The sequence below is a fragment of the Paenibacillus arenosi genome, from assembly GCF_014841135.1.
Taxonomy (GTDB): Bacteria; Bacillota; Bacilli; order Paenibacillales; family Paenibacillaceae; genus Paenibacillus_B; species Paenibacillus_B arenosi.
On sequence record NZ_JACYTN010000021.1, the window covers coordinates 1 to 57,671 of the forward strand.

Annotated in this window: 51 protein-coding genes, 1 tRNA gene, 1 other RNA gene, 1 pseudogene and 1 riboswitch (1 of these 55 running past the window's edge); of the genes and pseudogenes, 9 read left to right on the plus strand and 45 right to left on the minus strand. The window is 43.7% G+C overall.

The features are described 5' to 3' along the window. Positions 1-151 precede the first annotated feature (151 nt). From IFO66_RS18605 to IFO66_RS18665, 13 genes are all read right to left on the minus strand, one after another. Positions 152-967 carry an MBL fold metallo-hydrolase gene (locus tag IFO66_RS18605; protein ID WP_192026615.1) on the minus strand — a complete coding sequence of 272 codons (816 nt, stop codon included), beginning with the start codon at positions 965-967 and terminating at the stop codon, positions 152-154. Positions 968-1,015: 48 nt separating this feature from the next. Next, complete coding sequence (locus IFO66_RS18610; RefSeq protein WP_192026616.1) at positions 1,016-1,579, minus strand: hypothetical protein; 564 nt, start codon at positions 1,577-1,579, stop codon at positions 1,016-1,018. Positions 1,580-1,900: 321 nt separating this feature from the next. Beyond that, positions 1,901-2,251 carry a hypothetical protein gene (locus tag IFO66_RS18615; protein ID WP_192026617.1) on the minus strand — a complete coding sequence of 117 codons (351 nt, stop codon included), beginning with the start codon at positions 2,249-2,251 and terminating at the stop codon, positions 1,901-1,903. 349 nt (positions 2,252-2,600) lie between these two features. Next, positions 2,601-3,176: a peptidase inhibitor family I36 protein gene (locus tag IFO66_RS18620; RefSeq protein ID WP_192026618.1), complete on the minus strand. Its 576-nt coding sequence runs from the start codon at positions 3,174-3,176 to the stop codon at positions 2,601-2,603. Between the two features lie 158 nt (positions 3,177-3,334). Then, the gene (locus tag IFO66_RS18625) at positions 3,335-3,910 is read right to left on the minus strand and encodes a peptidase inhibitor family I36 protein (protein ID WP_192026619.1); all 576 of its coding nucleotides are present in this window, start codon (positions 3,908-3,910) and stop codon (positions 3,335-3,337) included. A gap of 119 nt (positions 3,911-4,029) precedes the next feature. Beyond that, complete coding sequence (locus IFO66_RS18630; RefSeq protein WP_192026620.1) at positions 4,030-4,542, minus strand: GNAT family N-acetyltransferase; 513 nt, start codon at positions 4,540-4,542, stop codon at positions 4,030-4,032. 111 nt (positions 4,543-4,653) lie between these two features. Beyond that, on the minus strand, positions 4,654-5,307 hold the full coding sequence (locus tag IFO66_RS18635; RefSeq protein WP_192026621.1) for a hypothetical protein: 654 nt from the start codon (positions 5,305-5,307) through the stop codon (positions 4,654-4,656). A 17-nt stretch (positions 5,308-5,324) separates the two neighbouring features. After that, on the minus strand, positions 5,325-5,855 hold the full coding sequence (locus IFO66_RS18640; RefSeq protein ID WP_225445890.1) for a matrixin family metalloprotease: 531 nt from the start codon (positions 5,853-5,855) through the stop codon (positions 5,325-5,327). A 621-nt stretch (positions 5,856-6,476) separates the two neighbouring features. After that, positions 6,477-7,082, minus strand: coding sequence for a response regulator (locus IFO66_RS18645; RefSeq protein WP_192026622.1), 606 nt, complete (start codon positions 7,080-7,082; stop codon positions 6,477-6,479). Continuing rightward, complete coding sequence (locus IFO66_RS18650) at positions 7,083-8,261, minus strand: sensor histidine kinase (RefSeq protein WP_192026623.1); 1,179 nt, start codon at positions 8,259-8,261, stop codon at positions 7,083-7,085. It abuts the gene before it with no gap. Further along, the gene (locus tag IFO66_RS18655; protein ID WP_192026624.1) at positions 8,262-9,005 is read right to left on the minus strand and encodes an ABC transporter permease; all 744 of its coding nucleotides are present in this window, start codon (positions 9,003-9,005) and stop codon (positions 8,262-8,264) included. It lies immediately after the preceding gene. 74 nt (positions 9,006-9,079) lie between these two features. Then, positions 9,080-9,970: an ABC transporter ATP-binding protein gene (locus IFO66_RS18660; protein ID WP_192026679.1), complete on the minus strand. Its 891-nt coding sequence runs from the start codon at positions 9,968-9,970 to the stop codon at positions 9,080-9,082. A 402-nt stretch (positions 9,971-10,372) separates the two neighbouring features. Then, on the minus strand, positions 10,373-12,457 hold the full coding sequence (locus IFO66_RS18665) for a methyl-accepting chemotaxis protein (RefSeq protein WP_192026625.1): 2,085 nt from the start codon (positions 12,455-12,457) through the stop codon (positions 10,373-10,375). Positions 12,458-12,686: 229 nt separating this feature from the next. Between IFO66_RS18665 and IFO66_RS18670 the strand changes: the two genes are divergently transcribed. Continuing rightward, positions 12,687-14,309 (plus strand): amidase family protein, encoded by a 1,623-nt coding sequence (locus IFO66_RS18670; RefSeq protein WP_192026626.1) that lies wholly within the window; start codon positions 12,687-12,689, stop codon positions 14,307-14,309. A 287-nt stretch (positions 14,310-14,596) separates the two neighbouring features. On the opposite strand, the gene IFO66_RS24265 is transcribed toward IFO66_RS18670, so the two are convergent. The 8 genes from IFO66_RS24265 to IFO66_RS18710 form a co-directional block, all read right to left on the minus strand. Continuing rightward, positions 14,597-15,973 carry an ATP-binding protein gene (locus IFO66_RS24265; protein WP_192026627.1) on the minus strand — a complete coding sequence of 459 codons (1,377 nt, stop codon included), beginning with the start codon at positions 15,971-15,973 and terminating at the stop codon, positions 14,597-14,599. Then, positions 15,970-16,647: a response regulator transcription factor gene (locus IFO66_RS18680; RefSeq protein WP_192026680.1), complete on the minus strand. Its 678-nt coding sequence runs from the start codon at positions 16,645-16,647 to the stop codon at positions 15,970-15,972. Before IFO66_RS18680 ends, IFO66_RS24265 begins: the two co-directional genes overlap by 4 nt. A 112-nt stretch (positions 16,648-16,759) precedes the next feature. Beyond that, complete coding sequence (locus tag IFO66_RS18685; protein WP_192026628.1) at positions 16,760-17,740, minus strand: FecCD family ABC transporter permease; 981 nt, start codon at positions 17,738-17,740, stop codon at positions 16,760-16,762. A 22-nt stretch (positions 17,741-17,762) separates the two neighbouring features. Then, positions 17,763-18,683 (minus strand): heme ABC transporter substrate-binding protein IsdE, encoded by a 921-nt coding sequence (isdE, locus tag IFO66_RS18690; protein WP_192026629.1) that lies wholly within the window; start codon positions 18,681-18,683, stop codon positions 17,763-17,765. Positions 18,684-18,719: 36 nt separating this feature from the next. Beyond that, complete coding sequence (isdC, locus tag IFO66_RS18695; protein ID WP_192026630.1) at positions 18,720-19,784, minus strand: heme uptake protein IsdC; 1,065 nt, start codon at positions 19,782-19,784, stop codon at positions 18,720-18,722. A gap of 269 nt (positions 19,785-20,053) precedes the next feature. Next, a complete protein-coding gene (isdG, locus tag IFO66_RS24140; protein WP_192026631.1) occupies positions 20,054-21,175 on the minus strand; it encodes a heme oxygenase in 1,122 nt (373 codons plus the stop codon). Next, complete coding sequence (locus tag IFO66_RS18705) at positions 21,175-22,197, minus strand: FecCD family ABC transporter permease (RefSeq protein WP_420488683.1); 1,023 nt, start codon at positions 22,195-22,197, stop codon at positions 21,175-21,177. Before IFO66_RS18705 ends, isdG begins: the two co-directional genes overlap by 1 nt. After that, on the minus strand, positions 22,170-23,087 hold the full coding sequence (locus IFO66_RS18710; RefSeq protein WP_192026682.1) for an ABC transporter substrate-binding protein: 918 nt from the start codon (positions 23,085-23,087) through the stop codon (positions 22,170-22,172). Before IFO66_RS18710 ends, IFO66_RS18705 begins: the two co-directional genes overlap by 28 nt. A 480-nt stretch (positions 23,088-23,567) precedes the next feature. On the opposite strand from IFO66_RS18710, the gene IFO66_RS18715 reads away from it, so the two are divergent. Continuing rightward, on the plus strand, positions 23,568-24,029 hold the full coding sequence (locus tag IFO66_RS18715) for a hypothetical protein (RefSeq protein ID WP_192026632.1): 462 nt from the start codon (positions 23,568-23,570) through the stop codon (positions 24,027-24,029). A 215-nt stretch (positions 24,030-24,244) separates the two neighbouring features. Here IFO66_RS18715 and IFO66_RS18720 read toward each other — a convergent pair whose 3' ends face one another. Further along, a complete protein-coding gene (locus tag IFO66_RS18720) occupies positions 24,245-28,060 on the minus strand; it encodes an NEAT domain-containing protein (RefSeq protein ID WP_192026633.1) in 3,816 nt (1,271 codons plus the stop codon). A 441-nt stretch (positions 28,061-28,501) separates the two neighbouring features. Then, positions 28,502-29,143 carry a 2OG-Fe(II) oxygenase gene (locus tag IFO66_RS18725; protein ID WP_192026634.1) on the minus strand — a complete coding sequence of 214 codons (642 nt, stop codon included), beginning with the start codon at positions 29,141-29,143 and terminating at the stop codon, positions 28,502-28,504. A gap of 241 nt (positions 29,144-29,384) precedes the next feature. Between IFO66_RS18725 and IFO66_RS18730 the strand changes: the two genes are divergently transcribed. Beyond that, a complete protein-coding gene (locus IFO66_RS18730; protein ID WP_192026635.1) occupies positions 29,385-29,780 on the plus strand; it encodes a VOC family protein in 396 nt (131 codons plus the stop codon). 253 nt (positions 29,781-30,033) lie between these two features. Here the strand turns inward: IFO66_RS18730 and IFO66_RS18735 are convergent, their stop codons facing one another. Then, on the minus strand, positions 30,034-30,342 hold the full coding sequence (locus IFO66_RS18735; protein ID WP_192026636.1) for a hypothetical protein: 309 nt from the start codon (positions 30,340-30,342) through the stop codon (positions 30,034-30,036). Between the two features lie 103 nt (positions 30,343-30,445). Then, positions 30,446-30,721, minus strand: coding sequence for a hypothetical protein (locus IFO66_RS18740; RefSeq protein ID WP_225445892.1), 276 nt, complete (start codon positions 30,719-30,721; stop codon positions 30,446-30,448). A 169-nt stretch (positions 30,722-30,890) separates the two neighbouring features. Here IFO66_RS18740 and IFO66_RS18745 point away from each other — a divergent pair, with 169 nt between their 5' ends. Continuing rightward, positions 30,891-31,076, plus strand: coding sequence for a hypothetical protein (locus IFO66_RS18745; protein ID WP_192026637.1), 186 nt, complete (start codon positions 30,891-30,893; stop codon positions 31,074-31,076). 133 nt (positions 31,077-31,209) lie between these two features. Here the strand turns inward: IFO66_RS18745 and ssrA are convergent. The 8 genes and pseudogenes from ssrA to IFO66_RS18785 all read right to left on the minus strand — a co-directional run bounded on the left by ssrA (position 31,210) and on the right by IFO66_RS18785 (position 40,643). After that, positions 31,210-31,573, minus strand: a transfer-messenger RNA (tmRNA) gene (ssrA, locus tag IFO66_RS18750). 293 nt (positions 31,574-31,866) lie between these two features. Then, a complete protein-coding gene (gene smpB / locus IFO66_RS18755) occupies positions 31,867-32,340 on the minus strand; it encodes an SsrA-binding protein SmpB (RefSeq protein ID WP_192026638.1) in 474 nt (157 codons plus the stop codon). A 210-nt stretch (positions 32,341-32,550) separates the two neighbouring features. After that, positions 32,551-33,393 carry an MgtC/SapB family protein gene (locus IFO66_RS18760; protein WP_192026639.1) on the minus strand — a complete coding sequence of 281 codons (843 nt, stop codon included), beginning with the start codon at positions 33,391-33,393 and terminating at the stop codon, positions 32,551-32,553. A gap of 1,225 nt (positions 33,394-34,618) precedes the next feature. Continuing rightward, positions 34,619-37,219, minus strand: a pseudogene (rnr, locus tag IFO66_RS18765) (ribonuclease R); the annotation flags it as partial. A 410-nt stretch (positions 37,220-37,629) separates the two neighbouring features. Beyond that, the gene (gene secG / locus IFO66_RS18770; protein ID WP_028594409.1) at positions 37,630-37,866 is read right to left on the minus strand and encodes a preprotein translocase subunit SecG; all 237 of its coding nucleotides are present in this window, start codon (positions 37,864-37,866) and stop codon (positions 37,630-37,632) included. 111 nt (positions 37,867-37,977) lie between these two features. Next, a complete protein-coding gene (pdxK, locus tag IFO66_RS18775) occupies positions 37,978-38,802 on the minus strand; it encodes a pyridoxine/pyridoxal/pyridoxamine kinase (RefSeq protein ID WP_192026683.1) in 825 nt (274 codons plus the stop codon). A gap of 168 nt (positions 38,803-38,970) precedes the next feature. Then, complete coding sequence (locus tag IFO66_RS18780; protein WP_192026641.1) at positions 38,971-40,314, minus strand: DUF4097 family beta strand repeat-containing protein; 1,344 nt, start codon at positions 40,312-40,314, stop codon at positions 38,971-38,973. After that, positions 40,311-40,643, minus strand: a complete 333-nt coding sequence (locus IFO66_RS18785) for a PadR family transcriptional regulator (RefSeq protein ID WP_192026642.1) — start codon at positions 40,641-40,643, stop codon at positions 40,311-40,313. Before IFO66_RS18785 ends, IFO66_RS18780 begins: the two co-directional genes overlap by 4 nt. A 301-nt stretch (positions 40,644-40,944) precedes the next feature. Between IFO66_RS18785 and IFO66_RS18790 the strand changes: the two genes are divergently transcribed. Beyond that, positions 40,945-41,640: a class I SAM-dependent methyltransferase gene (locus IFO66_RS18790; protein WP_192026643.1), complete on the plus strand. Its 696-nt coding sequence runs from the start codon at positions 40,945-40,947 to the stop codon at positions 41,638-41,640. A gap of 169 nt (positions 41,641-41,809) precedes the next feature. Here the strand turns inward: IFO66_RS18790 and eno are convergent, their stop codons facing one another. From eno to IFO66_RS18820, 6 genes are all read right to left on the minus strand, one after another. Beyond that, positions 41,810-43,096, minus strand: coding sequence for a phosphopyruvate hydratase (gene eno, locus IFO66_RS18795; protein ID WP_192026644.1), 1,287 nt, complete (start codon positions 43,094-43,096; stop codon positions 41,810-41,812). A gap of 105 nt (positions 43,097-43,201) precedes the next feature. Next, positions 43,202-44,740: a 2,3-bisphosphoglycerate-independent phosphoglycerate mutase gene (gene gpmI, locus IFO66_RS18800; RefSeq protein ID WP_192026645.1), complete on the minus strand. Its 1,539-nt coding sequence runs from the start codon at positions 44,738-44,740 to the stop codon at positions 43,202-43,204. A gap of 1 nt (position 44,741) precedes the next feature. Next, complete coding sequence (tpiA, locus tag IFO66_RS18805; RefSeq protein ID WP_192026646.1) at positions 44,742-45,494, minus strand: triose-phosphate isomerase; 753 nt, start codon at positions 45,492-45,494, stop codon at positions 44,742-44,744. 116 nt (positions 45,495-45,610) lie between these two features. Then, positions 45,611-46,792, minus strand: coding sequence for a phosphoglycerate kinase (locus tag IFO66_RS18810; RefSeq protein ID WP_192026647.1), 1,182 nt, complete (start codon positions 46,790-46,792; stop codon positions 45,611-45,613). 468 nt (positions 46,793-47,260) lie between these two features. After that, positions 47,261-48,265 (minus strand): type I glyceraldehyde-3-phosphate dehydrogenase, encoded by a 1,005-nt coding sequence (gene gap, locus IFO66_RS18815; RefSeq protein ID WP_028594400.1) that lies wholly within the window; start codon positions 48,263-48,265, stop codon positions 47,261-47,263. 42 nt (positions 48,266-48,307) lie between these two features. Beyond that, positions 48,308-49,363, minus strand: a complete 1,056-nt coding sequence (locus tag IFO66_RS18820; RefSeq protein WP_192026648.1) for a sugar-binding transcriptional regulator — start codon at positions 49,361-49,363, stop codon at positions 48,308-48,310. Between the two features lie 583 nt (positions 49,364-49,946). Between IFO66_RS18820 and IFO66_RS18825 the strand changes: the two genes are divergently transcribed. From IFO66_RS18825 to clpP, 4 genes are all read left to right on the plus strand, one after another. Next, positions 49,947-50,270, plus strand: coding sequence for a DMT family transporter (locus IFO66_RS18825; RefSeq protein ID WP_192026649.1), 324 nt, complete (start codon positions 49,947-49,949; stop codon positions 50,268-50,270). Then, positions 50,271-50,588 carry an SMR family transporter gene (locus IFO66_RS18830; protein ID WP_192026650.1) on the plus strand — a complete coding sequence of 106 codons (318 nt, stop codon included), beginning with the start codon at positions 50,271-50,273 and terminating at the stop codon, positions 50,586-50,588. Between the two features lie 111 nt (positions 50,589-50,699). Next, a tRNA-Arg gene (locus IFO66_RS18835) sits at positions 50,700-50,774 on the plus strand. 307 nt (positions 50,775-51,081) lie between these two features. Next, positions 51,082-51,681 carry an ATP-dependent Clp endopeptidase proteolytic subunit ClpP gene (gene clpP, locus IFO66_RS18840; protein WP_028594398.1) on the plus strand — a complete coding sequence of 200 codons (600 nt, stop codon included), beginning with the start codon at positions 51,082-51,084 and terminating at the stop codon, positions 51,679-51,681. Between the two features lie 57 nt (positions 51,682-51,738). On the opposite strand, the gene IFO66_RS18845 is transcribed toward clpP, so the two are convergent. The 6 genes from IFO66_RS18845 to IFO66_RS18870 all read right to left on the minus strand — a co-directional run. Further along, entirely contained in the window at positions 51,739-52,353 is a 615-nt protein-coding gene (locus IFO66_RS18845) for a hypothetical protein (RefSeq protein WP_192026651.1), read from the minus strand. Positions 52,354-52,543: 190 nt separating this feature from the next. Further along, the gene (locus tag IFO66_RS18850; RefSeq protein ID WP_192026652.1) at positions 52,544-53,320 is read right to left on the minus strand and encodes a CAP domain-containing protein; all 777 of its coding nucleotides are present in this window, start codon (positions 53,318-53,320) and stop codon (positions 52,544-52,546) included. A 3-nt stretch (positions 53,321-53,323) separates the two neighbouring features. Continuing rightward, positions 53,324-53,448, minus strand: a riboswitch (cyclic di-AMP (ydaO/yuaA leader). 573 nt (positions 53,449-54,021) lie between these two features. Further along, positions 54,022-54,558, minus strand: a complete 537-nt coding sequence (locus IFO66_RS18855; RefSeq protein ID WP_192026653.1) for an NADPH-dependent FMN reductase — start codon at positions 54,556-54,558, stop codon at positions 54,022-54,024. 545 nt (positions 54,559-55,103) lie between these two features. After that, positions 55,104-56,150: an ABC transporter substrate-binding protein gene (locus IFO66_RS18860; RefSeq protein ID WP_225445893.1), complete on the minus strand. Its 1,047-nt coding sequence runs from the start codon at positions 56,148-56,150 to the stop codon at positions 55,104-55,106. 106 nt (positions 56,151-56,256) lie between these two features. Then, positions 56,257-57,069 carry an ABC transporter permease gene (locus tag IFO66_RS18865; protein WP_192026654.1) on the minus strand — a complete coding sequence of 271 codons (813 nt, stop codon included), beginning with the start codon at positions 57,067-57,069 and terminating at the stop codon, positions 56,257-56,259. After that, positions 57,066-57,671, minus strand: the 3' portion of a protein-coding gene (locus IFO66_RS18870; RefSeq protein ID WP_192026655.1) for an ABC transporter permease. 249 nt of this gene lie beyond the right edge of the window; only the last 606 of its 855 coding nucleotides appear in the window; its start codon lies off the right edge, out of view; it ends in the stop codon at positions 57,066-57,068. The genes IFO66_RS18865 and IFO66_RS18870 overlap by 4 nt, the downstream gene beginning before the upstream one ends.

The following is a 57,671-nucleotide window of genomic DNA, read 5'->3' on the forward strand; positions in this document are numbered from 1 at the left end:
CCTCCAGCTTCCTTCAGATTCTGCCTCACGACAGACACCCTTGCTCTTGGCTAACGGTAGGCGTTCGCCAGCCCCCGTTCGGGACTTTCACCCTAGAGATGACGCCCATGCTGGGCGTACAACGATGAAAGACACCCGGAGGTGTCTTTTTTTACGTGTATTCTCTTTTTATAATCGCTATATTTTCCTCATGGCAGTATTTCGTGAAAGAAGATAGAAACGCATGCTCGTTATAAAGAGAATCAAGAGCCTGCTCATCGTCTGCCATTACAGCCTGACACAAGCGCTCCAAGTAATTCGCTGCCACATCCAAGCGCCGCTTCATTTCAGTGGAATCCGTAGTAGCTTGTCCATGCCCTGGCACAAGTAATTGAATCTTATGGTTAGTAAAAATGTGATACGCCTTCTCCATCGTTTGTTTATATGCTTTCGCACTCTGATAAATAAAGGGCAGCTCAAAATTTGATAAATAGTCTCCAGCAATCATCACGCCTAACGGCTCAATAACTGTAAACAATCCATCTTCCGTATGTCCCGGAGCGAGATAAAAAGTAAGAGTGGTATCTCCTACACATACCCGCTGCCCATCTTCATTGATCATCACATCAACCTTTGGAAACGCTATAGGATAATTTCTACTAATATAGTGCTTATTATCAAACTCACGGATCATTTCGAGCCTCTGCTCTTTTTCTGAACTGTTAGCTAGTGCTGAACTGCTAATGACTTTTGCAGCAGGAAACGCTTGATAGCCGATAATATGGTCAAAATCTCCATGCGTAAAAAGTAGATACGTATCTCGCTCGCCTTTAATCGTATCTAAAAAGTGCTTAATCTCCTCTATTTCATTGGGCAGCCAGTTTGGATCTACGAGGAGTACTATGTCTTTTGTTTGGATAACCGTTGAGGTTGTCTGATACAAAACACTTTGAAACACCGTTACCTGTTCATTCTGAAATTGAATCACTGATAACTCTCCTCTCACATACGGCTCGATTACAGCTATGAATATACATTAGTTATTGACTTTAAAATGCATGTTAATAAATTCCCCATCCACAAGCATCGTATTAAATCTCTTATATGCTTCTGATTTTTCATCATAAGGATTGGATTGAGGTGTAGTCATCAACCAAACATACTCTTTACTCTCACCCAGTATATGTGATGCTGATGGTCCATCTTCCGCTACGATAGCATCGTGCTGTGCTCGCGGCAGTTTGGTTATGGTCATGATAGATCCAGCATCTATATCCGGCTTTCCATCTTTCAAGAGGTAGAAGGAAGTTTCCCACGTCGCACCTGTAATGGGATCACCCTTCTCACCAATCGCGCCAACATAACCGTTCCATTTTTCAGGCTGCTTCAAAGAGAAGCCGCCCTCTTTACTTACAAACGTCTTAATTTGCACTTTATTTTCAGGCTGCTCCTCATTGCTCGTTTGGCTAGTGTCTTTCAACAACTTATCCTTTATCTGTGAAGCCTCAGCTGATTTATTATCTGTACAGCCTGTAACGAGTACGAGTGCCAATACAGCTAAGATGGCGATAATTGATTTAAGGTGCTTCATGTTATTCATGATGGTTTGCTCTCCTTACCTTTCATAACTCTATTTTTCCATCCGTATAGTCCTATCATTTCATATACAATACTATATCAACACAATTGATATCAGTTGTAACAGATCTATTAACAGTTGGTGTGTAAATGGTGAACAACCATAGCAATGCATTATATACCATCCAGAGAATACAAAAAGCTCCTTCTTATGAAATTCATAAAAAGGAGCTTCTGCTATAAGGGGTTGCCCCCAATTTATATGATACAAGCAGCCAAAAACTACTTGCATTATGTCGATGTTTGCAAAATTGATTGTATCAGACTCGATCAATAATATCAATTAGTTGTTCATTTTGAAATTCTTCTTAACAAACTCGAAGTCCAACATCATGTCGTTGAATTTCTTGAATTCATCAGACTTCTCTTCGTAAGGATTTGCTTGTGGTGTAGACATCACCCAAACGAACTTATCGTTCTCGCCTAATTTGTCACCAATCGTAGGACCTTCTTCTTTAGATATTGCATCATAGTTTGTTTTAGTCAGCTTCGTGATCGTCATCAGAGCACTAGATTCCTTGTCTACTTTACCGTCCACTAGAATGTGGAAAGAAGTTTCCCACTCTGCTTTCATCTCAGCATTTTTACCTTCAACCGCAGCCACATTGTCATTCCACATTTCCGGTTGAACCAATGAGAATCCACCTTCTTTGCTGATAAATGTTGTAAGATCAACTTCGTTCTCATGCCCATCTTGCAATTGCTCTTCTTTTTTATTTTCAGTTGTCCCTTGATTCCCCTGTGTTTGCGTCCCTACTTGTTTCTCTGTTGTCTTAGGCGTTTCTGCCGCCTTTTTGTCTGTACAGCCCGCGAGAAGTAACAGAGCGATTAAAAGAAGATGACAATGTAATGATAAACCGATGAAAACTATTTAAGAAATTCAGAAAGTAACGAAAACGATGCTAGCAAGACTGTTCTCTTACTTAATCAGTATGATCAAATTAAACTCCCGAGCTTTCTAGGCCCGGGAGTTCGACTAATGATTAATACACTCTAATGCTAGATATCTTATCGTTAAAGTTAAGGCTTGCTAAGTTACTTATATTTGTATTTGGGGGCAGGAATATGGATACTCCACCGAAGTTACTATGTTCATATAGCCTTGTTGCTCTCAAGTTTGCTGTTTTAACGGAGGAGATTTCATCATTCCAAATCCCTAAAGTAGCTAAACTACGCCCACTTTCTACATCTAATCGGGCACCAGAATAATTCGTATTCCAATAAAAAGAGGAAACATAATCACTCTCTAGTATACCCACTTCTTCACTTAGGTCAGCAATGATTTTGCTAACATGCTTATCGGCATCAGCTGCGTTTACATAGCCATACGCCTTACCATCACGTTCTACAACCGTATGTTTAACTTTATTCAGAATTTCCTTAAACTTAGCGTCGCTAGGAGCATAAGTAACACCTTCAAAAATAATTGGAATCAGTGCATTACCATCACTGTTTACCTGCAACGATTGACCAGATTGAGCTAGCGCTGATGACACCAGCAAAAATAGAGCAAGTGCAGATACCGTTACACCCATTGCGAGCTTTTTCAATATTTTCATACATGTATCTACTCCTTTTCAGTAAATAGTTAACATAGCCGTTATATTGAGCGGGTAGAGCAGCAAAATGCACCTCCTAGAACTCATCGGTGAAACCAAAGGGTTTCCAATGCCTATTCTAAGAGGTGCACATCGTTAAGCTATGGTTATTCTACGTATTAATATACTCTAATGCTGGATGCCTTATCGTTAAAATTACGTTCGCTTAATCTGTTTTCATTTTGATTAGGAGCTAAGTAAATGGAGTCGCCACCATAGTTAATATGTTGGTATAATCTTGTTCCTCTCAGGTTTGCTGATTTTACAGAGGAAATCTCATCATTCCAAGCTCCTAAACTTGGTAAACTCCAACCACTTGCAAGCTCAAATGTGGCACCAGAATAATTTGCATCCCACCAGAAAGATGAAATATAATTGCTTTCCAATGTGCCAACTTCCTCACTTAACTTGGCGACGATTTCGTTAACGTGCTTATCTGCATCAGCTGCGTTCACATAGCCATAAGCCGTACCGTCACTCTCAACAACGGTATGATTGACTTTATTCAGAACGGCTTTGAACTTTGCATCCCCAGGAGCATAAGTAACACCTTCAAAAATAATCGGGCTCAAAGCACCGACATCATTGCTAGTTTGAGAAGACTGACCAGATTGAGCTAGCGCTGACGAAACCATCAAAGATAGAGCAAAAGCAGAAACCGTTGCACCCATTGCAATCTTTTTCACCAATTTCATAAACCAACCACTCCTTTTCTGTAAATGCCTTACACAGAAATTATATAGAGCAAGTTCGCTTTTTATTACTTTATTTGGCTCTTTTCTATAAAATGGTTTTATGTAGGTGGTTTTTCCACTTACTCCTCTTCAGATATATACAACTTCAGTTCCTCATCATCACTAGGCGATTGAACGGTTCCTTCCTCTTTCATCCCTAGCTTTTCAAGTAATCGTATGGAACGCTCATTATCCATAGAAGTGATGCCTAAAATGTACTTAAACCCAAAACCATTTTTTCCATATGCCATCACAGCTGAAGCTGCCTCATATGCATATCCTTTTCCCCAGAAATCAGGAAGAAATGCATAACCAATATCGGCGTCCTTCAGCCATTCTCTCTTGATAAGCCCACATATTCCTATAGGGGTCCCTTCCGTCTTTAACTCCACAAGGTACATACCAAAGCCTAATTGCTCATACATCGCAACAGGTCCATTCCATATATAGTCACGTGCATCTTCAAGCGTCTGCACATTTTTATCGCCAATAAATTGCAACCACGATGGATTATTTAGAAGGTTATATATAAACTCCGCGTCTTCAATGGTCAGCTTACGAAGGGTCAAACGATCCGTTTCTACACCTTTCAAAATAGCCGCTCCTTTCCTAGGTCTAACACAGACCTGTTATCAAACAAACATATGTAATAGGTTACACGAACAAAAAAACCTCCGCAAATGCGAAGGTTTCATCCTTGTGAACTACTTGTTCTGCGTATCAAACTTTGAAACGAATCTTTCACGAACTGAATCCTTTTCATTGTTAACCGCGTTCGAATACGTCTGATACTCATTCGTCTCAGCAACGCGTGCCAAGTTAGTCTCACTCATTGTACCATTGGCAGGCACAGCAATCGTAGAGTTCGGACCTGAAACGAGTAACGAACCATCTTTTTGTGCGTAAGCCACAAAGATATAAACGTTATCAACTTGAGGCAAAATGTCTTCCTCATATAGTACGATTGAAGCACCGTCTTCATTTACTCCGCCAGATTTTTGCACCGGATTGGATACCCCTGTTTGCAATTCACCTTTCAAGTTTTCAAGAATCGTAATGGAGTAATTCGTATACGGACTTGCCACTTCTTTCGTTCCCGTTTCGGTTTCAAGTGTTACCGCATTTTTATATTCCGTGTTTACCAGCTTATCGACACGCCCAACAAATACATAGTCAGCATCGCCAACAACTGCCTTTGGATCATGTACATCAATAGAGAAGGTGCCGTGTAAATGATGGATTGGGAGGTTACTTGAGCTTGTTTCTTGTTCATTGCTTGTACAACCAGCCAACAACATAGACAGCGCCGCAATCAGTAATAGATGAGCTAGCCATTTTTTTGGTTTCATGACCATCATACTTATCCTCCTCACGATTAATAAGTTAAGTAAGCCGCATTGTAAGACGCTCTGTCATTGGCACTTAGTGCCGTATTATTGGATACATAGGCATACATGACATCTGCACTTGTATTATGGCCTAGCCCAAGCGCATGACCAATTTCATGAATCGCTACGTTTAGTTTCTTGGTAGAAGTATAAGTCGCCATTTGATAATTATTAAATCTAATCGTGCCTGCCGAGCTTGTCACACCAGCAGTTGAACTTACCTCATAGTAATCGGAAATGGCCACATCTTGTAACGTTGTAATTGTATCTTTCCGAATAACACCACTCTTATGGCTATTCCATATACTCACACCAGAATTGAATTGAGATAAATAAGCTGAACTCCCGTCCCATTCCATCTGTTTGCTCGAGTCGACCAAGTCCCATCCCAATAAGCTAACAGTAGCTGCAGAAGCTGGAGGGGTAACAGACAGTGATATAACCATCATCGCAGTAGGAATCAACATCATTGTAGCCAGCTTATTCCGAATCTTCCCCGCACGTCGGATCGTTTCCATAAGTTCGATTCTCCTTTTTCAAATAGTTAGTTGTGAACGAATAGGACTACTTATTTCATTCCTATATGTCGGTACATACCCTGAACCTCACATGGAAACCACCCCCCTTACATAAAATCAGCTTAGCTGACTTACTAAGGCGCATAGCTTTTTCTTGCAGCTCAAACTTGACTACCATATCGCTGATAATCATGAATCGATAATTGAATCTAGCTCATATCGGCTTTGTATGACTGCATAATGGAAGACACTGCGCTTAATTACGAGAGTAAAGTGGAGTCTTACCTGTGGGGTTTAAAAAATCGGGCAACTATATGATAGGTGTAATCGTTAAAAAATGAAGTAGTGGGGTCGTTAAACAGGTTGAACAATTAACAGATATGAAAATTATCATTCAAACTAGTTTTCATTTGGTAATACACACATAGTAATCTATTGATTTCATCTTATTCAAATGTCTTTAGAACTATTTCATCCTCAATTAAAAATAAGATTGTGTCGGAATATACTTTCCCTTGTCAAATGAACATCATTCACAACCAATATGAACTGCCCCCATAGTCAGACACCACTAACATTGGAGACGCAGTTCACTGCGGTTGTAGATGTTTCATCCCCTGCTTAATCCAACCATCCCTTGCTGCGTGCAATTTCTATCGCTTCAATTCTCGTGTTTGCTCCTAGTTTCCCAGTCGCTTCGGACATATAGTTGCGGACCGTTCCATACGAAAGGAACAACTGCGCTCCAATCTCCTGAAGAGTTAGACCTTGAGCGGCTAGCTTCAAAACATCTTTTTCACGAGGCGACAATGGACATGGATTCTCCCATACAGCCAGCGATAATTCAGAATTAATAACCCGCTTCCCTTGATACACCTTGCGTATTGCATCAGACAGCTCATCACTGCCCGTATCTTTGAGCAAGTATCCATACACCCCTGCCTGCATGGCTCGTTGAAAATATCCGGGACGAGCAAACGTTGTTAAAATAATGACACGGCAATCGGAGCCCATTTTCTGAATGGCCTCTGCGACATCCAATCCCGTCTTTAGCGGCATTTCGATATCCATAACCGCTACATCTGGCTGATGCTGCACGATGAGAGAAAGTGCCTCTTCCCCGTTCTCAGCCTGCCCAACGACTTCGATATCATCTTCCAAAGAGAGCAGCGTTGCTAGTGCTCCCCGCAACAACTTCTGATCTTCACTCAAAATAATGCGAATCACTTACCCTGCACCTACCTTCTCGTTGCGAATAACTCGTGGAATATGTAACGTTATTTCTGTTCCTTTACCTGGAGATGAAGACATCGACATCTGGCCATCTATTAAAAGGAGCCGCTGCCGCAGTCCTGCCATCCCATTGCTGCTCGTATAAAGCTTCTCTGGATCAGCCCCTACGCCGTCATCTTTTACAACGGCTCTAACTTCTCCGTCTTCGATTTCCATATAAATTTGGCAACTTGAAGCTCGACTATGACGAACTACATTGGTTACCGTCTCTCGGAAGCACATTGCCAATATCGTCTCCTGAAGAGGAGTTAACGGTAACGTTATTTCCGCGACCGCTTCTTTTTCCATATACGTAGAGGTATTGCCTCCGTTTGATACGGATTGATAATAAAAGGTTAATGAAATTCCTGCTGCCGAGCAAAGCGATAAGGCATGATAATATTCATCAACGAAGTATGCCACTTTCATCTCGGTAACTAGTTCACGCATTTGTTTTAATGCCCCACGTGCTGTTTCACGTATTTCACGCGCTTCTTGTAGTGCCCTCTCAGGATTGCGAGTAATTAGCTTCTCAACAACTTCCCCTTTTAAAGCAATTAAAGACAACGTGTGTCCCAATGTATCATGCAATTCGCTAGCAATGCGCTGACGCTCTTCCTGCTGTGCCGTACGACCCGCCGCATCCGCTCTCAGTCTTGAAGACTTCTGCTGATACAGGTTGGACGCTCGAATAATATAAGGTAACACACAGACGCCAAATAGCGGTGTAAATAATCCAATCCATAGTTGGACGCCACCTTGCTCCCAATAAGGAGATATACTCACTCCTAAACCGATAACAAACGCAGCGGTGGTAGAAATTAATAGCGGTAGCTTAAGTTTACTAAGCGACGGAGCTATCATAAATCCGAGAAACACATATACAGGATGGAGCGTAGCTGCTAGAACGAGCAGTATACCTACCTGAGCAAACAGGAGATGCGTAGCCCATTTGGTATAGAAGTGCATCTGTCGAAACAAAAAGACGTATAAAATAAATAAAACAAAACCAAGCCACCGTAAGTTCGGTGGCTCTTGAAACAGAAAGTAAGTTGGAATGATAATATTGGCTAGTGAAAAATAGGGAGTTGTTCCCTCCGACTTCGGAAACAGGCGCCATCTCTCTTTATTCATTTATACCGCTTCCCGTCTATTGAAGATATAAACCGATACTACCATAAACACGGCTCCAAATCCTGCCAAAATTATGAAATCTATCACTTCTGGTGCTCGCCCAGCAACCATATTCCATGCTCCATTCGCATAGCGGTGGGACGGAAGCCATTCTCCAATCGATTGCATCCAAGTAGGTAAGCCATTAAGCGGCATCCACAATCCACCGAGGATCGCAAGACCCATTTGCAGCACATTTCCGATGGCTACAGATGTATTTGCATTTTTAAGTGTTCCTAGTAAAGCGCCAAGTGCCAAGAAAGCAATACTGCCAATCCATAACCACAATCCACAAGTAATCCATTGCGTCGCTGTAAGTTGAATATCATGTACAAAACCAGCAGACGAGAAAATAATGACGATGACAACCAAGTGAATGACCATTTGAGCGACAAGCTTACTACCAAGCCAAACTGCTGGCGTTAGCGGAGTCAGGCGAAGCAGGCGTACCCAACCGTCTTGGTGTTCAAAAGAAAGACGGATTCCGAATTGGCTAACTGCTGTGCCGATCAAGCTAAATGCGGTCATGGACATAAGGGAGAATACGCCCCATGTTGTCGATTCAATCGATTTATCTGTGCCGTACATACTTGTGAACAAGAAGTAGAAAGCCAATGGCATTGCGATCGAGAAAAGTAGGAAAAATGGACTGCGCACGATTCGAATACTTTCTGCTTTCGTTTGGGCCATGAACATCTTCAACATATCTATATTCCTCCTAGGATATCTCCGATTAATTTTTGTAGAATCTTATTTAAATCGTCTAGCCTATGTGTAGACTAGCAAGCCGTCAAGCTGCGGAATGTATCTTCCAAGCTAGCCGATTGCACCTCAATATCGGTAACTCCCCATTTTGACTGCATCAGTGTAAACAACAGTTCATCTGTCTGTTGAGCATGGAGGCGAATTCGTTCTCCGTTGCACTCCGCCTTTTCTACGCCAGGTAGTGTGAGCCATACTTGCTCTTCCGGTGCATTCGTCGCTCGGAACGAAATGGTACGCAGCGCCGTTCGGGCTTTTAATTGCTCTGGTGCGCCTTCTGCTACTACTCGTCCCTTTGCGATTACCGCGATATGATCCGCTACTGCATCCGCTTCCTCCAAGTAATGGGTCGTTAGCAATACGGTACGTCCATCGCTCGCTAACGCGCGAATCGTCTCCCAGAAGCGACCTCTTGCTTCGATATCCATCGCTACTGTAGGCTCATCAAGTAAGATAAGCTCTGGATTGCCTGCTAAGCTCTGTGCGAATGCCAGCCTACGACGTTGTCCGCCAGATAAAGATGCCGCTCTTCGCTTCACATCACTGTGTAGGCCCGAGATATCTAACAAACGCTCTAACGACATTGGATTCCGATAGTAACTGCGGAACAGCTCCAATACTTCTTTTACCGTAAGTCCATCTGCTGCTCTTACGTCTTGAGTTAACGCTCCAACCTTCTGTCTTAGTGCCTTCGTGCCAGCTGGCATTCCCAGTACTTGAATCTCGCCAGAGGTTGGTTTCATCAACCCGAGCATCATCGAGATGGCCGTTGTCTTGCCTGCGCCATTTGGCCCGAGCAGAGCAGAGATTTTACCTTTTTCAAATGTTAGATTCATATGGTCAACGGCGTGGAAGTCACCGAATTGCTTTACTAGATTTTTGCACTCAATCGCATTTACTTTTGTCATCATTTATCATCCTTCGCTATGTATGGTTATGGTTAGGGGCACATCTTGCATCTGTCTCGATGCGTGCCTTTGCTTTCGTGTTCGTCGTTGTTCTTGATGTCTTTATTGTAGTAGAAGGATGGCAGGAGCAATTAGTGTAGGTTGTCAGAACGTGCATATGACAATTGTCAGAAAAGAATATTGGAGTGGATGAAAACGGTGACTGAAAGGAGTTGTTCGCTAAAAAGATGCACAATAGCAGGAATCGTATCTCATGTAGAATAAAGCCCAAAAAGTTAAATCTCCTTTTTCAAATAAAAAAGCCCGGAGAAGTCTGAGCTCCTCCGGACTGGCTAGCTTATATTTCATACTGTTCTGTATTGGAACCTTACTCTTCAATAAGACTCCCTACACAGAAACTCTTTACTGATTACTAATCGTAAACTTCTTAATGTTTTCCTGCAAATCTTCAGAAAGTCCCTTAAGCTGAGTCAGGTAACCTGCTACATCGTCGATCGTAGCCAACTGTTCTTCAGCTGCCGCAGATACGTCTTGCGTAATTGCTGCATTTTCTTCTGTAATCGCAGAAATGTTCGTGAATACATCAGAAAGCTCATAACGCTTCTCGATCATTAATTTAATATGATCATCGACATCTGTTGACATATTCATCTGACTATCTACAGATATTTTAATATCATTGAAGATTGATTCCGTCTCACGAACCGCTGTTTCCTGATCCATAAACAACCCACGGGAAGTGCCAATCGCTTGAACAGCTGCTCCTACCTGGCTATTTACATTTGAGATAATGTTACCGATATTATTCGCGGCGTTAGCGGATTGCTCTGCCAGCTTGCGTATTTCAGCCGCTACCACAGAGAAACCTCGTCCGTGCTCACCGGCTCTTGAAGCCTCAATAGACGCATTTAACGCCAGTAAGTTCGTCTGACGAGAAATTTCAACAATTGTCGTAAGGATACTGCTGATTTCACCTGCACTTGCACTCACTTGATTAACGGCATGTGCTGTTTCCTCAGAGGACTGCTGCGTGCTGTTGAATTTACCAACCAACTCTTGAACGATATAAATACCGCGTTGGTTCAACTCCGCTGTACGACGTGCAATCTCTAAAATTTCTGATGCAGATGCTGTTACTTGATCGATTGCTCCACCAAGCTCCTCAACTTTTTCAGAACCTTCCATAACATTGTTGGCTTCTTCGCTCGAAGCAGTAGCTAACTGAATGATCGATTCCGTAATCAAGGAAGATGCCTTTTGCGTCTGATCCATACTGTCCTGCAGATTCGTCGCCGATTGAGAAACAATCTGTCCTGAAGTAGAGATACCACCAATCATTTGCTGGACATCCTGCTTCATCGTTTTAATAGCACGTACCATCTCGCCAACTTCACCGCGTCTTTTCAACATGGATGTTGGGATATCGATCGTCAAATTACCATTTCCGATTTGTTTCAAGTACTCAACAGCTGCATTAATTGGCTTCGTAATCGCATTTGCGACAAACAGCGCTGCAATGATAGCGATAACAGCGATAATGCTCATAACAATTAAAATAATGTTCTGGATGGCATCAACGGATTCTTGTATTTCGCTTTCGTCCATAACCGCGATGTACTTCCAACCATTTTCCGGTGAAACATACACGCTAGCTGTATATTCTTCCTTATCCATAGAAAGCTCAAAATTTTTACCTGCTTGCTTGTCGATATCTGCTAATTCTGCGACACCCAGATCTTTAAGGTTTTTAAAGTTCAATTTTGGATTTTTAGGATTAGCAAGAATCGTACCGGTTTGGTCAGCTAGAATCACATAACCCGTTTTACCGATCTTCATGTTATTAATAGTCTTCGTCAAGAAGTCCAAGCTTACATCGACACCTTGAGCACCAACAACGTTACCTGCACTGTCCTTAATCGTCACAGAAGAGCTGACGATAGGAACCCCTGTTGTAAGGGCCGCGTAAGCTCCCGAACGTTGAACTTTGTCGGGATTCGCAACAGCCTGGGTGTACCATGATCTCGTTCTCGGATCAAACTTATCTACAGAAGTGCCGTCCGGCCATTGTATGTATCCTCCATCCTTTGTACCCATATAAATATAATGTACGTTTGGATGCGTCTTGGAATACTCCAAGAAGAATTTATAGATTTGAGCTTCTATGCCTCCGTTTTTAGCTGGAGTCATTTGAATCGTACCATCTGCTCCTACCATATTTACATAAGAAGTAATAGAACTGTCGAGTTGCTTCACGAGCGGGCTCTTCGCAAAATATTGAACAGATTCATTTATCGTCGTAAAGTACAGATCAATTGCACTGCTAACTTGTTTAATTTCCTTTTGAGTAGCTTCATAGAAGTCATCCTTCATATCGCTGCTAACTCTCTGGTTTATTACGAGGCCTAGCGATGATGTCGATAGCAATACAAGAATCACCATCGTAATCAGTAGCTGAAGCTTTAAATTCCACTGTATTTTCTTTCTCAACTTGGTTCTCCCCCATTTTTATTTTCTATAGAGTATGGTCTCTTACTTACTATCGGCAAAAGAACAACTTTTGTTATATATTGTCGAAATAAAAAGCGAAAAAATACGAAAAAAAAGGTATTTTGTCGGATTCTATTCACTTTTTCTATGAAAATATCGATAATTGTTATAGGGGAGAAAAATGAGTACTATGACCTATTCAAAAAAATGACATCAGGAGGCTAGACACTTGAAGAAAAAAAGCACAACTTTCAAAGCATTTCTAGCTATCATGCTAGTTGCTACCATTCTACCTTGGAATGTGGCAAGTGCCCAAGGCAAGCAAGCTGCGTTTGATCCATTTGAGAAAAGCATCAATGAAGTCTCTTATGCATTAGACAACAATCAAACTACTTCGGAGGAACTAGTAGAGTACTACTTGAAACGTATCGAAGCTTTCGATGATCAAGGTCCTGCTATTAACGCCGTTACAATGGTTAACGATAAAGCTCTTGAGCAAGCAAAAGCTCTTGATGCTGAGCGCAAGGCGAAAGGACCAAGAAGCGAGCTTCACGGTATTCCTTTCGTAGTAAAAGATAACATCGACGTTGTTGGCATGCCTACAACAGCTGGTTCTGTTGCTCTCAAGAATGAATATCCGAGCAAAAATTCATTCGTTGTACAGAAGCTAATTGACGCTGGTGCGATCGTAATTGGTAAAACAAACATGTCTGAGCTTGCTGCTTCCTACGGAAGATTGGGCTACAGCTCTTTTGGCGGCCAGACACTTAACCCTTACAACCTTAACCGTGATGCTTCCGGTTCTAGCAGTGGTAGTGCTGCAGCTGTAGCAGCTAACTTCGCTGTATTCGGTCTTGGTACAGATACTTCCGGTTCTGTGCGTGGTCCTGCTCATACGACAGGTCTAGTTGGTATCCGCCCTACTATGGGATTGGCTAGCCGTACTGGCGTAGTTCCTTCTTCCCTTTCTTTAGACGTTGTTGGTCCAATGGCTCGCAGCGTTGAAGATGCAAGTATTGTACTTGCGGAAATGGCTGGAAAAGACAAAGCAGACAAAGCTACAAAGCACGCAAACCGTTACGCTCGCGACTATGCTAGCAAATTGAACGCTAATGCGTTAAAGCACGCTCGCATTGGTGTAGCAACTGAATTCTTCGGCGACAACGCTGAAGTAGATGCAGTTACGAACCAAGCAATTGCAAAAATGCAAAGCATGGGAACAGAAGTTGTACCTGTAACATTCTCTGAGCAAACCAATTACCTTTGGACTCCAATTCTTGGGCCAATCGACACTGCTGAATTCAAGGGTCAGTTCGAGACATACTTGAGCACACTTCCAGCTGGCGGACCTAAAACGCTTGCAGAAGTTATTGCTATTCTTGAATCTCCAGAAGTGTTGAACTCTGCTACACCTGCTAATCCAGCTCGCGTAGCAGGATTGAAAGTAGCTTTGGAGAAAGCTGACACGTTGAACTCCAAAGAGTACAAAAAGATCGTGAAACGTGAAGTACCTAAGACGCGTGAAGAAATCGAAGAAATTATGGATGACTACGATTTGGACGCAATTGTATTCCCTACAATGTCCTGCCCAGCTTCCAACACATTCGATAAAGTAGATCCTACATTCGTTTGTAACGCATATGATACATATGCAGCAGGCTATATGGCTTCTGCTACAGGCTTCCCTGAAGTAACAGTTCCTGCAGGCACTGTAGAAGCAGGCATGCCAGTGGGTATTTCCTTCTTCGGTACTGCGTTCAGCGAGCAAAAATTGCTTAACCTTGCTTACTCCTTCGAGCAAGCAACACATGCAAGAACAGTTCCTGTTCATGCACCGAACTTGAATCAATAATTGCTGTTACGCAATTCAATGTATTAGTCCAATAACATCATGACAGCATCTGCATTCGGTCTTCTCTCCTTTTCTAATGTAGACTGCTAGTGTTATTGAAAAGATTAGGTTATACGTTCCTTGAACCGCTCCGCGATGTGTGAACGACATCCCCCATGGTTAGCTTTGTCTAATCATAGAAATGTCGTTCCATGCGGGGCGGTCTTATTTTATATAAAGGATAGTAATATGAAAAAAGACCTTTCCCCAGCCCATACTGCACACAGGTAAAGATCTTTATAAGTCCATTAATCTGGTATTCGAATGCGAAATATCGTACCACTGCCTTCATTGCTATCTACTTCAATGATACCTCCGTGAAAATGGACAATTTTCTGCACGATAGACAAGCCCAGCCCAACACTGCCATCCCCCCGTTTTCTAGCCATATCAACTTTGTAAAAGCGATCGAATAGAAACGGGAGCTGTTCCTCGGGAATACCATCACCTGTATCGGAAATGACAAATACACAGCTATCCTCTTCGCGAAAAGCCTCTATATCGATCGAACGCTCGCTTGGAATGTACTTCACGGCATTGGATAGCAAGTTGGACCACACCTGCATCAGCAGTACCTCATCACCATGGATGTGAAGCCGCGCCGGAATACGCATACGAACAGCAATTTCCTTCTCAGCGAGCTGCCATTCCAGCAGTTGCAAAGCTTGCCGAACCTGAGGCTGTAGCAAATAAGGCTTCTTTTCTATGCCTTCACTTCCATTATCTAAGGTCGATAATAGCAGTAATTGCTTACTTAGCGTCGCAAGCTGACGGGTCTCTTGTCCGATGATCGTAGCGTAATGATGTATTTGCTCCTTATCCAGATCACCTTGCAGCAATGAGTCCGCAAAGCCTTGAATGGAGGTCAATGGTGAGTGAATTTCATGAGATACGTTGGCGACGAATTCTTTTTTTAATCGGTCGGAATGCTCAAGCTGAAACGCCATCTTTTCAAAATGCTTAGCAAGCTGCCCGATTTCATCCTTTCGATTGGTCGCAAAGCGCAAATTAAAGTCGCCTTGCGCAATTCGCTTGGTTGCTTCCGTCAATCGCGTAATCGGCTGCACCAAATAACGGGTACTTAACAAAAAGCACGGGATACTGAACAACGCCGTAAATATGAACATTAGTACAAAAAAAGTTTGCAGCTCATCAAACTGCACACGAGTGTCATGCCTCATAAACAAAGCAAATGTTTCAGAGCCAACTTCCACCTGAATGCCTACCGTATTGCTAAGCAAATTATCAAAATAATTGATGACAAACGGACTGTTCGGATATTCAGCTATACCATGATATTCATTGCCCGCTAATACATGTTCTCTGACGTTTGAAGGAAGGTCTAGCTTATGAAAGCTTCCCCCATAAAAAAAATCATTACCTTGCTCATCATGGACATATAATTGATAACCAAGCGCTGCCGTATGATGAAGATAATCGCCCATCATATCCGGATTTCTTCCTACATAGCTGCGAATCATATCTGCTGCCTTGAATAGCTTAGCGTCATTGTACGGTTTTAACAGGAGATGATAATAAACATTAGCGATACAAAACCCTACAAAGCTGCTTATCGCTATCGTATAAACCGTAATGATGACTACACGGAAATAAAGCGATCTCACGAGGCTGACACCTCAAGTTTGTACCCAATCCCTCTAATCGTTTGAATAGCAAATCCCCGCTCATGCTCAGGGAACCTTTTTCGCAAACGTTTAATATGTACATCAACCGTCCGTTCATCTCCACGGTAATCGGTTCCCCAAATGAGGCGAATCAACTCATCACGCGAGAACACCCGTCCTGGATATTCTGCTAACTGTGCAAGCAGCTCGAATTCCTTCAATGGCGGGAAAAAGATTTCGTCACCATCCACAACCTCATAGTTTTTGCGGTCAATAATAAGCTGGTTGATTCTAATCTTATCGCTAGATGCAAACGAGTACCTGCGGAATAGAGCCTTCACACGGAACAGCAGCTCTGGCAGCTCAAACGGCTTGGTCAGATAATCGTCTGTTCCTTTCATATAGCCTAGCTCCTTATCACTGAGTTGATCCCGAGCCGTGAGGAGAATAATCGGAATATCATAATTTTTTCGTGTATACTCACACAGAGCCAGCCCATCAACTTCTGGCATCATCACATCAAATATAGCCAAGTCGATTGAGTGCTTTTCCAATACACCCATCGCTTCGAGCCCATTATGCGCTTCCAGTACACGAAAACCTTCTTTGGTAAAGTAATGGCCAAGCAATGTTCTGTTATTGCTATCGTCATCTGTAATAAGTAACTGCTTCATCACCAATTCCTATACCCTCCTCTGGCCTCAATACCAATCCGATGATTTCGTAACCAATACTCCGTCAAGTCTTCCTTCCAATCGCTGATGTTCTCAACGTTTCTCGTTCCAATTACTTATGCAATTTGTCGCTTCTCTTCAGCATAATGATCAAAAATGGACCGCCAATGACCGCCATAATAATCGAGGCTGGGATTTCAGCTGGTGCAAGTACCGTCCGTCCAATCGTATCCGCTGCAAGTATGAGCAAAGCACCCCCAAGTGCTGAAAAGGGGATTAGAAGCTTATAATTCGAACCAACCAAGGCCCTTCCGATATGAGGGACAAGCAAACCGACGAACATAATTAATCCTCCGATCGCTGTGGCTACGGAAGCCAGAAGGACAGCGACCACCGAGATAATAATTCTTACCCTCATCACTCTAAGTCCGAGGCTCCGAGCGGTTTCATCTCGAAATGCCAGCATATTGCACCATGAACCGAGGAACAGAGCAAGGATTAACCCTATCCCTCCAAATAGGCCAATAATATGAACATCTTCCCATGTTTTCATAGTAAAAATAGAAGAAATGGCCTGATTCACGCTCGTTACTGCATAGCTTCCGCGATAATTGTAGGTCTGCCCCAATCCAGTAAACGTAGCATTGATAGCGACGCCGACTAAGATTAGCCGCAAAGGGTTTAATGCCGACCTCCAAGACAAGGAGTAGACCAGATAGCACGCAAGTGCTCCTCCCAACACCGAGAACAGCGGATTCCAAAAATAGAGGGTGGGAAACAACGTTACCACCGTAATCGATACGAAACCAGCTCCAGATGAAATCCCAATTATCCCTGGCTCCGCTAATGGATTCTTCATAACAGCTTGCAGCAATACACCTGCAACAGCAAGTGCCGCTCCCGCGAACATCGATACAATTATGCGTGGGAACCGCAAATCTTTTATAATTTCGACCTGCTCATTTGAGCCATTAAACAAACCTTGCACAAGCTCTCCGAAAGAAACTTTAATGCTTCCCGTCATAGCTGAAAAGATAGCTAGGGCAACTAATAACAGCGCAGTAATCAGATACACGCCCGTTTGCTTAATCATCGTTCACTGTCCTTTGCAAAAGTTAAGGGTACAGCATCGGAAGCAGCGCATCCAACGCTTCTTCGACGGCCAGATTTCCAGTTGTCCCAAACAACCGTTCCTCCAAATCGTATACACGTCCCGTCTGAACCGCTTTGAAATGATGCCAAATATCATTCTTTTTGAATTCCTCGTCAAACATCTTGACGACCTCTTCCGGCATACCATGTGCAGCCCGTAGAATGACATCCGGATTAGCCTGCTGCAAATGCTCCGTATTCGAAGCTAGAAACTCTACCTTTTCACCTTGAACAATATTTTTGCCGCCTAGCAACCGCACGAGGTCACCTATGTAGGAATGCTCTGTTGCTACCAAATAGCTCCCTGGTACACCAAGGAGAATAAGCACCGTCGGCGTTTCCTTACCTTCTGTAGCCTGGCGAATTTGCTCTATTTTCGTATCATATTTGCGTACAATCTCTGCTGCTTTCTCTTGCTTCCCGTACTTCTCGCCCAGCTTCGTAATTTCAGCCTGCATACTCTCCAAATTCGTTAAGTCCAAGAATGTGGCTTTCATATTCGCGTTTTTGAATACTGGCTCCAAATCATATTGTAAAGTGGTCACCGACAATACTTCGGTCGGCTTTAAGGATTTAACCAATTCCATATCTGGACTCATTGGGTTGCCCACTTTTGTTAATCCGTCATATCGGCTTGGCAATGTTTTGACGCTCTTCGGTATACCTACCAGATCAATTTCTAGCTGGTCCATAATTTGCGTAATAGCCACCGTCGTAGAAACGATTCGATGCTCTTCCACTGGAATAGAAGCTGCAGTAGGTGTACTAGAAGCGGAAGAGGCTGGTTCCGCAGGTTTAGTAGCTGTTTTCGCATCGCCACATCCTAGAGCAAGGATTAGTATCGTCGTTATAATTACAGCTAGCTTAAAATACCTTTGTAACATCGTAATCTGTCCTCCTATGCTAACGACTAGTGACGGTTATTGACTCTTTCTTTTCCAAATAAAAATGCCACCAACAACGAGCATGAGAACAGCGCCAATTGGCGTCCACCAATTGGTTGTGGACGCTGAGCCATTGCTAGAATCCGATGGGTTATCAACTTTCGCAGCAGCCGTTTTCACTACTCCTTCTTTGACGGTCGCTACTTTTTCATTTGCTGGTTCAGGCTGCGCTCCTAATGTCTTTACCTCAGTCGTGCTGCTAACTGCCAGCTGAGCAGCTGGCAGTTGCGTTTTTTCATCGGATGAAGTTGCGATAACCTCTTTTTCCTTCTCATTGCTAATTACGCCTACAGAAGCAGTTGTCCCCTTCTTGATTAGCTCTTCCCCCGTGTCAGCAGCTGTTTTCTTGGTGTTCGGAGATGGGTTAGGCTTTTTGTTAGCAGGTGGCTTTGTCGTTGTTGATGGCTTCTTCGTAATCGGTGGTTTTTTACTTGCAGGAGGTTTCTTAGCTTCTGGCTTTTTCTTATCATCTGATTGCTTCTTTTTCGGCACATCTTTCGTTTCTTTTCCTGGTACAGACTTGTTCGTAGAAGAATTATCTTTCGGAACGACAACAGGAGCAGGTTCCTCTTTCTTCTCTACTTCTTTTACCTCTTTAAAAGATTTCATATCGAATACAAGTCGAATCGTATAATCATGGTCATAATCAATTTCTGGCACGGTAACATGTATTTTAGAAATAATCGGCTTGGTAACATCCGCTTCAAACTCTACTAACCTTGTATCAGCCTTTGTATTAGACTCGATTAATTTCGTATCCACATGGCTTCCATTGCTTGGCACTTTGAACACCGTCACCCATTTACTATGATTAATGGTCACACGTACTGTCGCTTTTCCATCATTAATCACTACTGTTGCAGGCTTCTCCCAATAGTCATTAGCCATAGAGACATTATCATTTTCCGCTTGCAAAATAACATAATCAGCCGTATAAGTCCCATTACTCAACTTCGTTTCTGCGAAGGCCGCGCCTGGCAGTATCATTGCCCATATCCATAACACTGCCAGTATACCGGCAGCAGTAGTCCGTAATTTCAAAATCATTCACTCCTCTGATTCATTTTAGTAATAGCGGTTATGATGATAATGATAATTATTATCAATCGTAATCCTATCAACAGCTGTTCATTACGTCAACAATTATTTTGTATATTTATCCAACCATATCGTTTAGCCGCTTGGTCAACCTATCTCTAATCTTGTTATCCATACACCCTTGCCTACTCCTTAGAGTTATCACTAGTCTTCTAGATGTACATACAAGTAGGCATCAAGAGTTCCCCCTCGATGCCCATACTTACACAATGTTACACACTTTGAGGCTCAGCTTGCTGCAATGGCTGGCGGACAACTTTCACATCATAGAATGCAATTTTATTCGAAATGATATAGTCCGGAATTTCTCGGTGCGAATGCGACTCACGGAAAGCTTCGCTGCGTGTCCACGCTTGGAAGTCTTCTTTGCTTTCCCATCTCGTACTTACCGTTACCTCATCGTAATCCTTTGTATTCTCGGTCATCATCACTTCCAAGCCAAGAAAACCTTTCATCCCCTCTACCTTGCCCACCTTATTAAATCGCTCAATTAGTTTTTCTCCGTTACCCTTTGTAATTTGAGATACATTTGTAACAATAACCATACTCGTTTCCTCCTTGAAATGTTGTGGGATTGGAACAATAACAGGATATTCGCCCTGTAAATCTATTTTGGCGATTACCCCAAATACATTTAGCATAAAGTGCTGATCTATCACTGATTTTGGAGCTCCGCTGGCAACAATTCGGCCACTTTCCATAGCGATAATATGATCGCTGAATGCCGCTGCCTGCTGCAAATCATGAAGCACCATAACAATGGTTAACCCTAGCTTTTGATTCAGCCGTCTCAGCATTTCCATCAATTCAAGCTGATGCGACATATCCAAGTAGGTCGTCGGCTCATCCAAGAGAAGAATACGTGACTCTTGCGCCAACGCCATCGCAATTCGAGCCTTCTGCTGCTCTCCCCCGGATAACGTATGGAACATGCGATCCTCATTATGAGCGATTCCTACGGTTGATATCGCCCACTTGATCGCCTGCTCATCATTCGATGTCAAACGACTTCGAAATGAGGATTGATGCGGTGCTCGACCAAGCGCAACTAATTCGCGAACCGTAATATCCGGTATTTGGCCTTTATCCTGACCTAGCATGGAAACCATTCGTGCGAACTGATTACGCGAATACGCCTTACCCGGTTGCCCCTCATATAGAATCAAGCCGTTGTCAGGTTTAGTTATCCTCGAAATCATACGCAGCAGCGTCGATTTCCCCGAGCCATTACGTCCGACAATGGCAGTTATTTGGCCGGTAGGTATCGTCTCATTAATCGAGCTCAACTCAAATCGTTCCAGCTTATATGATAGATCACGTATATCTAGTGCCATTAACGTATCAACCTCCTTTTCTTCAACAGCATGAGGAAAAATGGAGCCCCAATACACGCCAGCAATACGCCCGCGGGCAGCTCAAGCGGATCGAACCAACTGCGTGCCGCTGTATCTGCAACGACCAGCAGTATAGCGCCTCCTACCATAGAAAATGGTAGAAGATAGCGGTAATCCTCGCCCAACGCTAACCGAACGGCATGCGGCACAATTAGACCAACAAATCCGATCAGGCCCGCTACACTGACAGCCGCTCCCGCAAGTAAAGACGCTAGTGCAATGATTAGAAACCGCTGACGTTCGACATGCTGTCCAAGCGATTGTGCCGACTGATCGCCAAGCATGAGCAGATTCGATGTCTTCGCTGCGAATGGGACCAGCCCCAGCCCGACAATTGCATAGGGGAGAAGGAATTCCAAGTGCGGCCAGCTTCTACCGCTCAGTCCACCTGCCAACCATGGAATTACACTTTGAATTCGATCACTATTCAGCACCATAATTCCATTCATAATTCCACCCAATAGCGCATTAACGGCGATTCCAGCAAGCACAATTTTTACAGGGGAACTTCCACCATCCCACGCCAACACATAAATAACTAAAGAAGCTACCAATGCACCTATAAAAGCAAAGCCCGGAAGCATATAGCTGAATTGCGGAAACAACACCAATGCAATGACAGCCGCTAACCCTCCACCCGCCGAGACACCAACAATACCTGGATCTGCAAGCGGATTTCTCATAACACCTTGGAGCAGCGCCCCTGAAGCTGCTAAACATGCACCTGTTAGCAATCCAACTAGTACGCGGGGAAGTCTAATGTTCCATATAATTGTTTCATGCACCGCTTCCCCCTCGCCAAACAGTACACGCCAAATTTCCACAACGGATATTTGAACAGAACCGCTGCCTACTCCATACAACATCGCAGCCAGCAGCAGCGGTATGGCTGCGAAAGCCATCCAACGCCTTCGTTTATTTCGAGTCTTTACATTCATAACGCCAACCGTTCCTTTATCCATTTCACCGCGTCAACTACTCGTGTCCCAGGGTTTGTACCGAATAAGTCTGCCGGAAGTACATGGATTCGTCCGTCGCGAACTGCTGCTATCGACTGCCAGGACGGATTGCCCTCCATCTCTTTAATAAAGCCCTTTTCTACATCCTCAGAATCTCCATGCGTCATAATCAAAATGACATCCGGATCAACCTCAACAACTCGCTCCGTATTTAACTGTGCGTACTGGGGAAAGTTTTGCATGCTCGGAAACTGACCGGCTACATTGGTGCCGCCTGCCGTTTCCAGCACGTTTCCTGCCAGTGAATTAGGCAAAGCAGCCAAGTAAGTACCCGGAGCACCATACACCAGTAGCACTCGCTTGTTTGAAGCCAAAGGCGCTGCCTTCAATTCTCCAATCCCTTTGTCTAGCTTGGCTGTAAGTTCCGCAGCTTTGGCTTCCTTACCTAGAAGCTTGCCGAACAACTCAATCTGCCGCCGAATATCTTCAATAGAATTGGCATGTGTTAACACAACTTTAGCTCCAACACCGTTTAACTGAGGAATGTCATTAGCATTTATCGGTGCATTTCCTAGAACGACATCAGGATCGAGAACCGCAATTTTTTCTAAGTCAACCGTATGCACAGAACCGACAATGGGAATATCTTTCACAACTTCATTCTGGAGACCTGCATTATCCTTTGGTCGTCCTACTACGCTGCCACCAAGCGCGTAAATAATATCGACCTCTCCATTACCCAGCGCGACGATTCGTTCTGGAGTCTTATCGAATGCAACTTGACGATCTGCAAAATCAACAAGAACAATCTCTCCATTACGGGTTCCCTGTTCGGCTCCACCTGTACTGCATCCCGTTGCTATTTCTAATAGTAGCAATGCAGGTAACAGCATCCCTGCACAGCGTCTTATCGTTGCTTTCAATAGTTCAGTCCTCCAAACAACTTACAAATGAGATTGATTATCAATAAGAGCTTTAAATAGGATTCTACTTCTTAATTGTGAACGGAGCATGAATTTCTGATTACATTTTTGGCCCTATATAGCTATCTATGACTGCGGTGAAAGAAAGAATTTAGGTTACATAAATTTGTAATCTAAAGTTCATTCTCCGTTCATATAGAGGTAGTACACTTTGAGTCGTAGTCAAATTTGGTTCGAAGGTTCAGGAGTGGATAATCGTTTAGATTTTTCATTGAGAATGATAATCATTAATGATAATGAATTGTTATTTTTCATATTGAACCGAACCTATTTCGGAAGGAGGGGCATCTCAGACTATAAAGATAAATTGTATGATCAAGGGATGGTAGAAGTTCTTTTTATGTAAGGTTGCAATACAGCACGTAAAAAATAATAGGGAGTGTGTTCATAATGTTAAAAATTGCTTCTTTCAAAAAAATGAGTTTCTCGATGCTGTTGGCTTTTACTTTGGTACTTATTCTCGCTATTCCTGCTAACGCAGCACCTTATGCAGTACAGTTCCTTAATAGCTCTGGTGCACCTTCCAATCATGCAAGCTCTTATATTGATGGTGGAGTAGTCGATGTAACAGGCACGGCAGGCAACTACACAGTTACATTCAAACTTAAAAACAGCGATCCTAACTTCCCACTAATTCCAGTTAGCTACAACTTCTTGAACGTCGATCTTGACGGCGCTCCAACTGGCGACGCAGACTATGAAGTTGTTGCAACTCGTTCTGTATCTGGTGGATTCACATACTTCACTTTTAGCGGTGTAAACAACGTAACTGACAACATTCCTGTTCTATTGCATGTGAATGCTGGCGGCTTCCATTCTAAAAATTATCCATTGTTCATCGATTGGAAATAATAGAAGCGCACTGCTATAACAGCTCATAACAGTAAACTTGTAGAACCGCTTATCGGCATTATGCCGTTGAGCGGTTTTTTTCTTTGTAATGGAGATTAAAAATCCTCATCCGCAAATCACGATAGCTCGTCTTACCAAACAAAAATATCGTGATTAACGAAATGAGGATCATTCTACACCCTACGTCTTCAACTTATATAAAGGATAAACTCATTCTATTTTTTTACTGCACCTGTTGATTGATGATCTAGCATACGAAGCAATAATGTCACTGCTTCTGCTCTTGTCGCCGTAGCGTTTGGTTCAAATTTATTGTTTGCTTTGCCTTGAATCAAGCCAGCTTCTACTGCTGCTGTTACTGACTTAAGTGCCCATGCTGGAATGTTCTTAGCATCTGCAAATGTTGACGTTGTCTTATCATTCAACTTCAATTTAACGGCTCTTGCAATAATGACAGTCAGTTCAGCTCTAGTCATCGTTTTATTTGCTTGGAATGTTCCATCTTTATAACCAACAATTAATCCATTCTTTACTGCCAAGGAAATATGCTTGCTTGCCCATGCAGGAATTTTCTCTGCGTCTTTGAAGCTCAGTTCGCTAGTATTACCTTCTAACTTCAATGCACGGCTAATCATAGCTGCAAACTCAGCACGAGTAATCGGCTTGTTAGGAAGAAACTTCCCGTCTTTAAAGCCTGAAGCAATGCCCAGTTTCACCGCGCGATCAATATGCTTAGCCGCCCAATGATCCTTCGTATCACCAAAGCTTGTCTGACCTTCTTTTCCTACCGTTCCTTCATTCTTACCTCCGGTTGCTCCATCTACTTGCTTATCTTTGTCACCTTCACCAGGTTTTTTCCCGTTATTTGCATTTCCAGGAACTACACCTCCAGGCGGAGGTAAACCAGGTCCTGAAACATTGCCATCAACACCAGAACCGGGAACTACTGAACTGCTAACAGGCTTGATGGATGCTTCAATAAATACAAACTGAATACCGTAAGTATGATGATAGTTTACTTCTGGCCAGTCAATTTCAACTGTTCCGTTGTGTTTACCTGCTAACGTAGGAAGCGCATATGCTACAGCTCTTGTATTTCGCTGATGATCAACACTTACAACACTACCGTTACTTCCGTTTATCGTAAGTGTATGGATTTCCTTGCTCCGTTTCACTGTAAAAGATACCGTTCTGCTGTTTCCTACTACATGAAGTAGAGCTGGGCTAACAACATAAGTGTTTGCAATGGAATTACTCTCCGTGCCAGCCTTAAGAATTCGGAAGTCAATATGATAATAACCGTTTGGAAGTACACCTCCTGGTATTAATCCACCCGGTGGTTGTCCAGTTCCATAAAGTGTTACGCTGCTATTATCAAAACGGAAACGGAAATCATAATCATTAAAGTTATTTTGTGACTTCAATTTGAACTTCGCTGTACCTTTCGTATCCACACTAAAGTCTGCTACTGGGAAACTAACGACTCTTGTATTATCCTTTTCATTTGCACTTATAACCTCAACATTTTGACCATTTACCTTCATTTCTGGGATTTCCGCACTCTGTTTAATTGTTACAAAGATCTTTTTTACACCGCCGGAAATGATCAACCTTGCAGGAGAAACAATAAAATTATTAAGCACGGAAGCTTCTTCCTTATCCGTCTTCAACACGGTAAATTTGATGTTATAATCACCATCCTTAAGGTGATTAGCCGTAAACATCGAAGCTTTAAATGCTTCTACAGCTGCCTGCAATGCAGTTAAAGCCGAAGCAGTCTGATCATTTGAATTGGGTCCATTGACTGCTATTTTTCCAGCTGTTCTAATCGCAGTTGATAGCGTTGTCTTCGCTGCTTCTGAATATTGACCAGGATAGATACCTGTTACTGCACTACTCAAAAGGTTAGAGGCATCAGATATAGCCGTCTGAAGACCTGTGTTATCTACACCGTTAAAATTAAAACGAATATGATGTGTAGCCTCCGATGAATTCCCTTGGTTCGTAGTGACTACTTTTACTTTAGCCTTCACGAACTGCGATAAATCGCTTACTACAAACTGGGTAACCCGGCTGTTCGCCGCTTTGTTCTCACTGACAACCTCTTCATTTTTAATCACACCGCCCAATTCCATTTGCAATTCCTTAACAGAAGAACTGTCGGTAATCGTCAATCTCACAATTTGTTGCCCATCTTTTTGTGGAATCACCTGTGCAGGTTTAACGAACTTCCCATCAACCGTCGCAAATGCTTCCTCACTAGCGTGAAGAGTGGAGAAATACAAATCATATTCAACTAGGGCTACTACTTTGAATGCATCGAAAGCTATCTTCAGCTTCGTTTCCGCTTGTAAAATAGCAGGCCTCTCCGCATTCAGATTTTCCGAAATTGGCGTTGCTTCTTGAATAGCTACTTCTAGTTCTGCTTTAGCCTTATCAAAAGCTGCTTGTTCTGCATTAGGATGCTTAGGTGCATCTTTGTATTTTCGTTGCGCAGATGCAAGAGATTGCTGCAATCTTTCATGAATGATTCGGTTGAAGCTAAGGTATAAAGAATGCTTCTCCCCATTGACCTTAAACGTAATGTGGCCCAGCCCAGACCACTGGGTATCCTTATCTGCATCTGAATTTTTAAGGGCCCATTGATACACAGTATTACCTAACGGACGATTCGGATGAATCGTGACAGCGGACAGCATATTGACTTGTTCAAACAAATCAGGACTTCGGTAAGTTCCATCATCCCATGGCATAAACCAATACACTTTATTTTCATCTGGAGTAACATTCAGTGTAATATTTGCCCGAGCCCCTCCCAATGATTCTTTGTTAGCCAATCCCGTAATCGTGGTCACCACTGAATTTACTTTACTTGCTTGAGCGGATTCAATCTTTGTTTCACTCGGCGTATCTAGTACATACAAACGCAGCTCTTCACTTGCAACATATCTATTTTTAATAGACCTGTCATAATAAGAATTAATTGCCCTCACTACGTTGTCTACTTCTCTTTGTGTTGCTAGTGGATTGCCTACAATTTTATTACCTAATGTTACTCTTTCTTGTAATCCGCTAATATGCTCGTGCGGGTATTCCCCCTCAACAATTCCAACAAGCCCACCGCCAGGTGTCCCATTTGCTTGCCCGTTGGCTGTTGCAGTGCTAAGGAATGTTGTCATAGAAGCTATTATTTTTTTCAGTTCCGCCTTATTCGCTTGCTTTTGCAGAGATTGAAAATGAGCAAGCTGTTGATTCAGCTCTGCATGGATAACCCCATAAGCCGCTTCATCTCCTGGAGTTGTTTGCGCTAATTTGGTTTCCGCATTGGTAATCGCCACTTTCAAAACTTCACGGCTGCCAACCGGATACTGCCCTAAATTCGGACCTTCCACACTGGAATCATATACAGATTTGGTTACGGACACCAATTCATTAAGCTTGTCCAACGTAACAGGTCCAATGACAGGTCCGCCATTCCCCGGATCGCTCCCACCGTTGTTTGGAAGCTGACTAGTATCGATGCTAATTTGTGCATGATACGAATAGTTATACGATACAAATTGATGATCAATGTGCATAGCAATATCCTGTAATTTAGAAATATCCGAGATACCATAACGTAAGATTTTTCTGGAAGCGTCTGCTCCGTTGCTTACGGCAGCATCTATATAACCTGTTTTGTCTTGAATAACTGAATTAACAATTGTTGCTTTAGGGACACCCGCTGGCCGATACCCTAAGTACTTAAAATGACCAAAGCTCTCTGTTTCAATATCATGTTCGAACCAGATTATCCCATTCTGTACGATTAATTTTCCTTTTGTTCCGGGTATTTTCATATACGTATTAGCTGCCGATACATTTGTCTGTCCATCCTCAAGAAAGTTAAAATCAACTACATACTCGCCATTGGGAATAGATGAATTCGTCAAGCTGGCTGACGCGGCTGCTACAATGCCAACTGGTACAAGCGTTATGAGTAAGCTCAATGTTAGACATATTAACGCTGATTTTTTAAACCACTTTTTCAATGGTATACACCCCTCAACATAAATATATTTAATTGTTCGGCACTACTATTGCTACTGCATAAACGATGCAGACCATCAACCTCCTTTTCGATAAATACTTTTGGGAAACTAGTGACCGAATGTCGTGGCGCCGTTAACGTCCCTAAAATGTGTTATGTGCCCAACCAAAAATGATAATCATTATCAGTTGCTGAGCAAAAAAAATAGCTGCTTTCGCTGCTACTTAAGACGTGACTACATTCAGCTCTTAGCTTACAAGTCAATTATGAACGGAGTATGAACTTTAGATTACACTTTTTGTCGCATTATGCTGTCTAGAGCCGATAGTTTAAAGTGAACAATCTTATATTTACAAATAAAAGAACACCTAGACATTACTGTCTGGATGTTCATCACATTCGAATAGATATCGTCCTTACTCAACTGCATCCGTATCTAAAATTACCGAAATGTTTGTCTTCTCATCCACATTGTTGCAACCCACTTCTCACCTTTAACTACGGGTGTACCTGCATGTAAGGTAGACTCATTTAATTCCTGATTACTATAAAAATATTCAAAGTATACAGCCGTACCTTTGTTAGGGAAAACAGACAGATTAAGCATAGGGAATGTCGTGGCGCCGCCTTCCTCTACATTATTCAAATACATGACAAGCGTACTAATTCGATTGTTACCACTCGCTCGGCTCGTATCTGCAAAATAATCATAATGGGGTTTATACTCTTGACCAGGTGTGTATTGAAGAACTTGCAAACCATCGCCATGCTCAATAGGAATGTTCATAATCTGAGAGATGCGCTTTTCAATCTTTGCAACCGTCTCACTCTCTTCACAGAACACTCCACTGCTCGTTCTAATTTGATTGACTGAACGATCTTCACCTATTTTGGAACGCTGCATTCTCTCCCTTGATTGTTCAATAAGCTCATCGCACTCTTCATCGCTAAGCACATTCCCTAATACGACAACCAGTGGTTGCTCATACTTCGCAACAATTCGAACTTCGCGATCCTCGGTCTTGATCGTATTTCCAACGTGATCAAATATTGTCTGTTCCTTCTCTGTCGTGTTCCCTATCATGCTTATGCATCTCCCATATCATGGAATCCATATCAATGATAACATACCATAAAATGGTTAAGTTGCGTGATTAACGTAATAAAAATTATAGGATTAAACGTATTGAAATACCTAGTACTGATATCTATACGTGAACGTAGCTGCTATACTCAAACATTTGCAAAATTCTTTATAAAACATAGAAGGAAAGGAGAAACTTATTAAGGAAACTAGTAAGGAAGTCAAACTATAGGAGGCCATTATGGGAAGAATCGTTCATTTTGAAATTCACGTAGACGACATGGAGCGTGCTAAAAAGTTTTACGGCGAAGTATTTGGATGGACATTTGAGGATTGGAGCGAATATGCAGGAATGCCCTATTACGGAGCTGTGACAGGAGATACGAACGAAATGGGCATCAATGGTGCTTTGATGCAGCGCAAAGGTCCGTCTCCAGAACCATGTCAAGCTATGAATGGTTATGCATGTACAATTGGTATAGAGGACTATGATTCTACTGAAGCAAAGATTATTAATCTTGGGGGAAAGGTTGCACTACCAAAGTACGCACTTCCGGGAATGGCATGGCAAGGGTACTATATTGACACAGAAGGAAATGTATTTGGTCTTCATCAGCCAGATAAAAACGCTAAATAATAACTCAGTTAAAATTGATTCAGGATATGTAACTTTTGATGGAATTATAGAGTCTGAGATGAAACGTTAGTAGTGTAACGAAATGATGTGCACCCCTTAGAATTGACATTGGAAAAACCCCTTGCTTTAACCGATGAATTCTAGGGGTGCACTTCACTTACGATCTGGGTGTTGATGATTTTGGTAGAGGTGTACCGTAGCTTTGCAGCTCCACCATTCGTTACTTCAGATTCCGTCTAAAGCGCAATTACCATTAGCCTTCTACATATTGCGCATTGAAGTGATCTGCTATTTCTAACATCTTTTGAAAAATAACCTCGTGCGATACTGCTACATAAAGATCTCCCTCATAATAGCGGAATGGAATTGTAGCCTCTCCTACATGCCAAAGAAAAAAATCTCCTTGGATCGTCATGGTCGTTTCAGCCGATCGGAAGGAATACTCCTTTGTATATTCAAAATCTGGTTGAGTTTCAAAATAGCTTTTAAACTCATCAACAGACATCATTTGATCAGGTTGATTACCATCCGCATTTCTCGTAATTCGATATCTAGTATTCATATTTATTTTGTACCCCCACTACCTTTATACGTTACCCCTATTGTATACGATACAGATAAGAAAACGCCACTTTCTATGAATGTGGTCACAGTTTTGATATAGCCTATAGAGAAAAATCGGTGATACCCTTCTTATATGCATATTTCAATGTATAAGTTTCTTCTTTTCCATAGGGCATTGTAGCGATTTTAATACGAGTATAATCAAGCCTACTCTCTTTTAAAACTCTCTTCACCAAGGCAATACCTCGTTCTTCTTCCGTAACAACACAAAAAATATTAAGAGCATACTTTTTCGAATCGGAAATGCACTTCCCCATATCGGAGCCATCAACATAGCCTAAATCAGCCTCTGCTAGAGCTCTCTCCAAGTATTCCATTACATTTTCTCTTAACCAGTGATCACGTTGACTGCCTTTGGCACTTTTCAGTGGATATTGTACCACTAATCAGAATTTTTCACTCATTCAGATTCACCAACCCTTCACAGTTTATATATGTAATCCTGTCGCGTGAGTGGGGATTCAGCGCTACCAATGAATAATTTGAATGAAGAAAAGGAGCTTTGTACAAGAGGGTACTTATTACCACCAGCAAGAATATCATCCTCATCCGGATGATGTTCTTGCTGGTGGAGGCGAGGAGAGTACCGGTATTTCCATTAACCTTGCTCACGATGCTTATTCTCCGCCGCCGATATTAGAGGTTGGATATCGATGCCGTGCTCGTTCGTGATGTCATTCCCTCTGATGCTCTTTCATTCACTCCCTACGCGCGGAACTGAACCTCTGACAGGAATCCTCTCCCTTTTTTACTCCAAAAAAAAAGAACACCCAGACCTCTTGCGGTCTGGGTGTTCATGGTTTTTTGGTGGAGGCGAGGGGAGTCGAACCCCTGTCCGAAGATAACGGCACATGAGCTTCTACGGGTGTAGTGACAGTATTGATGTCACCCTAGGAACTCCCTGTCACCGGATTCCCTTCAGGTCAGCCTGATTATCTTCTTCAGCACACCCCAGGCGGAGATGTGACAGCGTATCCCACTAAAGTTGAGCCCCTATCCCGCCACATGGGCGATGGAGAGTAGAGGCACGCTAACAGGTTATTAAGCTGCTAAAGCGTAGTTGTTTTGTGTTTTGCCGTTTAATAGGCTTTAGCGTTGATGAAGTGGACGCGTCCCCACTACCCGCTACCCATGCTCGAACTATCCCCGTCGAATCCAAAAACGCCCCCATAGTGTAAGCGACTGGCTCACCCATCTGGGGTTACCGTCTTTAGATTAAGGAAGTCGAAGCATCGATAGAATGTATCGTATGTTCAAACTCAAACCTTATTCTATTATCAAGGTACCGGCGGCTTCAGCATGTTCTGTTGACCGCCGCCGATGAATTTATTATAACACAGTTTTATTATAAGTGTTAGTGATCTTCTTACCAGTGCTGCTACCTGCTTCCTTGGGTGACCTTGCTAAGCCAAGGCAACGTTAAACGACCCACAATAAGCTGTATAGCACACTATAACCTTGCTTAATACTTCTGCTTCTCACGCAGCGCACGCTGGATTTGACGCTCAGCATCACGCTTCGCAGACGTTTCACGCTTGTCGTAGTTCTTCTTACCACGGCCAAGGCCGATCAGCAGCTTCGCATAGCCATTACGTGTATAAATTTTAAGCGGCACAAGCGTATAGCCTTCCTGCTTCGTCTGTCCAAGCAGCTTCATAATTTGCGACTTATGCAGCAGCAGCTTACGTGCACGTGTAGGATCCGTCGGATTGTGGCGATTGCCCTGCTCGAACGGACTAATATGCAAATTGTTTACGAATGCTTCGCCATTCCGGATCGTCGCGAACGCATCACTCATATTCGCTCTGCCATTGCGCAAAGACTTAATCTCCGTACCTGTCAGCACGATACCCGCCTCATACGTATCCTCAATAAAATAATCGTGGGACGCCTTCTTGTTCTGAGCCAGCGGCTTGCTCTCAACCTTCTTCGACATAACCTACCCTCCATTGCTGAGCATAATCATCACCCGCCAGAACAGCTGCCCCAGCAAAGTGTAGAATAATATTATACCAAATGGATGGGGTTGCCTACAACATCTAAGTATCTCTCAAAGCGAAACCTTGTCCGATTCCTGTTCTGAACAGACCAGACGCAGACCAAGACGCTCCAATGACACCACATGCAAGCTCGATGACCTCAACCCTTACTTCCCTCGGACTTCAATAACTTCGTCCATGGCCGCAAGCCGCTCCACCACATCGACCGCATCAACCTTCGGTGGAATGACAACCTCCAGCTTGAGTGAGGTTTGACGCTTCATCGTCACCGTTTCCTTAAGTTCAACCCCATCCACATTTCCAGACTGCGCACCGTGTGCACCTGTTGTGCCTGTTCCATTAGCTCCAACTATTCCGGACGACACTTCAACTCCGCCAGATCCAACCTCACTCTGCTGCCACACCTTGCGCGACTGTGCACCGATCTCCTTCGTAACATCAACTCGATCTATCTCAACCTTCATCGAAGCAAGCGTCTCACGAATCGAAGGTAGCAGCGTTCCATCATCCATACCACGAATGCGGAACGTATAATGAAGACTCGCCGCGCGGCCTTGGAACTCCATTTTATTCATAAGCCAAAGTGCAATAATTGTAAGTACACATGTCAGTAAAGCACCATAATAAAAGCCCGCGCCAACCGATAATCCAATCGCAGCCGCAACCCATATCGATGCCGCTGTCGTAAGTCCTTTTACAGATAATCCGTCGCGAATAATCGTCCCTGCGCCAAGAAATCCAATACCGCTTATCACTTGCGCAGATAAACGAGCCGGGTCCATACGTACATTATCTTCGTCCACGAACATAGAGAACCCGTATAAAGATAACAGCATAATAAGTGCGGAGCCCATACTTACGAGCATGTGCGTACGTACACCTGCTGCGTGGCGACTGCGTTCCCTCTCCAATCCGATAATACCACCTAGCAGTGCAGCCAGTACGAGTCGCTGTGTCAACGGCCACCAATCGATAACCCATGGGTTCATTGCTGCATCGCTCCTTTTCTCACTCTTATTATATATATGATTGCTTCCATATATATGATCGTAATGATTAATCCATTTAATTATTTAGTACCTGTATTAATTTCGTAATACATAACGATTACAAAATTTGCTCATAAAGACTTTCAACGTCTTCATTGTATTTCCTGCATACGTTAACCCTATAACAATATGCAAAGAACCTTCGACACCACGACAAAAGTGGAACTGAAGGTTCTTTACATCAATCATCAATCCTTTATTACTTAAGTTCGCTAACTATATACCCCATAACAACCTGCACCAATTGAATCAAATCAAGACACGGCCAACAGCAACTTACTTCGCTCTACTCACTCATGTCAGAAAAGATACTCAACTGTTACTATTACCGCTTCTTTCGCACGAACTTCGCTGTGTTGTTCTTCGACTTGCCGCGCTTATGTGCTGCCTGCTCTGCATCACCAGAACGATTACGTGCAGCTTGAGGCGAATCCTCACCGACGAACACGCCACTTTCAGATATACTGCGTCTGCCGCGCTTGCCGCCGCCTAGTTGACCTCGACCTGAACGGTAGTCTCCACCTCGGTCAAAGCCTGAATCTCTACCGCCCTCTTGCCCAGTTGAAGAGGAACCCCGAGAACGACCATATCCACCTTTGCCAGAACCAAAATCAAAGCGATTGCCGCCAGACTCACGCTCTGCATTTTTCACAAGGCGATCTACCCAGTTTGCATCATTATTGGCTTCTGTTCGTTCCTTACGGCCATTTTCACGAGCACCCGCTTCATTGCTTCCAAAGGTAATGCCGCCTTGACCACGTTGACGCTGGGATGGTCTAGCATAAGGGTTAATATTCGACTCGCCTCGATCGCGGCGGTTGCGACCACGCTTGTTGCGCTCACGCCATTCTCCCTGGTTATACCACACCTCTTCATCACGTCTCGCTCCGCCTTCTTCATGCTCATGCTGGCTGCCATTCTGATTGCTTGAACCCCACGCATCATCAAATCCATCTTGATATCCGTGACGACGTCCAGCATCTCGACCGAGTCCGCTTTGTTGTGAGGATGCACCAGAGTACATAAAGCGCACACCCTGATTATCCAGTTCGGAAGCGCCATGTCCGTCTTCTCGTCCATTGCTTGCATTATAATCGTGCAGACGACCATCTCGACCGTCATTGCGATCACGGTGCCCTTTCCCGCCGCGTGTATCGTCACCACGACCAAAGCGTTCATTGCGCCCACCTTGTCCCTGTCCTTGACCACCACGGCCTCCGCCGTAAACTCCGCCATCGCGTCCACGACGTCCGTCTCTTGCAGCTCCACCGCGCGTATCACCGCCGCGGCCACCTTGTCCGCCACTGCCAGTTCTATCGCCACGAACACCTTGACCACCGCGACCGGCGTCACGACGATCACCACGGCCTACGTTAGCTCCGCCATCTTGACCTCGGCGTCCATCTCGGCCTGCACTGCGGCTTGCTTCGTTACCACGACTGCTGTGCCCGCTTCTTGCATCGCCGCCGCGTCCACCTTGTCCGCCGCTGCCAGCTCTATCTCCACGCGCACCTTGACCACTGCGGCCTGCATCGCGTCCACCACGTCCAGCATCACGACTATCGCTGCGTCCGCGCTTCTTGCGCTCAAAGCCGAATTCACGACCTTGACGACCGCTGCCAAAGCGTTGTGCTTGGCCAACTAGCGCAAAGTCAATCGTATGGTCCTCCATATTGACGTTTGCAACCACAATACGTATTTGGTCACCGATACGGAACATTCGAGCTGTCCGCTCACCCAACAGCATCATATGCTGCTCATGGAAATGGTAGTAGTCATCCGACAAATCGCTCAAGCGGATTAGACCTTCTACCGTATTTTCCAATTCAATAAACATACCGAAGTTCGTTACGCTGCTAATAATTCCGTCGAACTCTTCCCCGACTTTATCCAGCATGAACTCCGCTTTCTTCAACTGCTCGGTATCACGTTCAGCGTCTACCGCAACCCGCTCACGCTCAGACGATTGCTGCGCAACGTCAGGCATGCGCGCATGCAGCAGCTCATGACGCTTCTGTGTCAAAGAGCCTCCATTATCGGCAACTTCTCGAATAATTCGATGGATTACCAAGTCCGGATAACGACGAATCGGTGATGTGAAGTGGGAATAGAATTCCGCCGCCAAGCCAAAGTGGCCTGTACTTTCCGCATCATACTTCGCTTGTCTCATCGAACGAAGCATCATCGTGCTAATAACGGTCTGTTCACGTGTCCCTTGGATTTCCTCCAATAAAGACTGAAGCGCACGCGGATGAACCGAATTGCCTTTGCCGCGCACCGCATAACCAAAGTTGGCTGCGAATGACATAAACGTCAACAGCTTCTCACTGTCTGGATCTTCGTGAATCCGGTACAAGAACGGTACACGCAGCCAATGGAAATGCTCCGCTACCGTCTCATTCGCTGCAAGCATAAACTCTTCGATAATTTGCTCAGCGATCGAACGCTCCCGCTTCACAATATCGACCGCTTTGCCTTCCTCATCTACAATAACCTTCGACTCTTGGAAGTCGAAGTCGATTGCCCCGCGGCGCATACGCTTACCACGCAGCTTCATCGCCAGTTCCTTCATCAACATAAAGTTATCGACAAGGTAGGAATAACGTTCACACAGTTCTGGATCCTGATCTTCAACAATTTTACGGACGTTATTATAAGTCATCCGTTCCACCGAGCGAATCACACTCGGGAATACATCATGTCGCACTACTTTCGCTTGTGCATCAAATTCCATCTCACAGGACAGCGTTAAGCGATCCACATGTGGATGCAAAGAGCAAATCCCGTTCGATAATCGATGCGGAAGCATCGGAATAACACGGTCGACAAGATACACGCTACAGCCACGAGCATACGCTTCACGATCTAAGGCAGAGCCTTCTTGCACATAGTAGCCAACATCAGCAATATGCACACCTAACTTATAATTCCCATTCTCTAGCTGTTCCACATAAACAGCGTCATCCAAGTCCTTTGCATCTTCGCCGTCAATCGTCACAATATTGAATCCGCGCAAATCCCGACGGCCTTGGCTTATAATTTCCTCATCCGAAATGGAGTCTGGCACCGCTTCTGCTTCCGCCATTACCTCATCTGGGAATGCTTCAGGCAGCTGATGCTTACGAATAACGGATAGAATGTCTACACCTGGATCATTTTTGTGTCCAAGAACCTCTATGACCTCGCCTTGAGCTGCTGTACGCCCCTCTGGATAGCTTACGATACGGACAACTACTTTCTGTCCACTTACCGCCCCTGCCATCGCTTCGCGCGCAATAAAGATGTCACGATTAATCCGACGATCATCGGGTACAACGAAGCCAAATGACTCATGATTCTGAAATACACCTACAACTTGCTCAACTGCTCGTTTTACAATTCGAACAATTTCCCCTTCCAGACGCGCACCATCATGGCCTTTATTCGTCACACGAACGAGGATCGTATCGCCATTCATCGCGGATTGAAGATCATTCGCATGAATATATACGTCTGGATGGCCTGTCTCTTCTGGGATTAAAAATCCGAAGCCTTTTGCATGGGCCTGCAAGCGGCCGCGCAGCAAATTCATTCGTTCTGGCACCCCATAGCGATCTGTTCGCGTACGAATGATATGTCCAGAATGTTCTAATTCGTTCAACGTCTTCAGAAAAGCCTTAAATTCCTGTGCATCTTCAATCTCAAAATGCTTCTCCAGCTCCTGATACGTCATTGGTCTGTATGCTGTTTCCTGCATAAACTCTAATATTTGCTGTGCCGTTATCATCTGTTGTTCACCTCACACTTGCTCCATCAACTTCCACAAGTATATTCATATATAACCTAGTATACACGAAATCAAAAGCAACCATCCCGGCGAATGGTATAAACCTTATAAAAAGACGAATGCACGGGATCGTTTAACTAGCCATATTTTATCTTGATTGATTCATGCAGCATTCAAAATGTACCCCTAGTGGCACACGCAACTGTGAAGATTGTTCCCATTCACTCACCGCATCATACCTCAAAGAGAATTATATTAATTCTATCTTAAATGCTTAATAATTCAATTACTCATTATTTACATGTGGAGCAAATCCATTCGTTTAAGCCTTCATAAGCCTCTCCATACATAGTTACACAAAAAAACCTTAACCCGAACTAATCGGATTAAGGCTTCTTATATATCATGTATTAGTTCTTCATGAAATAAGCAACGACAAGAGACAAAATAAAGAATCCTGCTGCCAATCCCATCGTCAAACGCTGTAAGAACAGCTCAGCTCCGCGTGCTTTCGTCTTTCCGAATAGATGTTCCGCACCGCCGGAGATGGCGCCCGATAGACCCGCACTCTTCCCTTGTTGCAAGAGTACCGTGCAAATCAATCCGATTGAAAAAATAACAAGCAATACAGTCAAAAATCCTTCCATGCTTCCACCTCCTAAGGTTGCCTATCACATCGTACTTCGAAAGAGATAAGCCTATAAAAACAGTATTATTATTGTACCATATCCTTCAAAAGGTTACAAGCACTCTACTACTTACTGCTCTTCTCCATGTTCAGTCAAGCGCAGCGCATTGTGACGCAATGGCCCAACATACTGATTAAGTGCGAAGGAATGACGAATAGCTTCTGTAATGAAACGCTTCGCTGTTGCCATGCTCTCTTGCACCGTGAAGCCTTTAGCTAATTCCGCTGCAATTGCAGCAGAGTATGTGCAGCCTGCACCGTGCGTATACGTCGTCTCAATACGGTCTGCTTCAAGGATTTCAAATGTACTGCCATCATATACAACGTCTACAGAAGTTGGCAGGCCAATCTTAGAACCGCCCTTCACCACAACGTATTTTGCACCTTGTTCTTGAATACGCGCAGCCGCTTGCTTCATATCATCTAGTGATTTGATCGGTGCTGTACCTGCTAATTGAGCCGCTTCGAACAAGTTTGGCGTAACAACGGTCGCCTTAGGGACAAGAATATCACGCAATGCATCGTTTGTCTCTGGGTGCAGAGCCTCATCTTGGCCTTTGCAGATCATAACCGGATCAACCACAACGTTCGGAATATTGTGCTTTTCAATGATACGTGCAGCAAGCTCAATAATGTCGATGGAACCAAGCATACCCGTCTTCATACCATCTACCCCAATGGAAAGGATCGTTTTCAACTGTTCTTCTACAGTCGATAGCGCGATTGGGAACACACCATGCGCCCACTCTTTGTCTGGGTCCATCGTTACAACCGTTGTTAGCGCGGTCATTCCAAATACACCGCGCTCCTGAAATGTTTTCAAGTCGGCTTGAATACCTGCTCCACCGCTAGTATCAGAACCTGCTAATGTTAGTACTTTACGAATTGGTTTCATTGCTGCCATGTTTCGTTCGTCCTTTCAATCATGTAGTCATATTGCGAGCTGTATTAGGCACACCATGGCTAGGTGTGTATTTGTCATACACGTATCATTACAAAATGAAAGCCGTTTGTCCATACATTCCACATGCTCGATCGTAATATGTATTCTTAGGGTTCCAGCTTACTCTTTTATAATAATGGTTCCTGCATCTGTTTTAGCGTTCACACGGAATGTTCCATCATCGTATGAGGCAGGCACTTCCACTTCACCCAAGCCCGATTTGGCCTGATACTTCCCTTTAGCTCCTTGTGGAACCTCAATTTCGATCGCACCCATATTCGTTTTTACATCCACATTATGCGGCTTCTTCATTTCAAGACTTACACTACCTAGATCCAACTTAATATTGACAGGCTTTGTCGTTTCTAAGATCTTTATCTCACCATTATCAGACTCTATCTTTATAGGAGAATCAATTCTTTCAAATTCAGTAGAACCATTTTCTAATTCTACGTTCATGGAGCCACTGGAGATATCACTAGCACGCAATATACCGTTGTCCATTTGGATTTCCACTCTCTCGAACTTACCGCCATGAAGATTGATCTCACCTAACTCCTGTTCGAGTTGTAGTTTGCGGAGTTCATAATTGTCTTGTAGCGTAATTACAAAGGAATACTGATAATTCGCATACATATCTGATTCATCCAACTCAAAAGTAATTTGATCATTTTTAAGTTGCGTTGCTTCCATTCGCTCTCCAACACTAGGGGCTGTAACAGCTTTCCAAGCAATCTCATTGTGATCACCTTGCTTGAATTCAATATCAACTTCGCCGAGATCCGTTTCAATAATAAGATCCTTCCATTTTGACGAATCGCCCAATTTGATTACGCCCTCATAATGACTCCCTTCGAACTCACTATATTCGTCATCCCATGCGAAAGAAGTAGAAGCCTCCACAATATCTTTTATATCTTCTTTACTTACTAAATCTCCCAAGTCTTCTAAATGCTCTAATTGCTTATCAACATCCTCTAGTATCGATTCAACGCTTGCTGACGCAGCTACTTTTTCATCAGGCCCATCTATAAAGTATGCAACACCAGTGGAAACGAGCAGGCCTCCACCCACCACAATAAGAGTAAACGCTGATAAGAGAGTAAATAACGATTTCTTTGCTTTGAATAGGCCTGAGCTTTGAGGTGGATACTCTGCTTCAGAATAACCAGAATAGTTAGTGTAATTTGGATGTAAATAAGAATAATTCAACGATTCATCCGTTCGGTTGCTGTTATCTTGGTAGGCAGATAAGTCCGGCGCCTTGTAGGAAGGACCCACTGTTTCCTTTGCTATTTCGATCGGATCGCCAAGTTCCTCAGCTATTTGCTCCTCCGTCTTGCCCTGCTGCTCACCGTAAATAAAATGAGCCTCTACTTCAGATAGGAGATCAGACTGCACCTCTGGTGATAACTGTTGAGAATAGAATCGTAACAATGCCAAATACTCTTGCTTGTTCATCATTCAACCTCCGTCTCGTATGATTCGATCAACCCATTAATATTGGACACAAATCGTCCCCATTCACGAACTAACTGTTCCATATAGATCTTTCCTTCTGGTGTTAAACGATAATATTTGCGTGGCGGACCTTCCGTCGATTCTTGTAAGTAAGTAGAACAATGACCATCTGTAACAAGTCTTCGTAATACCGGATAAATAGCCCCTTCCGCCACATCTACATGCTCAGATATCGTTTGTGCCAGCTCAAACCCATATCGATCCCGTTTATGTATAAGCATCATTGCACACAAACCGAGTACTCCTTTTTTAAATTGAACAATTTCTTTCATTCGCTTCTCCAACCTCATTCCAGATGCCATCATCATTCAGTAGTAATTATAGAACAATAGTGGTTGTCATTATTTTACACCAGTATTTCTACAATGACAACCCAATCTCCACAATTCCCAACATAGGCATTCACCCTGCCCGAGCCATCCCTCCATAAGACCTTCTCTTCACTGCCTAACACCAAAACTAGCACTTCCACATACGATATTACGTACGGTCTAAACTTAAAAGCATAGCCGTACTTGCTCACACGTTCCTCAAAACTATCAAGCCAGTCATTATTAGAGGGGAGGCAGTGACATGAAATATTTCTGGGAAGGATATATACATCCCATTCTTCGTCTTCTCCGTCCACGCCATATCGTGGAGATCGGCAGTGCTCAAGGATGGAATACCCACAATTTGCTTCGCTATATGTCATTTAGCCGCCGTCGCCTCACCATTATCGATCCATCCCCCATGTTCGATGTCCAAGCTGTACAAGAACAATACGGAGAACGTTTTCAGCCCATGTTAGATATAAGCTTGCATGCACTTCCAAAGATCGAGCATTGTGATGTCGTGCTTATTGATGGCGATCATAACTGGTATACGGTATATAATGAGCTTCAATTGCTAACAAAAATAGATCCGTTCCCGGTTGTACTCTTTCATGATGTGGAGTGGCCTTATGCGCGTAGAGATATGTATTACTTTCCTGAGACGATTCCTGAACCATTCCGGCATAAATATGCCCATCTTGGTGTGAGGCGTGAACAATCCCAACTTACGCACGATGGAATGAACGCATCTTTCTGCAATGCTATAAGTGAAGGTGGACCTCGTAACGGTGTGCTGACAGCCGTAGAAGATTTCCTACACCAAACTGAGCTTCCTTTGTCTTATTATCATGTCGCGAAGCAGTATGGCTTAGGTATTCTCGTCGCAGGAGCTACTAATCGGCAGCGTCGCCTTATAGAATATTTGAACAGACAACCATCAATAGAAACTAGATAAATGCAGAAAGTAAAGTCGGCTGTGTGCTTATTGTCTTCAAGTTGAGTGATTTCGTCTATAAACAGTCTTGATAACTTATACAAATAAGAGGCTATCCCTATAAGCAGATTACTCTGCTTATGGGACAGCCTCTTATTATTTATAGATGAGCCGCTAACGCGGCGGCACCTTATTTTTTCAAGTTGTAGAAGGATTTCAAGCCGTCGTAGCGAGCTGCGCCACCCAATTGGTCTTCGATGCGAAGCAATTGGTTGTATTTCGCAACACGGTCCGTACGAGACGGAGCACCTGTTTTGATTTGACCAGCGTTAGTAGCAACTGCGATATCAGCAATTGTGCTATCTTCGGACTCACCAGAACGGTGGGAGATAACTGCTGTGTAACCAGCGCGCTTAGCCATTTCGATTGCGTCGAATGTTTCAGTCAACGTACCGATTTGGTTAACTTTGATCAAGATGGAGTTACCGATGCCTTGCTCGATACCTCTGCCAAGACGCTCTGTGTTTGTAACGAACAAGTCGTCACCAACGAGTTGAACTTTGTCGCCCAATTTCTCAGTAAGCAACTTCCAACCATCCCAGTCATCTTCGGACATACCGTCTTCGATTGTGATGATTGGGTATTTATCAACCCAAGAAGCAAGAAGGTCAACATACTCAGCAGATGTGTAGGATTTGCCTTCGCCTGCAAGTGTGTATTTACCGTCTTTGTAGAACTCAGTGGAAGCAACGTCCATACCCAAGAAGATATCTTGACCTGGCTTGTAGCCAGCTGCTTCGATTGCTTCGATGATTACTTGAAGAGCTTCTTCGTTGGAACCAAGGTTTGGAGCGAATCCACCTTCGTCACCTACAGCTGTGTTCAAGCCTTTACCTTTAAGTACGGACTTCAAGCTGTGGAAGATTTCCGCACCCATGCGAAGAGCTTCTTTGAAGTTAGGAGCGCCAACTGGCAATACCATGAACTCTTGAACGTCGATGTTGTTGTCAGCGTGCTCACCACCGTTGATGATGTTCATCATTGGTACTGGCAATTGCTTAGCGTTGAATCCGCCAAGATATGTGTACAAAGGAACTTGCAAAGCGTCAGCAGCTGCGCGAGCTACTGCCATAGATACTGCCAAGATAGCGTTAGCGCCGAGTTTGCCTTTGTTAGGCGTTCCGTCCAACTCGATCATGAGCTTGTCGATAGCAACTTGCTCAAGCGCGTCCATACCGATGATTTCTGGAGCGATGATGTCGTTAACGTTCTTAACTGCGTTCTCAACGCCTTTACCAACGTAACGGTCTTTAGCGCCGTCACGAAGTTCAACTGCTTCGTGAGCACCAGTGGAAGCACCAGAAGGTACGATTGCACGACCGAAGCCGCCGTTCTCCAATTTGATTTCTACTTCTACAGTTGGGTTACCACGGGAGTCAAGGACTTCGCGTGCGTATGCATCAATAATCATAGTCATGATGAAATACATCTCCTTTTAACAATAAAATTAGTATTTATATATTGTAACATAATCTATATAAGCAAAGCATATACCTATAGGATCAGGGCCCTTTTGCTTAGCTTACTTCTTCAACAACGTGTTGCCTGTCATTTCAACTGGCTTCGGCAAGTTCAATAGTTCAAGCATCGTTGGTGCGATATCAGCCAAGATGCCGTCTGCACGCAATTCAACATCGTTAGATGTAAGAATGAACGGAACCGGGTTCGTCGTATGCGCCGTATGAGGACGGCCATTCTCGTCGAATACCATATCTGCATTGCCGTGGTCAGCTGTAATGATTGCTACGCCGCCTTTAGCTAGTACTGCTTCAACAACTTTACCCATGCACTCATCTGTTACTTCAACTGCCTTGATCGTTGGTTCAAGCATTCCGGAGTGCCCAACCATATCAGGGTTAGCGAAGTTCAAAATAATTGCATCGAACTGATCAGAGTTGATCTCGTTTACAGCAGCTTCCGCTACTTCGTAAGCGCTCATCTCTGGTTGCAAGTCATAAGTCGCAACTTTTGGAGAGTTAATCAACACGCGCTTCTCGCCTGGCAATTCGACGTCTCGACCACCACTGAAGAAGAAGGTTACGTGCGGGTATTTCTCCGTTTCCGCAATGCGGAGCTGCTTCTTGCCATGCTGTACAAGCACTTCACCGAATGTGTTATCCAATTCTTTCGGCTTGTAAGCTACGAATCCACCGACAGTCTCTGAGAAGAGCGTCAAGCAGACGAAGTACAATGCTGTTGGATGGTTGTCTCCACGGTCAAAGCCTTGGAAATCACTGTTCGTGAACACTTGCGACAACTGAATCGCACGGTCAGGGCGGAAGTTCAAGAATACAACAGCATCCTCGCTCTTCACTAGACCAACCGGCTGTTCCTGCTCATCTACGATAACTGTTGGCATTACGAACTCATCGAAGATCGATTGCTCGTAAGACTTCTTCACCGCTTCGATTGGATCATGGTATTTAGGTCCATCAGCGTATACCATTGCACGGTAGGACTTCTCCAAACGCTCCCAGCGCTTGTCGCGATCCATCGCATAGTAGCGACCTTGTACCGTAGCAATCTTGCCTACGCCAATTTCTTCAATCTTCGCTTTCAACTGCTCAAGGTAGCCAATAGCGCTATCTGGCGCTACGTCACGACCATCAAGGAATGCATGAATGTAAACCTCTTCAAGACCTTCCTTTTTGCACAGATCAAGCATAGCAAATGTATGATTAATATGACTGTGTACGCCGCCATCAGACAACAAGCCGTAAATATGAAGCGCCTTGTTGTTTGTTTTCGCATGGTTCACTGCTCCGATAAGTGTTTGGTTATCGTAGAATTCACCTTCACGAATCGACTTTGTAATACGAGTCAAATCTTGATATACGATGCGGCCTGCACCGATATTCAAGTGACCTACTTCTGAGTTACCCATTTGCCCTTCCGGCAAACCTACCGCTTCGCCGCAAGCGACTAGCGTAGTGTTCGGGTATTGGCTCATGTAGCGGTCGTAGTTAGGCTTCTTCGCTTGTGCTACAGCGTTACCTTCTGCAGTACCACGAAGACCGAAGCCGTCCATAATAATAAGAGCTACTGGTCTAGGTGCGGACATCTTACTTCGCTCCCTCCACCAATGCGATGTACGAAGCAGGCTGTAAGCTTGCGCCTCCTACCAATGCGCCATCGATGTCGCTCTCAGACATATATTCACGTACGTTCTCAGGCTTAACGCTACCGCCGTATTGAATGCGTACTGCTTGTGCTACTTCTTCATTGTAAAGGCCAGTTACTACGCTGCGGATGTAGCTGATTGTCTCGTTTGCATCTGCTGCTGTAGAAGACTTACCAGTACCGATTGCCCAGATTGGCTCATAAGCGATAACAACTTGCTTCGCTTGCTCAGCGGACAAGCCTTTGAAAGCTTCTTCCGTTTGCACGCGGCATACATCGTTAGTTTTGCCCGATTCACGCTCTTCAAGGGATTCACCCACACATACGATCGGAGTCAAGCCATGACGGAATGCTGCATGAGTCTTCTTGTTCACGATTTCGTCTGTTTCAGCGAAGTATGCACGACGCTCGGAATGTCCGATAATAACGTAATGTACACCAAGATCTTTAAGCATTGCGCCGCTGATCTCACCTGTGAATGCACCGGAATCTTCGAAGTGAAGGTTTTGTGCACCAATTTTAATAGAAGTACCTTTAACTGCTTCAACAAGTGCAGGCAAGTTCGTGAAAGGTGCGCAAATTACGCTCTCTACGCCTTCTACTTCTGCTTTGCCTTTCGCTTCTGCGATGAAGTCAGTTGCTTCGGATACTGTTTTGAACATTTTCCAGTTTCCTGCGATGATTGGTTGTCTCATTGAATTACACTCCTTTAGCCGTGGACGGCATAACTAATTACATGGATAAGCTATACCGCCTACAGAAAGTAAAGTCTAGCTAGCAAGGCTTAAAAGCTTACTCGCCCTAAGCGATCTTATTTATCGTTCAATGCCACTACGCCTGGCAATACTTTGCCTTCCATGAACTCAAGGGAAGCACCGCCGCCTGTGGAGATGTGGTCCATTTTGTCTTTCAAGTTGAACTTCTCAACTGCAGCTGCGGAATCGCCGCCACCGATAATTGTGTATGCACCAGTTTCTGCACAAGCATCAGCTACTGCACGAGTACCGTGGGAGAATGGTTCGATTTCGAATACACCCATTGGTCCGTTCCATACAACAAGCTTAGAGTTCTTGATAACGTCAGCATAGATTTCACGAGTTTTAGGTCCGATGTCGATACCTTCCCAATCTGCTGGCATACCCGTTACATCAACAATTTGTGTGTTAGCGTCTGCACTGAAGTCATCCGTAACCACAACATCAACTGGCAAGTACAAGTTCTTTCCGAGTTGTTTAGCTTTCTCGATGAAGCCAAGAGACTCTTGCAATTTGCTCTCATCCAACAAAGACTTACCGATCTCATGACCTTGTGCTTTGAAGAAAGTATAAGTCAAACCGCCACCGATAATTACGTTGTCAGCAATCTCAAGCATCTTGTTGATAACATCGATTTTGTCCTTAACTTTGGAACCACCAACGATAGCTGTGAATGGACGCTCTGGGTTGGAAAGAGCTTTACTAAGAACGCTCAATTCTTTCTCCATAAGAAGACCAGCTACTGCAGGAAGAAGCTTCGCGATACCTTCTGTAGAAGCGTGTGCACGGTGTGCTGCACCGAATGCATCGTTTACGAATACGTCAGCCAAAGCTGCGAATTCTTGTGCCAATGCAGGGTCGTTCTTCTCCTCTCCAGCGTGGAAACGGACGTTTTCCAATACAACAACGTCGCCGTTTTCCATTTTAGCAATTTCAGCCTGAACGTTAGCGCCGATAGACTCATCAAGCTTTTTAACTGGCTTGCCAAGCAATTCGCCCAAACGAGTTGCTGCTGGAGTCAAACGCATGGAGTCAACAACTTCACCTTTTGGACGACCCATGTGGCTAGCAAGAATAACTTTCGCGCCTTTTTCGATCAAGAACTTGATCGTTGGAAGCGTTTCTTGGACACGAGTATCATCTGTGATTACGCCGTTATCCAAAGGTACGTTAAAGTCTACACGCACAAATACGCGTTTGCCGTTCACTTCGATATCTTTTACGCTCTTTTTATTCATCTCTTTATCCTCCTAATTCACAGGAACATTTAGCTGCTGCACTTTGTACGGTTCTATATGTTCGTCCTTTGTTGGACGTATCTATATCTGGCTTTTATTGCACGGTTCTATGATGATTCTATTTGTACGGTTCTATCGTTTCTATTTATATAGTTTCTCTATTTCTGTTCTATCTGTTTTTGAATCACAGTATGGTTTCTTGCTTGTCGTTCTGTTCTATGGTTTCTCTACACTTTTATATCTATATCTATCTGTATATCTATATCTGATTATTTCTCTTCACGACCGATATTCATAATCATTCTATATATAAGGTTATGAGTGGATAGCCTCATCAGCCCATCCTTGGTCATTTGGTATTACGGTTCGGTTATGGTTGGTTGTATCAAATAGGTTCTAAATATCGCTCCAATTAATCAAAGAGGAGACCTAAACGGTTACTCCTCTTTGATTGTATGGCTTATGGAATTAAAGACCTTTTTTAGCGATGTAAGCAGCCAAGTCTACAACGCGGTTGGAGTAGCCCCACTCGTTGTCGTACCAGGAAACAACTTTAACCATGTTTCCGCCGATTACCATCGTTGTCAAAGCATCGATAGTGGAGGAAGCTGGGTCACCATTGTAGTCGCTGGATACCAATGGCTCTTCGGAGTAGTTCAAGATACCTTTCAAAGGACCTTCAGCTGCTTCTTTAAGAGCTGCGTTAACTTCTTCAACTGTTACGTCTTGCTTAAGTTCTACTACCAAGTCAGTTACAGAAACGTTAGGTGTAGGAACACGCATAGACATACCGTTCAATTTACCAGCCAACTCTGGCAATACCAAGCTTACAGCTTTAGCAGCACCAGTTGTGGAAGGAATGATGTTCTCAGCAGCTGCACGAGCACGACGAAGATCTTTGTGCGGCAAGTCAAGAACGGATTGGTCATTCGTGTAGGAATGAATTGTGTTCATCATACCTTTTTCGATACCGAACTTGTCGTTCAATACTTTAGCGAATGGTGCCAAGCAGTTCGTTGTGCAAGAAGCGTTAGAGATGATTGTGTGGCTAGCTGCATCGTATTTATCTTCGTTAACACCCATAACGATAGTGATGTCTTCGTTAGTAGCTGGAGCGGAGATAATAACTTTTTTAGCGCCGCCTTTCAAGTGAAGCTCAGCTTTGTCTTTCGCTGTGAAGATACCAGTGGATTCAACAACGATTTCAACGCCGTTCGCTCCCCAAGGAAGGTTCTCTGGGTTACGCTCTGCGAATACTTTAACTTCTTTGCCGTTTACTACAAGCGCGCCTTCTTTAGCTTCAACTGTAGCGTCAAGAACACCGTGTGTAGTGTCATATTTCAAAAGGTGTGCAAGTGTTTTAACGTCTGTCAAATCGTTAATTGCTACGATTTCAACCTCTGCGTTGTTAAGAGCTGCACGGAATACGTTACGTCCGATACGACCAAAACCGTTAATACCAACTTTAACCATTGATGATTCCTCCCATTTCCCTGTTAAGGATGTAAGTATTATCTATTGTTCAAGACGGCTCTTAGGCTCGTCGAGACCACATGCTTGCACGATGGCAGCCGCTGCTGCTTCATCGATAATCAAAATATCTTCGTGACCAAACTCCAGCACAGCCATTATGGCATCAGCCTTGCTCTTGCCTCCCGCTACTGCGATGACAACCTCGGTTCTTGAGATATCCTCAAGCCGCAAGCCCAATGTCAGCATCTTGTGCACCACTTTACCTTCACGATCGAAATAATAACCGAACGCTTCTGCTAATGCGCCGCCTTGCTGAATCTGCTCAATAACAGCAGCATCCATATGTCTTCTTCTTGCCATGACCAAGGCATCGCCTATGCCATGTAGAATGATTCGTGCTTGTCGAATGAGTCCTAAAATATCTCGAATATTAGGTTCATATCTAAGCGATTGATACGCTTCTTCGCTTAGCAAGTCCGGTACGTGCAGCAATCGATATTGTGCTCCGAACTGCTTCGCCATCTTGGAAGCAATCGTATTTGCTTGGTACTCCAAGCTTTCGCCTAAGCCACCTCGGGCTGGTACAAACCAATTACCTTTATGAGATGTCGAACCTGGCATTTGCTCAGCCACTGCTGCGAGCGTTGATCCACCAGTTACTGCAATGACATCGTCATGTCTCATCTCTCGATTCAACACATCACAGGCAGCCCGCCCTAATTCCTGTTTCACTACAGGTGATTGTTCGGAGTCTCCAGGAATGACGATAACTTGCTTAAGGCCGAACTTCTGCTGAATTGCTTCTTCTAAATGCCTCATGCCGAGAATTTCTCGCATTAATGGTTCCATTTGTCTAAGGAGCTTGCGTCCTTGCTCGCTGATTCGCATACCAGCTGTCTCCGTCTCAATCAGGCCTTGTGCCTTTAGAAGATCGGTTTCCGCTCGCAGCACACGCTCAGTCATTTGCAAAGATGAAGCTAACGTTCGACGACCAATAACATCAGACATCATAATCTCATGCAGGATCGCGTAGCGCTTTTTCAATAGTTCCATCAGATCAGGCAGAAGTTGTCTGTTTATTTCTAGCCATTCACGCATTTCTTTCACTCCGTACTCTTCGGAACTATGTTGGATGGTTGAAAAGACTAGTTCCACCACTCCCGGGACTCAATTCGTCCCGCGTGCGCGTTTTTCGTCCCACCATCATTTTACCGAAGATTACGGCAACTTGCAAGTATCCCGCATCTATAATGGGCAATTGGACAAGATCTTATACATATAGCGTGCTTTGGGCTTGTTCTGGATCATTGGCAATGCCTTTTCTTCTCTTTCTTCCTTAAGAAATACATTTCACATTAGACTGTTCCACCCATGTATCTACATTAGTAAACGAAACTAATCATTTTGTACCACTCCAATTAAAGGCATCGATGCCGAGGAAGGTTCTCATGAGCTCACCATCGTGCGCATGCTTATTAACATGATGGAGCAAACTGCGGAGACAGTTCATTTTTTAGACAATTAGCAAGGTGGTACTCACATGATGGAACCTCCTAAAGCTCAGCTCTTGCTTGTTATGGGCCGTGCGCTTGGCCTCAAGCAGCCGTAAATTAATCATGAAGAAAATACGCTTCACTAACACGCCAGGCTACCAACATCTAGAAGAAAGAGGAGTGCACATATGGCTTGGACACTTGTTATTATTGCAGGGGCCTTAGAAATCATTTGGGCCTCTGGACTTAAATACGCTTCTTCAACGCTTGAATGGATCGGCATAGTGGCTCTCATTGCCATCAGCTTCACATTGCTCATTCAAGCTTATAAGCGTATTCAAGTTGCTATCGCCTACACGGTATTCGTAGGTATAGGTACTATCGGGACATATGCAATTGGCGTGTATTTAGGGGAACCTTACAGCTTAGCGCAAATCTTATTTTTAATCATTCTCCTTACAGGAATCGTTGGCATGAAGCTCTCGACAACCGAGGAAGGTGAACCTAACTAAGTGGCTTGGTTATTACTCATAATTGCCGGTTTAGAGGAAGTCGTGTCCGTCATCGCCATGAAATATATTGATGGATTTAAAAGGAAGACACCGCTTATCGTGATGGCGATTGGCATCGTTCTTTCCTTCTATTGCCTTACTCGGGCGATGCTCGTCCTCCCTGCTGGTGTCGCTTATGCCGTATGGGCAGGAATCGGCTCTGTAGGAATTACATTGGTTAGTATTTTCTGGTTCAAAGAAAGATACAACCGTACACAGCTAATGTTCCTCGTGTTTATCGTTGTAGGGATTATCGGGCTGAAGATGACTACCTCGTAATATGTAACGAATGATGTATGGAGACACTTTTGCATATTTACTTCGAATGAAAGCAGTTGCGCAATCAACTATCTTGTTTTATAATATTCCTTGCATCATTTTTTAGGGCGAGCGCCCGTGGTCCAATGGATATGACGTAGGCCTCCGGAGCCTGAGATCAAGGTTCGATTCCTTGCGGGCGCGCCATTTCTTGAACACTTGAAGCCCTGATATGAAGTACGCATACGCATAATTAGAGCTATCTTATATGAGAAGAGAAATAAACATCTTGGTTTACGCTGTACGACAGCTGTGGAATCAGGATGTTTTTTTCATATAAAAAGTTTGACCATCTTTGACTTTTAATTTGAATTTGAGTATAGTTAATGAAGAGGCGTTTACGGGTACATAATTGTTGTTGCTCATCCGCTTATATGAACGCTTCAATCCGTTAATAATGATTCAATGAGCATATTGCCGCCATCGGCACATGCATTGTGAGGAGGGGTTAGACGTGAGTTATATTCCTATGGTTGTGGAGCAAACAAATCGAGGAGAACGTGCCTACGATATTTATTCCCGCTTGTTGAAAGACCGTATTATTTTCTTGGGATCGGGTGTTAACGACGTCGTAGCGAATGCGATTATCGCTCAGTTGCTGTTCTTGGAAGCAGATGACCCAGAGAAAGACATTCACTTATACATTAACAGCCCTGGTGGCTCGATTACAGCCGGTATGGCGATATTTGATACGATCCAGCACATTAAGCCGAATGTTTCGACGATTTGTGTTGGTATGGCTGCTTCGATGGGAGCATTCCTGCTCGCTGCTGGTGAGAAAGGCAAGCGCTTCGCACTTCCTAACAGCGAAGTGATGATTCACCAGCCATTGGGCGGTGCCGAAGGTCAAGCAAGCGACATCGAGATTCGCGCACGTCGTATCTTGAAGATGCGCGATAAGCTGAATCATATTTTGGCTGAGCGCACTGGCCAGCCGCTAGAGCGTGTTGAACGCGACACCGATCGCGACTACTTCATGAGCGCAGCGGAAGCGTTGGAATATGGCCTTGTTGATAAAGTTCTCGACAAGCCGCCAGTTGCTCCAACGAAATAAGTCTCATCTAAGCGCTAACCCCCTTATACTTTTCGGAGTATAAGGGGGTTATTTTTATTATTCGTGTATATTCACTACTCTCAGATTAGTAACATTACCGTTAATCTCCTGCCATACCACATCGTTATTCCTTATATACGGAAGAGTGGCTTTCTTCTCATTCAACTTTTTTGTACGTTTATCTTCAATATGATAAGTCAAAATGGATTCATCTATTTGGTAAACAACAATATCCTGACCAATTCCATAAAAGAATGGCTCTTCATCTACAATCTCATACTTTTCCCCTGACTGTATATGTTGAATCACTAGATTCTCATCTTCATTCCATAGTACATACTCGTTATTCACTCTTGGAAACACATGTTCATTTGCATTTATTTTGCTTATAACTTTATCTTCCACAATTGAATAAACAAATATATTTCCACTGCTGCTCCACACTATATATTTATCAGAGATGGACGGCAGAGCCATGGGGCTATCGATTCGACTAATCACTTTACTCTGTTTCTTTGTTAAATCATAAGCAATAAGGTTTCTTGTCACATCACCTTGCTTATTCAATTCTTCACGTATCCATACGAGAATATTGGAATTAGATAGTGCTAATCTCGGCAATTGAGAAATTTCGGGTGTGCTATGCTTTTCGGCCTTATCAAGTTCATGCACCTTTCCACCCCTCATCGAATATTACCACGTAATTATTGAAGCAGATCTTTCCCTACTGTTTTTTGTAGTTTTCAGCACGATAACGATAAGCCTTAGCACATTTATAAATACAAAAAGCGACCTGCTACCTAATTGGCAACAAGTCGCTTCTTACATTTAGAATGAACCCTATTTCATTGCGAATACTAAATTAGCCGATAAACATTTGTACCCATGCACCGTTGTAGTAGCCTACACCGATCTTCGTGTAACCGTCTTTCATGATGTTCTGACGGTGACCTGGGCTGTTCATCCAGTCTTTCATAACTTGTTCTGCAGAGCGTTGACCTTTAGCAATGTTCTCACCAGCTGTGTTGTAAGAAACACCTTGGGAACGCATCATATCGAACGGAGAACCGTAAGTTGGAGAATTGTGATCGAAGTAGTTGTTATCGATCATGTCTTTTGCTTTCAAATGAGCAACTTGAGACAACTTCTCGTCATATTTCAATGCAGGCAAACCTGCTTTTGCACGCTCTTTGTTTACCAACTCAACAACTTGCTGCACGTTAGTGCTTGCTTGTGTACCTTGGTTACCGTTGTTTTCCGGCTTTGTTGGTGTTGTTGGCTTAGATGGTTGTTCTGGTTTCACTTCTGGCTTGCTTGGTTTTTCCGGTTGTGGCTTCGGCTTTTCTGGTTGTGGTTTCGGTTTCTCTGGTTGCGGTTGTGGCTTCGGCTTGTTAGCTTCTGGCTTAGCCTCAGGCTTATTCACAACAATGTTCCAGTTCGGGAACCACTTAGAAAGCAACTCGTTCAAGTCAGTCATAGAGTTACCGTTAACAACGATAGTCTGACCTTTTACATTTGTATTAGCAGTTGGTGCTGGGCACTCTGGCGCAGCTGCTGCTGTACCTACAGACAATACTGGAGTAAGTGCCAAAGCTCCTACTACCACTAGTTTATGGACATGCTTAAATGGTTTCTTCAAAATATTCTCTCCCTTTGTAGCCTACGAGGTTAGCTGTCGGGTTCGGGGAAAGAGACTCCCCTATCGCTTATGCGGTTCACCCCATTGGTGGTTCCCCCGCGCCCTATGGGCTTCGGCTTGTTTTTTCTTACAACGAGAATAGTAACATAATTGTAACCAGAGATCATTTAAAAGTTATTGTAATAGTTTGAAAAAGATTACAAATTGTTTTTTCCGAACAACAATAAACGATGCTTCACTTATACTTTGAAATAAAACCTGATACTTAGCATCCTGTATCTAAATATTTAAAACGGTTTGTAAATTTTTTGAACCCTGTAGCCATCAATTCTATTTCCTTTTTCGCATTTTCTATTTAATCAGCATTGCTATTATCAAATAGTGGCGTACACGCACAAGAACCACAACGCATCCCAGTTTAAACAACTACGAACAAAAAAATGCCGTACCACCTCGAGGATGATACGGCCATATATATGTTCTAGGGGTAAACTGTAAACCATGAGAAAAGATGAAACGGATACTCCTTGTTCAACGGACAAACCGTTAGATCAAGGTTATGAAGTCGTGCGGCAGCCCTCCTTTGCTCTACTCATCTGTCATTCGGTCCACTATCAGAATAACGTTACTAGATTAAACGAATCTGAGCGAAACCTTAAAATCAGATAAAATCAGACTGGACGACTTATATCCCTATTTCCCTATGATTTACGCAGCTTTACTTCAGCAATCAATTGCTCTGCAAGCAAACCTAACCCGTTAGCTGTGCGCTCTTCTGTAACTTGCCCCTCTTCGTTAAACACGTTCGGATCAGCGATAATTTGATTAGGCAGCGTGTTCACATACAAGGAACGCAGAACCGTTCTCAAGTTATTCAACGCGTTAATGCCACCCTTGCCCCCACCAGCTGTTGCAGCAATCGCGCAAGGTTTCCCGGAAAAGTCCTTTCCACCTAGAAAATCTAGCGCGTTCTTCAATGCTCCGCTCATCGCTCCATGATATTCTGGCGTACAGATAACATAGCCGTCTGCTTCATGAACTTGCTGTACGAGCTTACGCACGATTTCAAGTTCATACTGAGCTTGATCGTACTCATACAGCGGTAGCTTGTCTGTGTTGAGGTCAAACACGTTGCAAGTAGCGCCGGCTGCCTCTAATTGCTCCTGAATATGGCGAATAACCTTGCTAGAATTGGAACCTTTACGGGGACTTCCTGAGATTAATAATAGCTTAGTCATGGTAACACTCCTTCTGTCAGCATTTCTAACCATGTGGATACTTTATCCATTTCATTCTATTATATATGAAATTAGGCAATTGTCACTGCTAGAAATATGAGCGTATTCACGAAGCAAACTGGCCAACCCCATTTTGTATCTCCACCACAGAAACTTACATATTTCGACCATGGCGTGTAATGAAATCTTCAACGTCATTGTATAACCCACTTTGATTCGCATACTTCACATAGTTACGCACCGTACACAACCAATCAAGCGTCGATGGCTTTGTTTGCCCTTACCTGCAAGGGCTGACCTGAATCGGCATATTCTTTACCCAGCCAGAAATGACTGTTTGTATCCTGCGGGTTGGCCTGTACCATCTGCTGCTACCAAGCATCCCTAACCATCGTGCATTTCGAACACCAAGCACAGCAGTTACAACAATTACTCCAAAATTTAAAGTCATATTTTTCCCGTATTAATGCAAACAAAAAGACACACCCTGTCAATGCTCTCCATTGATCGGATGTGTCTTTCGTCATCAATATATGATTCAAATATTATTGGCCGCTCTTCAATTCCGTCCAAAGGCGGTCATACAATTGAATCTTGTCACCTACGTCAGCCAACCACTCCGTACGATTCATTTCCTCGTCCGTTAGGTTGATCATCGGGTTCTCATTGTATTCCTTACTATGATATTGCTTTGCCGCTGCAATTGGATTGCTGTAGCCGATCGCTTCATAGTTCGTTGCACTGTTTTGAGGATCCATCATAAAGTTGATGAATTTCTCTGCCAACTCTTTATTTTTCGCTCCCTTAGGGATAGCGAAATTATCAGAGAAGATCGTGCTGCCTTCCTTTGGTACAACATAAGCGATATCCGGATTTTCAGCTGCTGCGAATGCAGCGTCACCAGACCATAGTGTTCCAATCCAAGCTTCTTCTTGAATCATTTTCTGCTTAATGCTGTCTGTATCGAATGCCAATACGTTAGGAACGAGCTTGCGCAGATCGTCCACAGCTGCATTGATCTCTGCATCATCGCGAGAGCTGTTGGACTTGCCTGCTTTTTTCAAAGCCATACCGATCACTTCACGGTTGTCATCAAGCAATAGCACTTTGCCTTTGTAAGCTGGATTCCAGAGATCTTCCCAGCTGTCCGGCGCTTCTTTGATGTACTTCTTATTGTACGCAATACCCGTCACACCAGACATATACGTTACCGAATGCTTATTGTCTGGATCATACTCAGGATTGTTGAACTTATCAGCCAAGTGCTTGAAGTTAGGAATGTTGTCCTTATTCAATTCTTCCAACAAACCTTGCTGCACCATTGTTGCAACCATGTAATCGGATGGCTGGATCAAGTCATAGTTAGCACCACCAGCTTTGATCTTTGCCAACAACTCTTCATTGTTTGCGAAGTACGTATAGTTGACCTTCACATTGTTTTCTTTTTCAAACTTCTCTATCATTTTTGGATCAAAATTATCTGCCCACCCATACAAATTCAATGTTGGTTGGGAGGAACCGCCTGTACAGCCGGATAAAACCGTAAGTGCCAGTATTCCTGTCAATAAAAGTGCAATCCATTTTTTGTTCAATTCAAAAACCCCTTTCTGATCCGTAACTTTTGTTACTTAATTTCTTGCCTTATGCTTCGCAATCTGCATACACTGACAGCGTAGCTCAATTCATCTAACCATACTATTAGAATGGCAGCATATTACCACGCTTATCACCATTACCACGGTTAACAAGCCATTGAGCTGCAACAATTAGCGTTACACTAAGTACAATTAGAATCGTACATAACGCATTAATCTCCGGAGAGATACCACGTTTCACTGAGCTATAAATATATATCGGAAGGGTCGATGATTCAGGCCCTGCCACAAAATAGCTAATCATAAAGTCGTCGATCGACAGCGTGAACGCAATAAGCGCTCCAGCAATAATACCTGGCCAGATCGTAGGCAATGTAACATGACGGAACGTCTGCCAAGGTGTTGCCCCCAGATCTGCTGCCGCCTCTTCCCATTGCTTACCCAAGTTCGCTAAGCGTGAACTAACAATAACATATACATAGGAGATACTAAACGTAATATGCGCAATAATAACTGTTGTTTTGCCGAGGTCAAACTTTAGCTGACTGAACAAAATCAACAGCGACAAGCCCATAATGATATCAGGAACGATAATCGGTAAATACAACAAGCTGTTCAATGTCTTCTTATGCTGCATCTTGCGAATCGCCAATGCCACCATCGTACCTAACACGGTTGAAACGATTGTTGAGACGAACGCGATAAATAAGCTGTTCTTTACAGCTGTCATCACATTATCGTTCTGGAACAACTTAACGTACCAGTCAAATGTGAAGCCGCTCCAATTGGTGCTCATCCGTGAATCGTTGAACGAGAACACGACTATAAGAAGCACAGGAATATAAATGAAAGCGAGCATTAAGAAGGAGTGGATCGACAATAACGGATGTTTCTTTTTCGACTGTGCCGTCATCATGCTTTCGCCTCCCTCGCCGCATCATACTTGGAACGCATCGCACGATTAAAGAGACCGATAATAATCATCGAGCTAATAATAAAGATAACCGATAGCGCAGAGCCGAACGGCCAATCGCGCGCCCCAAGAAATTGATTTTGAATAATGTTACTAAGCATTTGTGACTTCGCACCACCGAGAATATCCGATATAACAAACATCCCCGTTGTCGTAACGAACACAAGCACACTGCCGGTCATAATGCCCGTCTTTGTCTGTGGTAACGTAATATGCCAGAATGACTTCCAACGACTTGCGCCCAGGTCACTCGCCGCTTCCAACAAACGCTTATCCATTTGCTCCAATGCAACATAGATGGGCAATACCATATAGGGAATGAAGGTATAAACCATTCCGAGAATCACAGCTCCATCCGTATACAGCAATTGCAACGGTTCCTGTATAAGCCCGATATCGAGCAATAACGAGTTCACTACACCTTGTGTGCGAAGCAGAATGACCCACGCATAGGTACGAATAAGGAAGTTAATCCAAAATGGTATCGTAATCGCGATAAGCCACAGCTTCTGTGCACGTGCACTGACCGTCGTAATATAGTAAGC

Coding starts and splice junctions, on each gene's coding strand:
- IFO66_RS18730 (WP_192026635.1), top strand. CDS start 29,385: ATGGGAAGAATCGTTCATTTTGAAATTCACGTAGACGACATGGAGCGT.
- isdE (WP_192026629.1), bottom strand. CDS start 18,683: ATGTTACAAAGGTATTTTAAGCTAGCTGTAATTATAACGACGATACTA.
- isdG (WP_192026631.1), bottom strand. CDS start 21,175: ATGGCACTAGATATACGTGATCTATCATATAAGCTGGAACGATTTGAG.
- IFO66_RS18745 (WP_192026637.1), top strand. CDS start 30,891: ATGAAGAAAAGGAGCTTTGTACAAGAGGGTACTTATTACCACCAGCAA.
- IFO66_RS18740 (WP_225445892.1), bottom strand. CDS start 30,721: ATGGAATACTTGGAGAGAGCTCTAGCAGAGGCTGATTTAGGCTATGTT.
- IFO66_RS18810 (WP_192026647.1), bottom strand. CDS start 46,792: ATGAATAAAAAGAGCGTAAAAGATATCGAAGTGAACGGCAAACGCGTA.
- IFO66_RS18625 (WP_192026619.1), bottom strand. CDS start 3,910: ATGAAATTGGTGAAAAAGATTGCAATGGGTGCAACGGTTTCTGCTTTT.
- IFO66_RS18650 (WP_192026623.1), bottom strand. CDS start 8,261: ATGAATAAAGAGAGATGGCGCCTGTTTCCGAAGTCGGAGGGAACAACT.
- IFO66_RS18640 (WP_225445890.1), bottom strand. CDS start 5,855: ATGGAAACGATCCGACGTGCGGGGAAGATTCGGAATAAGCTGGCTACA.
- IFO66_RS18820 (WP_192026648.1), bottom strand. CDS start 49,363: ATGCGTGAATGGCTAGAAATAAACAGACAACTTCTGCCTGATCTGATG.
- IFO66_RS18760 (WP_192026639.1), bottom strand. CDS start 33,393: ATGAACCCATGGGTTATCGATTGGTGGCCGTTGACACAGCGACTCGTA.
- IFO66_RS18680 (WP_192026680.1), bottom strand. CDS start 16,647: ATGAAGCAGTTACTTATTACAGATGACGATAGCAATAACAGAACATTG.
- IFO66_RS18610 (WP_192026616.1), bottom strand. CDS start 1,579: ATGAATAACATGAAGCACCTTAAATCAATTATCGCCATCTTAGCTGTA.
- IFO66_RS18660 (WP_192026679.1), bottom strand. CDS start 9,970: ATGACAAAAGTAAATGCGATTGAGTGCAAAAATCTAGTAAAGCAATTC.
- gpmI (WP_192026645.1), bottom strand. CDS start 44,740: ATGTCCGCACCTAGACCAGTAGCTCTTATTATTATGGACGGCTTCGGT.
- IFO66_RS18635 (WP_192026621.1), bottom strand. CDS start 5,307: ATGATGGTCATGAAACCAAAAAAATGGCTAGCTCATCTATTACTGATT.
- IFO66_RS18685 (WP_192026628.1), bottom strand. CDS start 17,740: ATGATTAAGCAAACGGGCGTGTATCTGATTACTGCGCTGTTATTAGTT.
- IFO66_RS18715 (WP_192026632.1), top strand. CDS start 23,568: ATGTTAAAAATTGCTTCTTTCAAAAAAATGAGTTTCTCGATGCTGTTG.
- IFO66_RS18855 (WP_192026653.1), bottom strand. CDS start 54,558: ATGACTAAGCTATTATTAATCTCAGGAAGTCCCCGTAAAGGTTCCAAT.
- IFO66_RS18655 (WP_192026624.1), bottom strand. CDS start 9,005: ATGTTGAAGATGTTCATGGCCCAAACGAAAGCAGAAAGTATTCGAATC.
- IFO66_RS18735 (WP_192026636.1), bottom strand. CDS start 30,342: ATGAATACTAGATATCGAATTACGAGAAATGCGGATGGTAATCAACCT.
- IFO66_RS18725 (WP_192026634.1), bottom strand. CDS start 29,143: ATGATAGGGAACACGACAGAGAAGGAACAGACAATATTTGATCACGTT.
- eno (WP_192026644.1), bottom strand. CDS start 43,096: ATGACTATGATTATTGATGCATACGCACGCGAAGTCCTTGACTCCCGT.
- pdxK (WP_192026683.1), bottom strand. CDS start 38,802: ATGAAACCAATTCGTAAAGTACTAACATTAGCAGGTTCTGATACTAGC.
- tpiA (WP_192026646.1), bottom strand. CDS start 45,494: ATGAGACAACCAATCATCGCAGGAAACTGGAAAATGTTCAAAACAGTA.
- IFO66_RS18710 (WP_192026682.1), bottom strand. CDS start 23,087: ATGCTGTTACCTGCATTGCTACTATTAGAAATAGCAACGGGATGCAGT.
- IFO66_RS18705 (WP_420488683.1), bottom strand. CDS start 22,197: ATGGATAAAGGAACGGTTGGCGTTATGAATGTAAAGACTCGAAATAAA.
- secG (WP_028594409.1), bottom strand. CDS start 37,866: ATGGAAGGATTTTTGACTGTATTGCTTGTTATTTTTTCAATCGGATTG.
- gap (WP_028594400.1), bottom strand. CDS start 48,265: ATGGTTAAAGTTGGTATTAACGGTTTTGGTCGTATCGGACGTAACGTA.
- IFO66_RS18620 (WP_192026618.1), bottom strand. CDS start 3,176: ATGAAAATATTGAAAAAGCTCGCAATGGGTGTAACGGTATCTGCACTT.
- IFO66_RS18790 (WP_192026643.1), top strand. CDS start 40,945: ATGAAATATTTCTGGGAAGGATATATACATCCCATTCTTCGTCTTCTC.
- IFO66_RS18865 (WP_192026654.1), bottom strand. CDS start 57,069: ATGATGACGGCACAGTCGAAAAAGAAACATCCGTTATTGTCGATCCAC.
- smpB (WP_192026638.1), bottom strand. CDS start 32,340: ATGTCGAAGAAGGTTGAGAGCAAGCCGCTGGCTCAGAACAAGAAGGCG.
- IFO66_RS18780 (WP_192026641.1), bottom strand. CDS start 40,314: ATGATGAACAAGCAAGAGTATTTGGCATTGTTACGATTCTATTCTCAA.
- IFO66_RS18825 (WP_192026649.1), top strand. CDS start 49,947: ATGGCTTGGACACTTGTTATTATTGCAGGGGCCTTAGAAATCATTTGG.
- IFO66_RS18785 (WP_192026642.1), bottom strand. CDS start 40,643: ATGAAAGAAATTGTTCAATTTAAAAAAGGAGTACTCGGTTTGTGTGCA.